Below are 51,673 nucleotides of genomic sequence, written 5' to 3'. Positions count from 1 at the left end.
GAAGTGGTGCCGTACGCCGCGGGGTTGTCGCCGGACAAATCCTGCTGTTCCGGGGCGACGACCGATACCGGCGGACAGGTCCGCCCGAGCCAGGTGCGCACCAACCGGCCCTCTTCACCGGCCCGCGCCGCCCCACCCCGGCTATATGCGCGGGGGGCCGGGTCTCCGCCCGCCCCCCCGGAACTTCGTCTAATCCGCGGCGGCGCCGGGCTCGGAGCGATTCGCCGCCAGGCTCTGCCGGATCTTGTACTTCTGCACCTTGCCGCTCGGGCTGCGCGGGAAATCGTCGACCACGTGAATCTCCTGCGGCCACTTCTGTTTCGCCAGCCCGGCGTCGGCGAAGTAGGCGCACAGGTCTTCGAGCAGCGGCGCGGCCGTACCGGGTTGCAGCCGCAGAACCGCCGCGACATGTTCACCCAGCCGGGCGTCGGGCGCGGCGACCGCGACGGCTTCGGACACCCCGGGCACCGTCAGCAGCACTTCCTCGACCTCGAGCGCACTGATGTTCTCCCCACCGCGGATGATGAGGTCGGTGGTGCGGTCGACGATGGTGAGATAGCCGTCGGCGTCGAGGGTTCCGATATCGCCCGTGTGGTACCAGCCCTCCTCGTCGAACGCTTTCGCGGTCAGGGCGTCGTCGAGGTACCCCAGGCAAAGATCCGGTCCGCGGCTGAGGATTTCACCGTCCTCGGTCAACCGGATCTCGACGCCCGGTTGCGCGACACCGTCGGTGTAGAGCCGTTTGGCTTCGGGCGCTGTCCATTGCGAAGCCGTCATCGACGGATGTTCGGTACTGCCGTAGGAGCGATAGACCGTCAGGCCCATACCGGTCAGCCGCTCGGCCACCGGCGCGGCGACCGGCGCTCCGCCCATACCGAGATACTTCAGCCGCGCCAGATGATCCCGGGTGCAGTCCGGATGGTCGATGAGACTGGTGACGTAGTAGGGCACCCCGCCGCCCAGGCTGACGCCGTAGGTAGCCATCACCTCCAGGATGCGCCCGGGATTCCAGACATCGGCGAGGTCGATGGAGACGCCTTCCCGCACCGGTACGAGCAGGGCGGCGAGCATACCGATGAAATGACCGATGGGCGCGGCATTGATCATCGGCCCCAGATCCTCCGGATAGCGCCGCGGCATCAGCCGGGTCTCGCAACCGAGCGTCTGGTGACTGTGCACGACCCCCTTGGGCACCCGGGTCGTACCCGAGGTGAAGGCGATCACCGCGGGGCCGGCCGGATCGACCTGCGCCACACCGGCAAACGGCTCATCGGCGAGCAACGACTCGAACCGGCGGGCAGGATCGCTGCCGCCGACGATACCCACGACCGGCACATTCGCGTGGACCACAGGGTCGTACACCAGGCTCCCGAACCGCTCGGCGCCGAAGAAGGCCTTGGGCCGTACGGTCTCCACGATGTGGCCGACTTCCCGCGCACCGTAGGTGTGCACGATCGGCACCACGACCGTGCCCAGCAGCGACGCCGCCCAGAACGCGGCCGCCGCCTCCATCCAATTGGGCAACTGGAGCGCTACGACGTCTCCGGGCCCCACTCCACGGTCGCGCAGACCGGCCGCCAGCCGGCGAGCCACGAGCTCGACATCCCGGAAGGTGCCCGCGTAGGGCCGGATCTCGGAATGGACGCGAAAGCTGGTGTCCGGCGCGGACGCGAGACCGTGGGCGAGCAGATCGCCGAGGCTGTCGCGCGTCCACCACCCGTGCTCTTCGTACCGTCGTACCAGTTCAGGGGGAATCGTGCGCATGGTGAACTCCAACCACCCGGCATGCGTACGCCGGGTCGTACCGCGACGTTGCCGGAGAACAAGGACCGTCGGAAGCCGGGACGGGCCCGGCCACGAGCGCGGAAACGCTGCTCTACCTCAGAGTAGAATCTCATTCTGATTTTCGCGGGCGAATTCCCGTTTTCGGCCCATCAGATCAGCCGCGACAGGGGGCGCGCCGTGATGAACCATGCGGTCCACCCCGGCGCACCGCGCGGTCCACGGCAACTCATGGCAATTCGGTTGCCCGCCGATCGCCCGGTGATGAACCATGACCGCACTGTGTGACCGGCATCACCGACAACGGCAATACGGCGCCCATGTTCCCGGATTCCGCTCCCTCCTGTTCACCGGAAACGCGGTGCATGCCCGCACAGGCACTTCGAGATGAGGAAACCAGATGACACGCACCACTCTGTTTCGCGCGCCCGCAGCGCTCACCCGCACCGGTACCGGTGTAGCCGTTCTGGCGGCCGCCTTCGCCCTCGCCACCGGTACGAGCACCGCCGATGCGTTCGTACCGCTGCCCGACGGAACCCAGACCGGACCCGGTTTCACCATCACCCGTACCGGTGAAAGTGCCGTGGTCTCGCCGTCCATGGCCGCCAACGGTGCCGGACGGGTCACCTGGGTTTCCGGCACCGTCACCGCCGATGTCACCCATACCCCCATCGTCACCGAACCCGGCCCGTACAGCACCCCGGAGAACCTGCCCGGCACCAACAACTCGTCCACCCACGGCGTATCCCAGGTCAACACCGGCTATATCGTCGGCTGCCAGGTCAGCATCGGCGACCGCGCGTTCTCGCTGGGCGCGAGCGCCAGTGTCTCCACGACACAGATAGGTGTCAGCGGCTCCGCCGGTGTCCAGGTCGGCCCGGGCGAGGTGAAATTCGTGCAGATCGGCATCAAGGACATCCCCGCCCCGGGCAGGTACACCCTCGGCTACCGGGACTACGAAATGGAGATCCAGGGCTGCGGGGGCTACGCCCAGGCCCGCTCCTACGCCGTCATCGAAATCATCGGTGACCACTACTCCAAAACCACCCTCTACGGAGCCCCCTTCAGCATCGGCTGATCCACCGGACCGCAACCCGCACAGCGCGATTCCCCCGAACGACGAGGTTCACCGAACAATGATCGACACCACGAAAACCCTCCGCACCATGGTCGCGGCCGCCGGCAGCGCCCTGCTCGCCACGGCCACCTGGGCGCTGCAGCCGGCGCCGGCTCATGCCGATACCTTCGTTCCCCTGCCCGGCGGTCAGATCACCGAAACCCTGGGCGACGGCACCACCGTCACCGTCCGCCTCACCGGCGAGTCCGCCGTGATCAGCCCCTCGCTGGGTTCCACTCCCCTGCATCGCAATACCTGGGTCTCCGGCAGCGCCGGCGCCGAGGCGTCGCAGCCACCCCGGAGCATGTCCATCCGGCCCGGCTATGTCGTGGGCTGCCAGGTCAATATCGCCGGGGGCGGTGTCAACGCGGGGGCCGGCGCCACGCAACGGGCCGGCAGCGAGACTCCCGATCTTTCCACCAGCACCGGCGGCAACCTGACGCTGGGCCCCGGCCAGGCCAAGAAGTACTACCTGCTCGATCTCGAAACCCCGGATGCCTTCGGGGACGAAAGCCACCGGCCTTTCAACCGCACCAAATCTCCCGTAGCCAGCGTTACGTGGAAAGACAGCACCATAGGCCTCGCCGGCTGCGCCGGCTATGCACAGGCCCGCGCATTCGTCCAGGTGGATGTCGAAACCTCGAAAGCCAAAGAGATCGTCACGCTCTGGGGACAACCTTTCAGCCTCGGCTGAGGTCCCCGCGTCGGAACAGCCGGGCCGGTACGCGCGCCCCGCCCGGCCGTTCCCTCGTACCTCTCGGTAGCCCCGTCTGCTACCGAGAGGGTAGAGGCGCTGGCAACTCCCGAGGTACAGACGGCCACTACGACTCGGCTGCCGACATTCTCGGTACACGAGGGGGCAGAACGGTGGCGGCCACCGGCTGCGCCCTGCGCTGCCGTGCAGCTCCGGTCGATCCCCGCACCACCAGGCGGGCGGTCAGCGACACGATCGCTCGTGTATCCATCGCCTCTCCGCTCATGGCGCGCTGTAGTTGCCGGAACGCGGCCGTACCCATCGCTCGCATCGGCGCCCCCACCGTGGTCAACGGCGGGGTACAGAAATCGGCACCGACCACGTTCCCGAATCCGATGACGCTCAGTTCGTCCGGGACGCGCGCACCCGCTTCGTTCAGAACATGCAGTACTCCGATCGCCACGAGATCGTTGAATACCAGTACAGCCGAGGGCAGGTGGCACAGCAGTTCCCGGGCTGCCGCGGTACCGCCCGCCATCGTCGGCGGATACGGCCCGATCCGGCACACCTTCAGCCCGAACCGCGGGGCGGAATCGAGCAGCGAACGCCACCGCATGCCCTCGGCCCAGGAGGCCGGCGGCCCGCCGACGTAGGTCACCGAGCGGTGACCGAGTTCGGCCAGATGCCGCAACGCCGCGTCCACCCCCGCCGCGGTATCGACCATCACCGTGCGCGTTCCGGGCACGATCCGGTTGAGCATCACCAGCGCCCGGTGTCCCGCGGCCGCCCGCATCCCTCGGTCGGACAGCCGCGAACCGGTCACCACGAGGCCGTCGACGGCCGGTAGGATCCGGTCCAGCACCGTTCGCTCCTGCGCCGTCGACCACCGGGTGTCGGCGAGTACCACCGTGTAGCCGGCCTCCGTCGCGGCGGCCTCGAATCCGTGGATGAGACCGAAGTACACCGGGTTGGTCACATCGGGCACCACCATTGCCACGGCGGACGTCCGTCCACTCGCCGGCGCACCGTTGATCGCGTTCGCCCGATACCCCAGCTCCGCGGCGACCCGATGGATTCGTGCGGCGGTTCCGGCACTGACGCGTCCCGGACGGGAGAACGCCCGCGACACCGTGGACGGGGAAACACCCGCCGCCGTCGCAACGTCGTAGATGGTCGGTGCGCGCACTGCTCCAACTCCTAACCAGGGTCTCCGGCTCGGTCACCGATTCCGCCGCCGGCGGCCGGAGACAGGCGGGACCCTCGCCGCCGATCGAGGGCCGGCACGACCCGGGTACGCCGGTGCCACACTCCGGCGTCGGCGAACAGGGCCATGGCGGCCGAGGGTTTCGGCCGCGAACGCGAAACCCTGCTCTACCACAGAGTAGAATTACATTCTGATCTGTGGAGCCGGTTTCGCAGTATTCGTCAGTTCACCGCTCGGCCGTCCTCGTGCACCATCCAGTGGACGAAGCGATGCAGTGGATACATGGCATCGTGTGGATTGCCGATCGTGCTCGGGCCCGCCTCCCCGAGGTGCACGATGCGCTGTGCGCCGGCGGAAGCGAGCCGGTCGCGGAAATCCGGCATCCGGTCGAATGGGAAGAATCCGACGGTCTGCGTCGCGACAGTGACATGGCGGATCGCCTCGCCCAGCGATGCCACCGGCACCACGTCGACGGTTTTGCCGACCGGATGGAAATCGACCGGTGTGGCGGAGCGGATCACCACGCCCGTACCGTCTGTCGCACCCCACACCCGGAACTCGTCGTCGAGCAGCACGAGGGTACGGATCTGCTCTTTCAGCTCCTCGTCCAAGGGCCGGCTGTCCCCCGAGACGGTCGCGCGCTCGACGATCCGCCGGTGCAGCCGCTCGCAGAACCGGTCCGCGTCCGCGTCGTCCGCCTCCACGAACACGAACCGGCTCGCCACGCACGCGTCCTGGTTCAGCACCATGACGTCGTCGGCGGCCAGCGCGGCGGCACGCTCGAGTGTTTCCTCGGTGCCGAAAGCCTCCCGGCCGACCATGGATATCGATGTCTTCGGGTCGAAGGAGACCAGTTGTAAACCCGGACCGAGATATTTGACGACATTGCCGATGGCGTCCCCACCGCCCCAGGCGACGATCTTGTCGAAGTACTGCGGGCGGAAGAGTACTCGCTCGACGGCCGCGTCCCCGCCGCGCCAGTACACCGCCGACATCGACCGCACCACCGGGTGCTCCGGATCGATGGCGGTCATGGCCCGCAGGATGGCCACCGTGGTGAACGGGTCACTGGACGACATTTTGAACAGGTTGACCGCCTTCACCAGCGCCCCTTGAGCGATGGATTTCACCGCCTGTCCGGGGGAATTACCGGGAAGAACGTGGACCAGGCGCGGCGCGAAAGCACGGACGAAACTCTTACGGCCGAGAAAATCCTGCTTGGGAATCCATCCGTCGAGGGCCTTCGGGTCGGGGAAATTCTGCTCGACGATCGCATGCAGGACCCGCTTGTCCAGATAGGCGCCGGCACCTGCGATCTGCGATTCGAGCAACGCTCGGGGCAAGGTGTGGGTAGCCGATATCCGGTCGAGACAGTCCCGGAGGAACGGGTTGTGCGGGTCGCGGATCCGTCGTCCGGCCTCGACCAGGAAGTCGACGATATCGTCCAGTGGCAGGTCCAGCAGTGGGGGCACCGCACTGCGGGGCAGGACCGCCCGGTCCAGATCGATCTCGGGTGTCGCGAAGGAGACGCCCAGGTCCCGCGACCGGTGTACGGCGGCAGCGCCCTCGACCACCTCGCCGCGGAAGAAGAACGGTGCGGAAAGGGCCGCACCGGCGTCGCGCTGCGATTCGAGCGTGGTCATCCGATCCCCCTGACGTAGGCGTCGGCGGTTCCGGCGCAGCCGATCTTGTCGTCACCGGCGAGATCGGCGTAGCGCACGATGGAGTCGGCGATCGACGGCCCTTGATTACCGCAGGCACACGGCCCGTAATCGAGGACGACCCGGTCGCCGGTGATGATGCCGCCCCAGCGCCCGTCGAGTGACAGGTCGAAGAAGGCGGCACGCCCCTCTACCTCGCCGGTGCCGTGGGACAGTAGCGTGTCCCCCACCTCGTCGAGCACGAACGGCACCACCCACGGTGGGACGTGGTAGCGATCACCGCCCCGGCATTTCGGCATTCCCGAATTCAGCTCCTGCATGGAGTAGTTCTGGAACTCCCGGCCGGGCGGGATATTGAACGTTTCGTACACGAATTGCCGATAGTCCGGGGGCAGCTGGGCCCGTTTACGGCCACCGCCCACATAGATGCAGTTGTCGGGATGGAAATCGGTGGCCCCGAACCCGCGCTCCCGGACCAGCACGGCGACCTGGTACAGCGTGGTCCACATACCGGAGATGTAGAGCTTTTCCGCACGGTGTTCGATCATCGCGTCGGCGCCGGCGCTCAGCGCCCGGTCGAGTTCCGCCTGCCGTTGCGCCGAGGTCCGTTCATAGGCGGCGAGTTCCTCCGGTGGCGCGGTGCCGTCGGCGATCTTCCGGCGTAGCCGCACCTGGGCGGTCATCGCTTCGACCGTGAGCGGCGAAACCGGCAGCCGGAAGCGGTTTTTCGCCGGATCACCGTATGCCGCTTGTTGTGCCGCACCGATGATGACGTTCTTGGGCACCATCGCCGTCAGGCCGAGCCCCATCATTCGCCGGTCGCGCGCCGGTGCGACACCGGAACCCCAGGCGAAGAGGTTGACGGTGTCCCGGCGCGACCAGGCCATATCGGCCTCGGAGGCGAGCAGCACGGCAGGTTTACCGGTTGTCCCGCTCGAGCAGGACACATAGTGACCCGCGCTTTGCAGCCGCTCGATCCACTGATCGATCCCGGAGATATCCGCCGTATCGATCGGCGCGACCGGATGGGCGGAGAGTGTGCCCAGCCATTTTCCGAGCCGGTCCCAGCGGCGCTCGGTCAGGAAGCTTTCCGGGTAGCTCTTGTAGACCGAATGCGGGAACAACAGTGCAACCGCGTCGTCGAACCGGTCGATCGCGGTGATATTCGCTTCGCCCGCACGGTGTTCCAGCAATCCGATTCGCCGGCGCCGCTGCTGGAATCGTTCGTCCAGTGCCGCGAGCTGCACGTCCCGCAGTGCGGCGGCGGAGTGATCGAACCGGCTCGGATCATCGGCGAGCCCGGTCAATTTTTCAATGGCCGAGGTCATGGCCACCCCTTCGGGATTCGGGTTTCCCCATAATTAATAGCACCTGTCAGGTGTCATTAATGTAGCACCCCGGTCGACAGCCGGGCGCCGAATGCGATGAACTGACACCCGTGAAGACGAGCGAAGAGCGCGATCGGCAGCCGCGGGCCGGGCGCCCGACCCAGGAGCAGGCGCGTGCCCGGCAAGAGGAGTTACTGGACAACGCCCTCGATCTGTTCCTCGAACAGGGCTACGAACAGACCACGATCGAGATGATCGCCGCCCGGGTCCATATGGCGAAACGCACCGTCTACGCCCACTACACCGACAAGGCCGCACTGTTCCTGGCCGCCGTGCGGCGCGCGATCGAAGCACAGGCCGTGCCGCGCGAAACTCTGGCGAGCCTGGATACCGGCGAGGTGGCCGCGACGCTCCAGGCGATCGCGCGACTCCGGATCGATCAGGCCATGACTCCCAACGGCCGCCGGTTGCACCGGATCCTCGCGCTGGAGAATGTGCGATTTCCCGAGATCTATACGCTCAGCAACACCGTGAGCACCGGTCCGGTCGTCGCTTTCGTTGTCGAGGTACTGGACCGCGCGGCCGCCGCCGGGCAGATCACCACCACCGATACCGATCTCGCCGCGCGCGCGTTCATGAGCATGGTCGTCGGCACGCAGGTGCGCAGTATCGAAGCGGGCCGCGCGCCGAGCGCCGAGCAACTCGAACAGCGCGTGCTCTTCATGGTGCGCCTGCTGCTCGACGGCCTGCGGCCGCGCTGAACACTTACCGGCACAACCGTTCGGACAGCTCCCACAATTCCGCGGCCCGGCCGGTATCCACCGCATAGTCCTCGATATCCGGTTCGGCCGCGCAGTGCGCGACGTACACGCCGCCGAGGCTGCGTGACTCCGGGTGCACTGCCGCCCACACCTGGGTAGCCGCCCCTTCCTGGGGTGTGAGAACTGCACCATCGGCACGGGTCCGGCGCCGGATGCCCGCCCGGACGGTGGGTACCGCCGCGATATCCGCACGGGTCATATGACGGGCCAGCCGCGTGGCGACCCTGCCGGGATGCACAGCACAGGCCCGGATTCCGTCGGCACGCAGCCGCCGGTCGAGTTCGAGGGCATGCAGGATATTCGCGGTCTTGGACGCACCGTAGGCCAGGAACTTGTCGTAAGCCCGTTTCTCCCAGTGCAGATCGGTGAGATCGATATCGGCCATCCGATACCCCTCCGACGCGACGTTGACAATTCTCGCCCCCTCGGCCGCGCGCAACCGGTCGAGGAGCAATCGGGTGAGTTCGAAGTGGCCGAGATGGTTGGTGCCGATCTGCAGTTCGAAGCCGTCGGCGGTCCGGGCGAACGGCGTGAACATCACTCCGGCGTTGTTCATGAGCACATCGACGGCCGGTGCCAGCTCGGCGATACGAGCGGCGGCGGCCCGTACCCCGGCCAGCGAAGCCAGATCCAGGACAACCGCGGACAGGCGCGCACCGGGTACCTCCCGGCGGATCTCGGTGACCGCCGCATCGGCGGCCTCGGCCCGCCTGGCGGTCAGCACGACATGGGCCCCGGCGCGGGCGAGAGCACGGGCGGATTCGCGGCCGAGGCCGGAGGATGCTCCGGTGATCACACAGGTGCGGCCGGTGAGGTCGATCCCGGTAACGATCGCCTCGGCGGTGGGACGCGCATCCCCGTCGGCGCGATCGATCATGGGCGGATTCGTCATCGGCACTCCGATCCAGATGAGGCGGGGGAATACATTCCGCGCCGGCGGCGGCGAACCCGGCCCGCAAAGAAGTATACTCTGACGGATATTATATCCGTGCGGGACGATAGGGGGCCCAGATGGCGGAGACGAGACGCGGCCGCCCCACCCAGGCCGAGGCCAAGAAGCTCAATCAGGCGGTCCGCGAGGCCGCGGTCGCGACGTTCCTGGAATCCGGCTACGACGGAGCGACGATGGAGGCCATCGCCCGGAAGGCCGGTATCACCAAACGGTCACTGTACGCGCGGTATCCCGACAAACGTGCCGCCTTCGCCGATGTCATCCCCTGGGCACTGTCGAAATACGAATCGTCCGACGAGGATCCGGCCGTCGACGACAAGGACCTGGAGACAGCATTGCTCGAGATCGGCCGGGTGGCCGTCGCCCGCGCACTGGACCCGGAGAGCGTCCGGCTGATGCGGATCGCGATGAACGAGTCGGCCCGATTTCCGGAATTCGCGATCAGCACGGACTCGATGATGTGGTCCGGACGGCAGCGGGCGGTCGTCCGGGTCCTGCGCCGCGGTATCGACGAGGGCACGATCGATGTGGAGGATATCGAGCTGGCCGCCGAACACTTCCTCGCGATGGTGGAGCTGATTCCCGGCCGGATGGCCGATTTCGGACTCTTCCGATCGAAACAACAGGAGGACCGGCACCTCCGGCACGCCGTCCGGCTGTTTCTCCGCGGCGCGGCGCCCCGCTGAAACGTCTCCCGAAAACAACCCCTCCCTCGCCTGCGGCGCCCTATACTCAAAAATATACGCGTTCGGATACTTTCTAGTGTGACAGTTATCCGGCACCCGGCGCACCGGCCGTTCCGTACCGAGGGAGAACCCATGACTCCATCCGCCCCGACCCTCTTGCCGTCCCAGGACAACGTGCCGGAGAGCGCCGGCCTCGCATACCTGCACGGCCGGTACCGTCAGGGCATCCGGCCGCGACTGGTGGTGCTCGGGACGACCATGGACGATGCGGTGAGCGCCGCGGGCGGGCGGATATGCGATCTCGCGATGGCCGGCTGGGAGGTCACCGTGCTCGCCGGCACTCTCGACGATCCACTACCGGCCCACATCCTGGGGGCATCCGCACTCGAGCTGGACGCCGCATTCGCTCGGCGGCGCCGGCGACGACCACCGCGCGCCGTCGCCATTTCGGCGGAATTGCTGGCCACCGAGGACAGGCTGCGCAGACGGCTACAGGAGTACCCGGACAGTGCGACGATCGAGATCTCGATCTGGGGGCCCCAGTACGCCGCGGAGACCGCCGACCGGACCGAAATCACCACGCATCGGCTCAGCCACGCCGCCCGCGCCTTCAAGAAACAGGCTCTGCGTGCTGTCCGCGGTGGGGCCGATACGGTGGCGCCCACCGAGAACTTCGGCACCGCTCTCGCCTCCCGGTGGGCATTGCCCGCCTGCGATCCGGCCGCCTTCGGAGGGTCGGTCCGGTGACGGAAGAAGCCGTGAGTACCCACGGAATCGATGACATCGAGGCCAGATTGGTCGGCGTGGTCCGGGATTTCGTCGACCGTGAGGTGCGGCCGGTGGCACGCCGGCTCGAACAGTCCGATACCTACCCCGAACACCTGATAGAGCAGATGAAGCGGATCGGTATCTACGGTGTGGCGATCCCACCGCCCTGGGGCGACGGGAAGGTCTCCACGACCTGCTATTCCTTGATCACCGAGGAACTCGCCCGCGGCTGGATGAGCCTGGCCGGAGCGATGGGCGGCCATACCGTCGTGGCGAAACTGCTCCTGGACTACGGAACCGCCGAGCAGCGGGACCGGTATCTGCCCCGGCTGGCGACCGGCGAGCTACGCGCCACGATGGCACTCACCGAACCCGGCGGCGGCTCGGATCTGCAGGCCATGCGTACCGTGGCCCGGCGCGACGCGGACACCTACGTCGTCAGCGGATCGAAGACCTGGATCAGTAACGCACGCAGATCCGGTCTGGTGGCGTTGCTGTGCAAGACCGACCCGGCAGCCGTCCCCGCGCACCGCGGCATCAGCGTGCTGCTGGTGGAGCCCGGGCCGGGCTTCATGATCTCGCGGGATCTGCCCAAGCTCGGATACAAAGGCGTGGAGAGCTGCGAGCTGACCTTCGACGAGTTCCGGGTGCCCGCCGGCGCACTGCTCGGCGGGGTCGAGGGCCGGGGGTTCGGGCAGATGATGCGGGGCCTCGAGATCGGGCGGATCCAGGTGGCGTCCCGGGCACTCGGGGTCGGCCGGGCGGCGCTGGACGACTCGATTCGGTATGCCCAGCAACGCGAGGCATTCGGCACACCCATCTGGAAGCATCAGTCGATCGGCAACTATCTGGCCGATATGGCCACCGAACTGACGGCCGCGCGCCAGCTGGTGCACCATGCCGCGCGCTGCTACGACTCCGGTGTCCGGGCCGATATGGAGGCCGGGATGGCCAAACTGTTCGCGTCCGAGACCGCGATGAAGATCGCGCTGAACGCGGTGCGCATCCACGGCGGATACGGCTATTCCACGGAATTCGACGTGGAACGGTACTTCCGCGATGCCCCGCTGATGATCGTCGGGGAAGGAACGAACGAAGTGCAGCGCACCGTGATCGCCCGCCAGCTCATCGAGCGCCACCGCCTCGACTGACACGGTCCCACCGCGGCGGCCGCCGCTTCCGTCGCACGCCGAGAGGTGATACCCCATGCCCGCTACCGAATCGTTCATCGACGGTGCCGCCGTGCCCTCCGCCGAGGTGTACGACAATATCGATCCCGCGACGTCACGGCCGCTGGGGCCGGTCGCACGCGGCGGACCGGAGGAGGTGGACCGGGCGGTCGCCGCGGCCCGGCGCGCGCTCCGCCACTGGCGGACCACCGCGCCCGAACACCGGTCGGCAGTGCTCGAGCGGATCGCCGGCGCGATCGAAACCCACCATGCCGAACTCGCCCGGTACGAATGCGAGGACACCGGGAAACCCGCGAGCCAAGCCCGCGCGGACGTCACCGTCGCGGCGCGGTACTTCCGCTTCTACGCGCACGCGATCGACACCTACTACGGCCAGGCCATCCCGCTGAACAGCGACCTGCACGTCTACACCCGGCGCGAACCGCTCGGCGTCACCGGGCATATTGTGGCCTGGAATTATCCCATCCAGCTGATCGCCCGCGCGGTGGCGCCCGCGGTCGCGGCGGGTAACGCCGTCGTCGCCAAACCCGCCGACGAAACACCCCGTACCGCAGTGGCTCTCGCCCGGCTCGCGGTGGAGGCAGGCCTGCCGGCCGGCGTATTCAATGTCGTCACCGGGATCGGCGCCGAGGCCGGTGCCGCACTGGCCGCACACCCCGGCGTCGATTCCCTCGGCTTCGTGGGATCCACCCGTATCGGCTCGGAGGTGGCCGGTGCGGCCGCCCGGCGGGTGGTGCCGGCGGTCCTCGAGCTGGGTGGTAAATCTCCGCAGATCGTTTTCGCCGACGCCGATCTCGATACCGCGGCGGATTTCGTCACCCGGGCGATCCTGCAGAACGCCGGCCAGACCTGTTCGGCGGGTTCCCGGCTACTGGTCGCGGAATCCGTGCACGACGCCCTGGTGGAGAAGGTGCTGCGGCGGTTTGCCCGGGTCACCCTCGGACCCGGGCGCGACGATCCCGATCTGGGACCACTGATCTCCCGTAAACAGCAGACCCGGGTCGCCACCATGGTCGCCGGCCTCGGCCAGGGCGAAATCCTCTGCGGGGGCGCCGTTCCCACCGGCGACGGCTTGACCGAAGGCGCCTACTTCCCGCCGACGCTCATCGACGAGGTCGATCCGGCGGATCCGATCGCGCAGGAAGAGATCTTCGGGCCGGTTCTCACCGTCAACAGCTTCGCCGACGACGAGCACGCCGTCGCCTTGGCCAACGGCACCGACTACGCCCTGCTCGCGGCGTTGTGGACCCGCGACCTGTCCCGCGCGCACCGGCTGGCGGCCGAGATCGTGGCCGGACAGGTCTACGTCAACACCTACGGCGCCGGCGGCGGTGTCGAATTGCCGTTCGGCGGATTCCGGAAATCCGGGTACGGCAGAGAGAAGGGCGTGGCGGCCCTCGACGCCGTCACTGCCACCAAAACCGTTGTGGTGAAGCTGTGAACGCGCGTCACGCTCCCGCTCGCTCGGTCCACCCGCCCGTCGCTTGCCCGAAACGCAGCGCACAACAGTGTCAGGAGATGTCCCGATGACCGAAACCGTAGCCCTGAGCCCAGAGCTGGGAGCCGAACTGACCGATGCCGGCGACCTGCTGTCCGACGCCACCGTCGCCCGGATCCGCGAGGCGATCAAATGGCGCGGCGTCCTGTTGATCCGCGGCGCCCATCTCGACGATCCGGCGCAGCTCGAGCTGAGCCGCAAACTGGGCACCGTACTGGCGCCCGGCGGCCGGGAAATCTTCACCGTGTCGCTGGACCCCGGCAAGAACCCCACGGCCGAATATCTCAAAGGCACCTTCTGCTGGCATATCGACGACACCACCAACCGGATACCCGCGAAGGCCACCATGCTCACCGCACGACATGTGGCCATGGTCGGCGGCGGCACCGAATTCGCCAGCACCTACGCCGCCTACGAGAACCTGCCCGAGAGCGAACGCAAACGATATGCGGGCCTGCGAGTGGTCCACAGTCTCGAGGCGGCGCAACGGGCGGTGCACCCCGACCCCACCGAACAGCAACTCGCCCAATGGCGCCGGATCCCCACGCACGAGAGCGCGCTGGTCTGGCGGCGCCGGGACGGGCGGCGGTCGCTGGTCATCGGCGCCACCGCGGACCATATCGTCGGCATGGACCCCGATCGCAGCCGTGAGCTACTCGACGAACTCCTGGAATGGTCCACCCAGCAGCGTTTCCGCTACACCCACGAATGGTCGGCCGGAGATCTGGTGATCTGGGACAACACCGGCATGCTCCACCGCGCCCTGCCCTACGATCCCGACTCCGAGCGGACCATGCACCGCACGACCCTCGCCGGCGACGAGGCGTGGAATTAGGCCCCGGCCCGAGACCACTACCCCACTACAGGCAGGAAACTATTCATGAACCAGGACACCTACGACAAGGGGCGCCGGATTCGCACCCGCGTCCTCGGCGCTGACTACGTCCGCAACACCGCCGCCGACGATTTCACCCAGCCGCTGCAGGACCTCGTCACCGAGTACTGCTGGGGAGCGGTCTGGGGTCGCGACGGCCTGTCGCCGAAAACGCGTTCCATGCTCAACCTCGCCATGCTCTCGGTACTCAACCGGCCGCACGAATTGCGCACCCACGTCAAGGCAGCCCTCAACAACGGTGTGACCCGCGACGAGATCCGCGAGGTACTGCTGCAGGTCGCCGTGTACGCCGGCGTCCCGGCTGCCGTCGACGGTTTCCGGATCGCGCGGGAAGCACTGGCCGAAACGGACAACGGCTAGTGGGCACCACGGATATCGGGTTGATCGGCCTGGGCAAGATGGGGTTCGCGATGGCCGCGCGGCTGCGGGACACCGGCCACCGGCTCGTGGTGTTCGACGCCCGCACCGAGGCGATCGACCGGGCGGTCGCGCTCGGCGCCGCCGCGGCGGCCTCCCCCGCGGACGTGGCCGACCGCGCCGAGACCGTCCTGACCAGTCTGCCGACACCGCAGGTATCACTGGAGGTCGCCACCGGTAGCGAGGGCATCGTCCACGGTGCACGGGTGCGCCGGGTCGTCGAACTCTCCACTATCGGCACGCACGCTGCCCGGCAGCTGTCGGAGTTGCTCGCCGCGCGCGGTATCGCTCTGCTCGACTGCCCGGTGAGCGGCGGTGTCACGGGGGCGCGCAACGGCACCCTCGCCATCATGGCTTCGGGGCCGGACGACGCGTTCGCGGCCACCACAGCGCTTCTCGAATCGCTCGGCCGGCCGTTCCTCGTGGCCGCCGAGCCCGGTGCGGGCCAGACGATGAAGTTGATCAACAACCTGATGGCCGCCGCCACCCTGGCCGCGACCGCCGAGGTGATGGTCATGGGGGTGAAGGCGGGCCTGGACCCGGCGGTGATGATCGATGTCCTCAACGCCGGCTCGGGCGCGACCCACGCCAGCCGCGACAAATTTCCCCGTGCGGTACTCCCCCGTACCTTCGACTTCGGTTTCGCCACCGGACTGATGACCAAGGACGTCCAGCTCTACCTGCGCGAGGCCGAGACGCTCGGTATTCCGACCGAACTCGCCCGAACGGTCGCCCGGCGCTGGGAGGAGACCCGGGACGCCCAGGGCCCGGATTCCGATTTCACGTCCATCGTGAAACCCCTCGAGGCGGCCGCGGGCGTGATCGTCGGCGGAGGAGACGACCGCCGCAGCCCCTGACAACTCCGCCACCGGCGCCGGCTCGGGCACCTGGCACGCGATCGAGCACGGGCGCATGTCGATCCGTGCATCCCGCCGGCTCCGCGCGGGCGGGATGCACGGTGATTCCGGGCGCTCAGCCGCCGGTCAGCGGAAAGTGACAGGCCGCGTACTGCCCCGGCCGCATCTCACGGACCTCCGGTTCCTCCTCGGCGCAGCGTTGCTGGGCGTACGGGCAGCGGGTCCGGAACCGGCAGCCTCGTGGCGGCGCGAGTGGTGAGGGAATATCACCGGCCAGCGCGGGGCCGGCGAAGCCCTCGTCGGGGTCGGCAAGCGGGACGGAGTCGAGCAGCGCCCTCGTGTAGGGGTGCGCCGGCCGGTCGTACACCTCGACGGCATCACCGAACTCGCATACCTTGCCGAGGTACATCACCAGGACGTTATCGCTGATCGTGCGCACGACACCGAGGTCGTGACTGATGAACACCACGGTCAGGTCGTATTCGGCCTTGAGTTCGGCGATGAGATTGAGGATCTGCGCCTGCACCGAGACATCCAGTGCCGAAACCGGTTCGTCGCAGATCAGCAGCCGGGGACCGACCGCCAGCGCCCGCGCTATCGCGATACGCTGGGCCTGGCCACCGGACAGTTGCCGGGGCAGCGCACCGGCGAACCGCTCGTCGCCCATCCCCACCTTCGCCAGCACTTCCGCGGATTTCGACGCGCGTTCGTCGGCCGGCTTTCCGGCCACCGCCAACCCTTCGACGACGATATCGCGCACCGGCCGCCGCGGATTCAGCGAGGCCACCGGGTCCTGGAAGATCATCTGCATCTCGCGCCGCAATGCACGCATACGGCGGCCGTCGGCCTCGTCGATCTGCTCGCCGGCGAAGGCGATCCGCCCGGAGGTCAATCGGTCCAGACGGAGTACGGCCCGGCCGGTCGTCGACTTCCCACATCCCGATTCCCCGACGATACCGAGGGTTTCGCCGGGCAGGACGTCGAAGCTGACCGCCGACACCGCCTGCACGGTACCGCCGTCGGTGTCGTACTCGACCACCAGGTCGCGCACGCTGAGCAGTGCCGCGTCGTCGCGCAGATGCGCGGTTCCGCTACCCGCCATGGATCTCACCACCGGAATCGGAATGGACTGTTATCGGTTGAAGAGCCGGATTCGCGCAGGCCACCGCATGGTCCGGGGCGATCTCGGTCAACGCGGGGCCGGGCGCTTCGCGGCACCCCTCGGTGACGTGACCGCACCGGGGCGCGAACCGGCAACCGGACGGCGGTGCCGCCGGATCCGGTAAGCCGCCTTGGATCAGCCGCAGTGGCGCGTACCGCTGCCGTTCGATGGACGGCGTGGCCTCCATCAGGGCCCGGGTGTAGCGATGCCGGGGAGCGGTGAAGACCTGCCGGGTTCCCCCGCATTCGGCCAGCCGCCCGGCGTACATGACCGACACCCGGTCGGTGCGACCGGCGACCACCGCGAGGTCGTGACTGATCAGCATCAGCGACATCCCCCGGTCCCGCTGTACACGGCGCAGCAGGTCGAGGATCTGCCGCTGGATCGTCACGTCCAGCGCGGTGGTCGGTTCGTCGGCGATCAGCAGATCGGGTTCACAGGCCAGCGCGATCGCGATCATCACGCGTTGCCGCATACCCCCGGACATCTCGTGCGGATAGTTGCGTAGCCGGCGCTCCGGATCCGGGACCCCGACCTCCCGCAGCAATTCGAGGGCACGGGTTCTCGCTTCGGAACGGCTGGTTCCGAGATGTTTGCGCATCCCCTCGGTGAGCTGGCGTTCGATGCGTACAACGGGATTGAGCGACCGCCCAGGATCCTGGAAGACCATGGCGATCTGCTTTCCCCAGATCTCCAGCTTTTCCTTCTTGGACAGCGCGAGAATGTTCCGGCCCCGGAACACGACTTCACCGGAGCAGCCGGCGCGGGGCGGTAGCAGGCCCATAATCGCCCGGGCCATCACCGATTTCCCGGATCCCGATTCGCCCACCACGCCCAGCGCCTGAGCCGGCTCGACCTCGAAGGACACATCGTCCACGGCTCGCACGACGCCGCGTTCGGTATTGATATAGGTGTGCAGGTTTCGCACCTGCAGATTCGGTTGCGAACTCATGGGTCTCGGCTCTCCTCGGTTCGTGCCCGCTACTCGGCGATCCACAGTTCCTCGGGCCGAATCGATCCGGCGCCGTACATGGTGAGTCCGCCGACATTCCTGCCGGTGGCCGCGCCCGCGACGGTCCGGGTGTAGAAGATGGCAGGCATCAGTTCGATCAACCGCTGCTGAACCGTCCGGTAGGCCGCCTTGCGCTCCGCCACATCTGTCGATGTCCGGCCGATATCGAGGGCCTCGTTCAGGCGTTCGTCGTCGATGCCGGCGGTATTGCGGCCCGAGTCCCCGTGGAAAGCCGTCCACATCCGCGGCTCGGGATCGTCGAAGAACGCACCGCCGGTCATCATGTCGAAATCGTGCGTATAGCGCAGTTTGATCAGGTCGATGATATCGACGACCTTCACTTCGACGTGGACATTGGCGAACGCGCTGAGCTGAGCCTGCACGCTTTCCGCCAGCAGCCGGTTCTCCGTCTGCGCGGTTGTGGTGAAGGTGAACGATACGGGCTTGCCCTCGGCCGCCAGTTCGTCGAACAACCGTTGCGCGGTCGCCGGATCGTGCGTGTGCAGCGGCAGGTCCGGCACGAAGTACGGAGAGTTCTCGCGGAACAGGGTGGTCGGCAGTTCCGCGCTTCCGTTGTAGATGGTCAGGTCGAGCGCGTTCACATCGATCGCGGCCGCGACGGCCCGGCGGGCACGCACATCGTCGAACGGCGCTCGCCGCATATTCATCGACAGGTGCTGGCCGCCGTGCAGCGGCGATACCGCGGTGGGGAAGCTCTGATTCGCCAGCTTTTCGATACTGCCCCAGTTGGAGCTGGTGATCACGTCCGAACCACCGCTGATCAGAGTGTTGTAGCCCTGGACGGAATCAGCGGAGGTCCGCAGTTCGATCCGGTCCAGATACGGTTTCGGCGCATCCCAGTAGTGCGGATTCTTCACCAGTTCGAGCACGTCCTGGCGGGCCCACCGCACGAGGGTGAACGGACCGGCCCCCACCGGGTTGCTGTCGAACGCCGCCCGCCCCGCCTGCAGCGCTTGCGGTGAGGCGATCCAGTTCATCGAGCTTTCCACAATGGTGTAGGCGAAATGCGGTACGGGGTGGTGCATTCGCACCCGCAACGTGGTGGGGTTCACGACCTCGGTCGATGCGATCACCGCCGCATCCTCGAGATAGGACGATCCGTTCTCGGGGACGCCGAAGCGGTCCCAGTTGAATTTCACGGCCGCCGCGTCCAGCGGGGTCCCGTCGGAGAACCGCAGCCCCGGCCGCAATGTCAGCTCGAAGGTGGTTCCGCCGTCTCGCGTGGCGAAATCCGTTGCCATGGCGTAGTCGATTTCTCCGCTTTCCGGATTGTTGACCAGCAATGTCCCGAACAGGGCGTTGCCGAGGAAGGCGTTGATCACCCACTGATTTCCCATAGCCACCGGGTCGAGGGTGCGCGGCTCACTGATCTGGATGACCTGTGCGGTGCCACCGGCCACCGGGTCCCCACCGGGACCGGTTCCCGACCCGGTTCCGCCGCAAGCGGCCAGTACGAGGGCCGTGCAGCATACGGCGATCGAACGAAAGAGCGATGTTCGGAACATCATTGTTCCTCTCGAAGGAGAATCGGGGAGTGAAGGGGATGGAGTTGTGGGTCCGGAGGTTGTGCGGCGGTCAGTTTTCGACCCATAGCTCCTCCGGTAGCAGGGAGCCGTAGCCGTATTGGACGACGCCACCGACATTGCGCCGGGAGACGACGCTGGGTTCGTTCCTGACCTGGAAGAGCACCGGGACGAGTGTGTTCAGCCGTTCCTGCACCCGGCGGTACGCGTCCGTCCGTTGTCCGGCGGTCGTGCCGGCCCGGCCGTCCCGTAGTGCCCGGCTCAGCTCCGCATCGTCGATCCCGGACAGGTTGCGGCGGGACGTGCGGTGGAATGCCGACCACAACGCCGGTTCCGGGTCGGTGAAATTCGCGGAGCTCGTCGTCATATCGAAGTCGTTGGTCCGGCGCAGTTCGATCACCTCGGTGATATCCGCGACCGCCACCTCGACCTTCACATTGCCGAACGCGCTGAGCTGTGCCTGCACGTTCTCCGCCAGCGCCCTGATCTCCGCAGTGGGACCGCTGGTGAAGGTGAAAGATACCGGCTTACCTTCGGCTGCCAGCTCGTCGAAGAGTCGTTGCGCGGTCTGCCGGTCCGGCCGCGGGAGCGGCTGATCGGTATGGAACGGCGAAGTGTCACCGAAAAGAGTTGTCGGTACCTGGCTTTCGCCCTGGTAGATCGCGACGTCGATCGCATCGAAGTCGATCGCGGCGGCCACCGCCCGGCGGGCACGCACATCGTCGAAGGGCGGCCTGCGGGTATTCATGGTCAGGTTCTGGCCGCCGTGCAACGGCACGGTATCGGTCGGGAAACCCGCCGCCCGGGCCTCCGCGAGACTCGCCGGGTTGGTCTCGATCACCAGATCGGCACCGTCACTGATCAAGGTATTGATTCGCTGCCGGGTATCGCCGTTGCTACGCAGGGTGATCGCGTCGAGGTAGGGTTTGGGCGCATCCCAGTACCCGGGGTTCCTCACCAGTTCGATGGTGTCGCCACGGGCCCAGTGACGCAGCGTGAAGGGGCCGGCGCCGACCGGATGGCTGTCGAACCGGTGCCTGCCCGCCGCGAGCGCGGCGGGAGATGCGATCCAGTTCAGCGGGGTGCCGTTTATCGCCTCCGCGAAATTCGGCACCGGCTCGGCCATGGTGATGGCGAGCCGGTTGGTGCCGACGACTGTGGTCGCGGCCATCATCGACGCTTCCTGCAGGTGGGCCGCTCCGTTCGCCGGGTCTTTGACGCGGTCCCAATTGAATTCGACGGCCGCCGCGTCCAGCGGAGTCCCGTCGGAGAACCGGAGGCCCGGGCGCAATGTCAACTCGAAGGTGGCGCCTCCGTCATGGCTGGCGAAGCTTTCCGCCATGGTGAATTCGACTGCGCCCGTCTGCGGGTCGTTGATCATCAGGGTCCCGAACAAGGCGTTGCCGAGCAAAGCATTGAGCACCCACTGGTTTCCCAGCGTCGCCGGATCGAGGCTGCGCGGCTCGGTCATCTGGACGATCCGCGCGGTGCCACCGGGTACCGGGGTGTCGCCGGCCGGTTTTTCGTTGTTCGGACCGCTGCACGCGGTCAGCAGTGCGGACAGAGTGATCAGGGCTGTGACGAGCAGACCACCACGTCGAATCATCGTTCGGTACCTCGAGCGCTAGCACGGAAGGGTAGGTCGGGAGCGGGTGGGCCGGTCAGTCACGCATGGTGCGATCGAAGCGGCCGCGCAGGTGATCGCCCGCCTGGTTCAGGGCGAAGACGGTGCAGAAGATGACCGCGGCCGGCACGAAAACCAAGTGCGGTGCACTGGCGAGGCTGTCCTTGCCGTCGGAGATCATTCCGCCCCAGCTCGGTGTCGGCGGCGGAATGCCGAGCCCGAGGAAACTCAGCGAGCCTTCGGCGACGATGAGCGCCGCCATGACCACCGGGAGATAGGCCAGCAGTGGCGGCAGGACGTTGGGCAGTATTTCCCGGCCCAGGATCCGGCCGTGCCCGGCACCCATGTTCCGGGCGGCGAGGACGAACTCCCGGGCCGTCCACGTCAAGGTGTTGGCTCGGGCGAGCCTGATGAACGAGGGGATGATGATCAGCGACAGACCCGCCATCAACGTGCTCAATCCCGGAGCGAATACCGCGGTCAGCGCCATCAGCAGGATGAGCGGCGGGAACGCCAGCATCGTATCGCTGAACAGCCGGATCCCCGCGTCCGTCCGCTTCTGGAAGTAGCCGCCCAGCATCCCGATACTCGCCCCGATCGCCGATCCGATGAGGGTCGCGACGGTACCGACCAGCAACGACACCTGGGCTCCGTAGACACACCGCGACAACAGCGACCGCCCCAGGTTGTCGGTGCCGGCCAGCAGATCGAGTGAGCCGAGTTGCGGTGGCCGGCGTGGCGGGCCGACCGGAATCGAATACGAGGCCAAGGGGAGCAGATCCGCGAAGATCGCCGCTCCGATCATCACGAACAGCCAGGCATAGGACAGGTACACCAGTATCGAGCGAGGTTTGCGCACTCGCGGGACTTCCGGTTTCGGCGGTGCATCGGCCGGCTGTTTGCGGTCGATATCCTGTCGTACATCGGCCCGAGTCATACCGTGGCCACCTTTCTGACGCGCGGGTCGATCAGCTCGTAGCTCGAATCCACCAGGGTGTTGACGACGACATAGACGACCGCCATGAACGCGACGATGCCCTGCACCATGATGAGGTCCCGGGAAACGATCGAGGAGGCGAGCAATTGGCCGAGTCCGGGCAGCGAGAACAGGGTTTCGACGATCACCGTCCCACCGATCAAGCGCCCGAGATTGATACCGGCCAGGGTGATCAACGAGAACGACGAGGGACGCAGCGCATGCCGGAACATCACGTACCACTCGTTCATACCCTTGGCCCGGGCGGCTCCGATGAAATCCTCACGCAGGGTGGTGATCAGGTCCGTCCGCAGCAGCCGGTGGAATGCGGCGATCTCCATCAGCGCCATCGCGATGGCCGGCAGCAGCGCCGACTGCAGATTCGGCCCGATTCCGTCCTCGAGACGGTTCCATCCGGTCACCGGCAGCCAGCCCAGTTCGACGGCGAAGAAGTAGATGAGCACCGGTCCGGCGACGAACGCGGGTACGGAGAGGAAGACCGAGGAGAGCGCGGCTGTCCCGCGATCGACCGGACCGCCCGGCCGCAGCGCCGACAACACGGCGAGGAAGACCGCGCTGACCAGCGCGATAGCAAGTGCCATGGCAGCCAATTGGAACGTCACCGGCAATCGCTCCATGATCGCCGTCGTCACCGATTGCCCGGTGAGCGGTGAGGTGCCCAGATCACCTTGGGCCGCATTTCCGATCCAGTTGAGGTATTGCGCCCAGAGCGGCTGGTCGAGACCGAGCTTGGCATCCAGCGCCGCAACGGCTTCCGGCGTGGCCGCGTCGCCGAGAATGGCCTGCGCCACCGATCCCGGAGCGAAACTCAGGAGCACCACCACCGCCAGGGTGACCAGGAGGACCACCAGCAGACCTCGGCCCAATCGCCTCACCAGGGAGACCATCATCCACCTTCGCCTTTCCGGAGCGCGCGACCGTACGACCGGACACCCACGGATGCCTGGCTCGTCACTGTTGGTCTGATGCGGCTACACGCACATGATGAGAATTGGATTCTTCTCGTTTAGATTCATGTTTGCGTTGTAGGTAGAATCATATTCTACCTAGCGTCGCGCCGCCGGAAAACGGCAAAAGATCTCCGGAACCCCTGGTGACAGCCGTTTCCGGCGGCGGAACGGGCGTACGGACGAGCACAGCGACAGCGCCGCGACGCGTTCAGCCGCATGGTGCACTCACAGCAACGCCGCTCCGCCCGGGCCGGACGAGAGCGGGTCAGCGCGTCACGGTGGACGCGCGTTCGATCAGGTCGGGTCGGTAGCAGACGTGTTCCGGTCGTCCCGCCGTGTTGTTCGCCGCGGCGACCAAGAGGTCGATGGCCGACGCTCCGATCTCCGCGCTGGGCTGGCGGATCGACGTGAGTGGTACGACGGCCGATTGTGCGAAATCGATATCGTCGTAACCGACCAGCGCCACTTCGTCCGGTACGGCGATCCCCCGCAACATGAACGCCTGCAGGATCCCGATAGCGAGCAGATCGTTGACGCAGAACACGGCGTCCGGGCGGTCACCGCCGGGCAGGTCGGCAAGCCGTTCACCCGCGTCGCGGCCGGCCAGCACGGTGGGTGCGGGGGTATCGATCGGGGTGATCGTCACCCCGGGGAACTCGGCGGCGGCGCGGCGGGCACCGGCGCGCCGATCGGCGACCTGGGTGAGCGAAGCGGGACCGCCGACGACGGCGATGCGGCGGCGGCCGAGCGCGCACAGATGCCGTACCGCCAGGTCGCCACCGGCGATATCGTCCACCGCCACCGAGGAGAACGGCGTGCCGTGGCCGTCGCGGTCCACCAGCACCACCGGTACGCCGCGGCGGTCGAGCGCGCGCAGGCGTTCGTGATCGTGCCCGGCCGGGGTGATCATGAGCCCGGAAACCCGTTGTTCGTCGAAGGTCTCGACATAGCGGCGCTCCCGGGCGGGGTCATCGTCGCTGGAGCCGAGCAGCACCACCAGATCGTGCGCGGCGGCACGGGTCTGCGCCGCGCGGGCGACATCGGAGAAGAACGGGTTACCGATATCGAGCACGACGAGGCCGACACAGCGGGAGCGGCCGGCCTTGAGTTGCCGGGCCGCGTCGTTGCGGACGAAGCCGAGGCGGTCGATGGCGGCGTGCACCCGTTCGACCGTCGCCGGCGCCACCTTCTCGGGGGCGTTGAGCACATTGGAGACGGTGCCGACCGACACCTGGGCCGCCGCGGCGACCTCTCGCATGCTCACCACCGGTAGCCGCGCCTCCTCCGTGCCGGTACCGGCACCTCGCCCGAATTACTCACCCCGATCTTGGCCAGGCAGAGCACGCGGGGCAAGTCTGGTCAGCTGGGTGACGTGGCGGGGTTCGAGTTCCTCGAGGCAGGTCACCCCGAGCAGCCGCATGGTGCGTTCGATCTGCCCGGTCAGGATCTCCACGGCGCGGGCGACACCGGCCTCGCCGCCGGCCATCAGGCCGTAGAGATAGGCGCGGCCGATGAGGGTGAACCGGGCGCCCAGCGCGATCGAGGCGACGATATCGGCGCCGGACATGATCCCGGTGTCGAGGATGATCTCGGTATCGTCGCCCAGTTCGGCCGCCACCTCGGGTAGCAGGTGGAACGGTATCGGCGCCCGGTCGAGTTGGCGGCCGCCGTGATTCGACAGCACGATTCCGTCGACGCCGGTATCGACCACGGCACGTGCGTCGGCGAGGGATTGGATCCCCTTGACCACGACCTTGCCCGGCCACTGGTCCCGGATCCACGCCAGGTCTTCGAAGTTCACCGTCGGATCGAACATGGAGTCCAGCAGTTCCGCGACGGTGCCCGACCAGCGGTCCAGGGAGGCGAACGCCAGCGGCTCGGTGGTGAGGAAGTCGATCCACCAGCGCGGCCGGGGTAGCGCGTCGAGCACGGTGGCGGGGGTGAGCGCGGGCGGGATGGACATTCCGTTGCGGGTATCGCGCAACCGGGCGCCGGCCACCGGGACATCCACCGTCACCAGCAGGGTGTCGAAACCCGCGGCGGCGGCCCGCTCGACCAGAGCCATGGAGCGGTCGCGGTCCTTCCACATGTAGAGCTGGAACCAGTTACGGCCGTCCGGATTCGCCGCGGCGACATCCTCGATGGAGGCGGTGCCCATGGTGGACAGCGAGAAGGGAATACCGGCGCGGCCCGCCACCCGGGCACCCGCGTACTCCCCTTCGGTCTGCATCATCCGGGTGAAACCTGTGGGGGCGATACCGAACGGCAGCGATACCGGGCCACCGAGGACGTCCCACCCCGTGGTGACCTTGGAAACGTCGCGCAGGATCGCCGGATGGAATTCGATATCGAGGAACGCCTGCCGCGCACGGTCCAGCGAGATCTCGCCCTCCGCGGCGCCGTCGGTGTAGTCGAAGGCGGCCCGCGGGGTGCGCCTTTTGGCGATCCGGCGCAAATCCTCGATGGTCAAGGCGGCCTCGAGCCGCCGTGCGGCGCCGAGCCGCGGTTTCTTGAACTGCAGCAGCGGCGCGAGGTCGCGGGGGCTGGGTAGCTGTCGTTTCATCAGCCTGCTTTCCTGACAGGTTCGGCGGTCGGTTCGTACCGGTGCGGCGGGAACGCGGCGGCCACCTCGGCGCGCAGCGCGTCCACATCGCCGTGCAGCAGGCCGTGGGTGCGCGCCTGCACCAGGATATTTCCCAGCGAGGTCGCCTCGACGGGCCCGGCCAGCACCGGGACACCGGCGTGCTCGGCCAGCAACCGGCACAGCAGCCGGTTGCGGGCACCGCCGCCGACCAGGTGGATCGTGTGCACGGGAAGGCCGGTGAGTTCCCCGGCGGCCCGGACGCCGCCGGCGAAGGCGGCGGCGAGACTTTCCACGATGGCGCGCACCATCGGCACCGGGCCGTCCGGCACCGGCAGGTCCCGGGTGGTGTACCAGTCGGCGATGCGGGCGGGCATATCACCGGGGGTGAGGAAAACCGGGTCGTCCACATCGAAGACGGCGACCGGGGCGGGAGCATCGGCGGCCGCGGCCAGCAGCCGGGCGAGATCCACCGTGTGGTCGGCGCGCTGCCAGTGCCGCACCGATTCGCTGAGCAGCCACAACCCCATGACGTTGCGCAGATAGCGGGTGCGCCCGTCGAGCCCGGCCTCGTTGGTGAAATTGGCGGCCCGCCCGGCCGCCGAGACGAGCGGCGCGGGCAGTTCCACCCCGACCAGCCCCCAGGTTCCGCAGGAAATATAGGCGGCGGTGTCCGGTGTCATCGGTACCGCGGCGACAGCGGATGCGGTGTCGTGGGAGGCGACGGTGCTCATGGTGAACGCCCGGTTCAGCCCGAAAGCCGCGGCAACCCCGGGAAGTACCGGACCCAGCACGGTGCCGGGTTCGACCACGTCCGGGAAGAGGTCCGGTAGTCCCAGCCGGGTCCGTATTTCGTGGTCCCAGCGGCCGTCCAGCCCGAGCAGTCCGGTGGTGGAGGCGTTGGTGTGTTCGGTGACCCGGGCACCGGTCAGCCAGTAGCCGAGCAAGTCCGGGATCAGCAGCGCCTCGTCCGCGGACGCCAGTACACCCGACAGCCGCTCGGTGGCGAGCTGATAGATCGTGGTGAACGGCAGGAACTGCAAACCGTTGCGCCGGTAGAGTTCTTCCTGGTTCACCATGGCATGCACGGCGTCCACCCCGGCGGCGGAACGGGTGTCGCGGTAGTGATAGGGCAGGCCCAGCGGCGCGCCCTGCCGGAACAGTCCGTAATCGATTGCCCACGAGTCGATTCCCGCACCCAGCAAGCCGGGTTCCAGCCGCGCAGCCTCGGCCAGGCCCCGGCCGATATGCCGGTACAGACCGGGCAGATCCCAGTGCAGCGCCTCCCGCTCGCCGTGCCACAGCGGCAGCGGGTCGTTCGCGAACCGGGCGACCTGACGCATGGTGATCCGCCCGGGCCCGACCCGCGCCAGCATGACCCGACCGCTGGTGGCGCCGAGATCGACCGCGGCGACCGCGCCGGTGCCGGTCATCGCAGGAACGCCGCGGCGACCCCGGCGTCGACCGGCACGTGCAGTCCGGTGGTGTGCGAGAAGTCGGAACTGCACAGTGCGAACGCGGCATTGGCGATGTGTTCGGGCAGAACCTCCCGCTTGAGCAGGGTTCGTTGCGCGTAGAACGCGCCCAGTTCCGATTCCTCCACTCCGTACACGGCGGCGCGCTGCGCACCCCAGCCGCCGGCGAAGATCCCCGACCCGCGCACCACGCCGTCCGGGTTGATGCCGTTGACCTTGATGCCGTGTTCCCCGAGTTCGGCCGCCAGCAGCCGCACCTGATGCGCCTGATCGGCCTTGGCGGCCGAATAGGCCACATTGTTCGGGCCGGCGAACACCGAATTCTTCGACGAGATGTAGAGAATATCGCCGCCCATCCGCTGGTCGATGAGCGCGCGGGCCGCCGCCTTGGCCACCAGGAACGAACCCTTGGCCATCACGTCGTGCTGGAGGTCCCAGTCCGCCTCGGTGGTCTCCAGCAGCGATTTCGACAGCGACAGACCCGCATTGTTGACCACCAGGTCCAGGCCGCCGAAGGCGAGCAACGCCGCGTCCACGGCGGCCTGGACCTGCCCCTCATCGGTGACATCGGCACCGAAGCCGATCGCCACGTCGGCCGAGCCGATCTCGGCCGCGACCTCGGCGGCCTTCGCCGCGTCCCGGTCCGCGACCACGACGCAGGCGCCCTCGGCGGCCAGCCGCTGCGCGATGGCCTTCCCGATACCCGACGCCGCCCCGGTCACCAGGGCGATCCGGGTGGCCAGCGGTTTGGGCTTCGGCCGCCGCGCCAGTTTGGCTTCCTCGAGCGACCAGTACTCGATGCGGAACTTCTCCGCTTCGTCGATCGGCCGGTAGCGGGAGACCGATTCGGCGCCGCGCATGACATTGATGGCGTTCAGGTAGAACTCGCCGGCCACCCGCGCGGTCTGCTTGTCCGCGCCGTAGCTGAACATGCCGACCCCGGGGATCAGCACGATGGCGGGGTCGGCGCCGCGCATGGCCGGGGAGTCCGGGGTGGCGTGGCGTTCGTAGTAGGCGCGGTATTCGGCACGATACGCCTCGTGCAGCTCGGTGAGCCGCTCCTTGCACCGCTCGATCGAGGCGTCGGCGGGCAGGTCGAGCACCAGCGGCGCGACCTTGGTGCGCAGGAAATGGTCCGGGCAGCTGGTACCCAGCGCCGCCAGCCGCGGATGCTCGGCATGGGAAAGGAATTCGAGCACCGGCGCGGTATCGGTGAAATGCCCGACCTGGCGCCGATCGGTGGAGGCCAGCCCGCGCAGGAACGGGGCCAGCGCGGCCGCCTTGACCCGGCGCTCCGCCGCCGGCAGCGCGCCGTAGCCCGGCAGTTCGGCCCCGAACGGCTCGGCCTTGCCGTTGGTGGCCAGGTACTCCTCGACGGTGCGGATGATCTCCAGCGAATGCGCCTCGGCCTCGGCGGAGGTATCGCCCCACGCGGTGATGCCGTGCCCGCCCAGGATGGTGCCGATGGCCTGCGGGTTGTCGCGGCGGATCGCGGCGATATCGAGCCCGAGCTGGAACCCGGGACGCCGCCACGGCACCCACACCACCCGGTCGCCGAAGATCTTCTCGGTCAGCTCCGGCCCGTCGACGGCGGTGGCCAGCGCGATCCCGGAGTCCGGGTGCAGATGGTCCACATGCGCCGCCTCCACCAGGCCGTGCATGGCGGTGTCGATCGAGGGGGCGGCGCCGCCGCGTCCGTGCAGGGTGTAGTCGAACGCGGCGACCATCTCGTCCTCGCGGTCCACCCCCGGGTACACCCCGGTCAGGGCGCGCAACCGGTCCAGCCGCAGGACGGCCAGGCCGCTCTCGGTCAGGGTGCCGAGATCGCCGCCGGAACCCTTGACCCACATCAGTTCGACAGGCTCACCGGTCACCGGATCGATGTCGGTGCCCTTGGCGGAGGTGTTTCCGCCCGCGTAGTTGGTGTTCTTCGGATCGGCGCCGAGCCGGTGGGACCGGGCGATGAGTTCCGCGACCGTGGGGTGGGTCATGACGAAAAATTCCTCTTTCTGGTGGTCGGTGTGGTCAGGCGCCCCAGGAGGCGGCGGGTCCGGTGCGTTCGGCGGCAAGCCGCTGCTGTTGCCCGGAATCGGCGTATGCGGCCATCGGGTCCTCCGGCAGCCCTCGCTCGGCGCGGCGGGCCGCCAGCAACGGCCGCACATCGGTGTAGAAGGCATCCATGAACACGGCGTTGGCGCCGAGCACATCCCCCGCTTCCTGCGCGGCCGTCAGCGCCGCGAGATCGACCAGCGCGGCCCGCCCCGTCATCTCCTCCACATTGAGCACCGAGCGGAGCTGGCCGGGGATCTTGTCCTCGATGTTGTGGCACTGATCCAGCATCAGCGCCACCCCGTTCGCCGGGTCGAGCCCGCCACCGCGCAGCACTTCGAACAGAATGCGGAACAGCTGGAACGGATCCGCCGCCCCGACGATCAGATCGTCGTCGGCGTAGAAGCGGGAATTGAAATCGAACGACCCCAGTTTCCCCAGCCGCAGCAGCTGCGCCACGATGAATTCGATATTGGTGCCCGGCGCGTGATGCCCGGTGTCCAGGCAGACCACCGCCCGCTCCCCCAGCGCGCTGACCTGAGCGTAGGCGGTACCCCAATCCGGCACATCGGTCATGTACATGGCCGGTTCGAAGAACTTGTACTCCAGCACCAGCCGCTGGTTCTCCCCCACGTGCTGGTAGATGGCGGCCAGCGATTCGGCGAGCCGGTCCTGCCGGCCCCGGATATCGCCCTGCCCGGGGTAATTGGTGCCGTCGGCCAACCAGATTTTGAGGTCACGCGAGCCGGTCTGCGCCATGATCTCCAGACAGGCCAAGTGGTGGTCGATCGCCTTCTGCCGGATCCGCTTGTCGGTATGGGTCAGGCTGCCGAACTTGTAGTCGTCGTCCTGGAAGGTGTTGGAGTTGATCGTGCCCAGCCCGACCCCGAGCTCCGCGGCGTACCGGCCGAGTTCGGCGTAGTCGTCCACGGTGTCCCACGGGATGTGCAAGGCCACGGTCGGCGCGAGTCCGGTGAGGCGGTGCACGGTGGCCGCGTCGGCGATCTTTTCCCGCACCGTCCGGGCAGTGCCCGGAGTGCCGAACACCTTGAACCGGGTACCGGAATTGCCGAACGCCCAGGACGGCAATTCGATCGCAAGCGATTCCAGTGCGGTATCGATGGGCACGGCGGATGTTCCTTTCGCAACGGACGGATTCGGCATCTCAGCGGCCTCCCACCGGAGCGGCCGCGATACCGCCGCCGGTCCCGGCTTCCGGGAGCACTCCCGGCGCGGCGGATCCGGTGACCGGGCTGCCGTACCGCTCGACCTCGATCTCGCGCAACGTCTTACCCTGCGTTTTCGGGGCGAAGAGCGCGCCGATCGCCAGCGCCACGGTGAGCAGGCCGATCAGCAGCAAACCCACGACGGTGAGGCCGGTGGCGGCCAGCATGGTCGGGAAGAAGTAGCTCAGCAGGCCGGTCGCCGAACGCACCACGAAGAACATGAACCCCTGGGCACTGGCCCGGTACGGCGTCGCGAACAGTTCGCTGGTCCACAGGCTGTAGAACGCCTGCGCCCCGATACCGCTCGAGATACCCCACAGCACCGCGAAGATCAGCAGCGTCGGCATGCCGGAATCGGTGAAGAACACCAGGACGCACCAGGCCAGCACACCGAGCGCCGCGCCGATCACGTACAGCAGCCGCTGCGAGACCCGGTCGGCGTAGGCCATGAACCCGAAGTAGGTCGCGGCGACGGTGCAGCCCCAGACCAGCACCTGCAGCAGGTTCTGCTGGACCGCGCTGTCCACCCCCGCGCTCTCGTAGACCCGCGGCATGAAGATGCCCGCTTGGCCGGCGACGGTGTTCCAGAAACCGTAGATACCGATCAGCACCAGCAGCGCGATGATGTTGACCCGCCGGGAGAACAACCCGCGCATACCCTGGCCGCCGGTGGTGGCCTGCGTGGCCGACCCCGCACCGGAGCCGGTTTCGTCCTGCCAGATCTGCGATTCGGCCAGGCCCTGCCGGATCCACCAGACCACCGCCGCGACCACGAACAGATGCAGGAAGATCAGCCGCGACCCGAGCAGTTCCAGCGGCGCCAGCGCCGCGGCCAGCGCGAACCCGACCAGCGGCCCGACCGACCAGGCCAGCTGCGCGGTACCGACATGGCGGGCGCGGTCGGTGGTCGGCGCCTGTTCGGCGATATAGGTCCAGGAGGCCGGTACGCCCGCGCCCACCGCGATACCGGTGATCACGAACGCGGCCAGCAGCATCGCGAAATTCATCGCGAAGGTCGCCAGCAGCACACCGGCCATGTAGACCAGCAGGTCGTAGGTGTAGATCGCCTTACGCCCGAAGCGGTCACACAGCGGCCCGCCGATCCCCGCGCCGATTGCCGCGCCGAAGGCGTTCGCGCTCAATGCGGCCAGCAGGCCGACGGCGAAATTGCTGATGCCGAACGCGTCCTGCCAGAAGGTCAGGCTCGTGGCGATGGCGATGATGGAACCCGCCTCGATGTAATTGGACATCGCGACGGATATCGTCGCTTTCCACCCGGTGGTGGTTCGTGCGCCTACCTTCATGGTCTTTCCTCGGGGTCTAGCAGGGTTCTCGGAGCGAAGTCGGGACGAGCCGTGAGCTCAGTCGAGGTGGAAGTACTCGGTGAGGCGGTACATGGTCTCGTCCGGCCGCACGCCTTGCTCTCCCCTGGCCCCCGTGGGCGGCCGGAAGTACTCGGCCATCGTGGCCTGCCAGCGCGCGTTGACCTCGGTGGCCGCCATCGCCGCCTGGGCCCGCGCGAAGTCCGGGGTCTCCAGATAGCCGACCACCAAGCCGTCGTCCGGACGGAGGAACAGCGAGTAGTTCGTCCAGCCCGCCGTACGCAGGGCCGCGAGCATATCCGGCCACACCGTGGCGTGCGCGGCGAGGTAGTCCTCGACGCGTTCCGGGCGCAGGGCCAGCAGGAAACAGACTCGTTCGGTGGTATCGGGCATCCGGGTTTCCGCCTCGTCGTTGAAACGTTTCAATTTGTGAGTGCCGCCACTGTAGGCCGCGCCGGGTGATCAGGTCAACACCTTCGGCGGAACAGGGCGCCGGCACACCGCGCCGACCGGCGGCGACAGCACCGGGCCGAACCTCCGCACCGGGCCGGGACGCGCCCCCGATCAGTAGCACTGCGTCCGCGACCCATCAGGGTTCGGGGTGAAGCCGCGCTGCCGGTCGTTGCTCGTGCTTTCGGGACTTCGGTGAGGTGTCCACCGGCGCCCCGGCCGTCCGGGATTGCTCGTCATAAAGTGATCTCACGCAGCGGGTCACCCCCGTCGACAAACAATCGTCCGCGCGGTGTCAGCGCAGCCGCGATCCGCGCCGCCGCCACCGCGCCCGCCGCCGGATACCGCCCGTCGAGCGCACCCACGCGTACCGCGAATGCCAGGTCGTACGGCTCCTCACCGGGGAGCAGCGTGAAGTCCTCGATACTCGTACAGCGCACACTCAGCAGACCGGCCGCGAGCTCTTGCGCGGCGGTGCGGCGGATCGCCGCGATACCTGTGGCGGATCGGTCGACAACGAGGATATGCCCGGCACCGATCCGCCGCGCCACCTCACGAGCTGCCGCGCCGGGCGCACCGCCGATTTCGAGCACCCGAATACCCGGGTGCAACGGCAGTGCCGCCACCACGGCAGCCAGCCGCGCCGAGAGTCCGCTCATGCGCTTCCCTTCCGAGATCGGAGAAGCGCAGTCTCGCACCGGAGACCGACAGGTACGGCGATCTCACGAACTTCGGGCGGCGTTGCCGATTTCCCGGCGACCCGGGCGCCCGCCGCGAAGAACTGCTCGTTCTCAGCCCTCGAGGCGGACCGGTAGCCGCCGCAATCCGTGCAGCGCCCGGGAAGGCACCGGCTTCGGCTTACCCACTATGCGGGCGTGGGGATATCGCTCGAAGAATTGCCGGACGGCGACGGCGGCTTCCGCGCGGGCCAGCGCGGCGCCGATACAGAAATGGATTCCGGCACCGAAGGTGAGATGGCGATGCGGTTCCCGGCGTTGCGGATCGAACACCTGGGGATCGGGGAAGATCTCCGGGTCACGATTCGCGGCGGCCAGCAGCACGACGATCGGGGTCCCCGCGGTGACGTCGCGGTCACCGAGCCGGGTATCGGTCTTCGCGACCCGGACCACGTACTGAACCGGCGCGTCGTAGCGCAGCGATTCCTCGATCACCGCTGTGTAATCCCCGTCGTCCGGACGCAGATGGGGCTGCCGCAACAGCGTGTGCAGCGTGTTCCCGAGCAGGTGCGTGGTGGTGCCGAAACCGCCGACCAGAAGCATGCTGCACGTGGCGATGGCCTCGCGCAGGGTCAGCTGCGCGGGGCACCGGCCCGCCAGGCTGGCGATGAGACCGAGCCCGGCCGGGTCCGCAGCGCTGAGACGTTCCCGGAAATACGTGGTCATCTCGGTGGCGAGAGCACGGGAACGTTGCCGTTCCTGCGCCGTTCTGGCGCCGTCCAGCAACGAGGCCAGAACGTTGCCCCACGCCGCGAACCGCGGGGCGTCCGTATCCGGGAGGCCGAGCAGATGCGAGATCACCGCCATCGGAACGGCTTCGGCGTAGCCGGTGACCAGATCGGCGACTCCGTCGCGGGCGAGTTCGTCGAGGCGCTGTCCGACGACCTTCTCGATCAGCGGCCCCAGCTCGCCGAGTTCGCGCCGGTGGAAAGTGGGAGCGACAAGCGACCGCAGTTCCGTGTGCCGGGGTGGTTCCAGCTTCAGGAACGAATCGTTCACCGGGTGCACGAGCGTGACGTCACCGCTTTCGTTGCGACGGCGGGCCGACGCCCCGATGGGCGCCGGGCCGAAGTCGCCGCCCGTCAGCACCTGATAGCTCAGGGCATGGGAGGCAGTGAACAGCAAGCCGCGGCGGCTGCCCGCCAGGGCGCCACGGGCGCGGACCTTCTCGTACTGCCGATGCCGGTCGGACCCGGGCGGGGCCCAGAGGATCCGTGCGCCCGGGTCACCACGAACGACATCGGCGAAGAGCCGCGCCGTCTCCAGAGACAGTGCTGCCATGTGGACCGTCGCCCGACGTCAGGCGCCGACGGCCGATTCGGCGGGTGCCTGGCGCGCGGAATGGTAGCTCGACCAGTAGTACTGGCGGTAGAACTCCTCGGCCAGCGTCACCCAGGTGTTCAGCATGCCGGTATCGCCCAGGAACCGGTGCATATTGACCAGCAACCAGCTCCACACGGCCTGACTGTCCCGGCAGTTGTCGCAGTCCCCGGTGGTGGCGCAGTACTGAACACTGTGGTCCGTCCGGTAGGCGTTGAAACGGCCGACGATCGGATGACCTTCGGTGAGGCGCTGGGCATGTGCCGGATGGTCGTTGCTGATACTCGGGCAGGTCTCGCGGCCGAATGTTCCCCAGTGGGTGCGGCCGGTGACCAGCGTGCGGTAGTAGTAAGGGTCACCGACAACGGTTTCGGGATATGTCTCGCGCATCCGCGTCATTTCCTCGATTGCCCGTTCTTCGTTGGCCAGGCGCGCGGTGGGATCGGTGCCGTTGTCGCTGTAGTACCCGAAGTTGATCTGATTGCCGTTGGCCGCGATGGCCTCGACCGTTCGTTCGAGGTGCGGCATCCCGGCCTCGCTGAGCGTGTACACCCAGGTGGCGCGGGGATCGTTGGTGTAGGCGCGCAGCGCCTTGTCGAACAGGCCGCTGATCCGCCGGCCGTTGACCCCGTGCCCGCGTAACTCGTCGTCCACCGGACCGCCACCCCACAGGGACACCGCGATGGCGATATTCTCCAGTCCGTCGTACGGAATCGGCCGCGTCCCGTTGGTCACCACAGTGACATGGCGAATCGTCTCCGCGAAGACCCGGACCCGGTCCAGGACCAGCGCCGGCTCCCCGCCGATCAGCAGTGTGCTGGTGATCTTCTTGTTGTCACGCAGGTCTTCGGCGAACGCGCGGATGGTGTCCAGATCACGGATCTCGACACTCTGCTTGTCCATATCGTGTTCGAAGAACCAGCATCCCTTGCATCGCAGGTTACAGGCGTCGGTAACCCACACCTCCACCGTTCGGATCCCCCGGGCCACGTCGTTCACGCGCATCAATCGTTCGGCCAATGCCGGATCCTCTTGCGCGAGTTCGAATGCTCGGGTTAAAATGCGTTCCTTGCTTGGCCTGACGTCCAGAAAAACGGGCTGAGGCACAACATCCTCCTCGGTGCGATGCGGCAGATTTGCACGCTGCTAGATGTCACCGGCGAGTCGAAACTGTCGGAAATCGATAGTGCTGCCGATGCGCTGCCGAACCGATGGGCCGGCAGGTGGTTGGTGAGAATGCGGATACGGAGCGGTCGTACGGGTACTGAACTCGTTAGCGCTAGAAATAATTCTAGGACAAACCCTGGTACAGCGCGATGCCCAAAGCACATCACCGACGCTTTTTACGATCCGCGCGACTGATCCCGGACATGTTCCGACACAAGGATTCTCGCGGGAGAGATTTTACGCAACCATGCGGCGCGGTCGCGGTGTAGCCACGGTGGGCGGCACCGCGACGGCGTTACAGTCCGAGCGGCGGTGAGGGCGGGAACCGCACCGGCATCGCCGCGAGCGCGCGATGGAAAGGACCCGGCCGCCAACGCAGTTGGTCGACCGGACAGGCGAGCCGGATTTCGGGTAGCGCGTCGAGCAGCTGATCGATCGCATTCTGGGCGACCATATAGGCGATCGACCTCGCCGGGCAGGTATGCGGTCCCGAACCCCAGGCCAGATGCGCGTTGTTGTCGGTGTACTGGCCCGAGTGGATCGCCGGATCGTTGTTACAGGCCGACATTCCGATGACCACCGGCTGATGGGCGGGCAACCAGACGCCGTCCAGCATGATCGGCTGCCGCGGGTAGCTGAGGCAGTAGTTCGCCATCGGCGGGTCGGTGTACAGCAGCTCGTTCAGTGCGTCCCGGGTCGTGGGGGCGACACCGGCAGACGGCAGGCCGGTGAACCGGGGATCGGTGATCATGAGCAACAGCGTGTTGACCGTCAGGTTGGTCAACGGCTCGATACCCGCCCCGTAGAGCACCGCCAGCTGGTGCACCATCTCCGAATCCTGCAGACCCGCGGAATGAGCCAGCAGGCGAGAGGTGATATCGCGGCCGGGTTCGGCGCGTTTGAGCGCGACCAGCTCGAAGAGCGCTTCGTTGATCCTGGCGTCCGCGTCGGTGGCGGCGGCGCCACCCTCGAACATGTCGGCCATACCCGCGGCGATACGCTGCCCGAGATCCGGCGGGCAACCCAATATGGTGTTGAGCACCTGGAAGGTCAGCGGGAAGGCGTACTGGCCGATGAGTTCGGCTTCGCCGTCCATGCAGAAGTCGTTGATCAGCGGGGTCGCCACCGCCTCGACACTCTGATGCATGGAGAACAGATCGACGCCGTCGAGCGCGGCCGTGATCGCCTCCCGGTACCGGATATGTTCCGCTCCGGTACTGCGCATGACATTCGGCCGCCAGCCCATCATCGGCATCAGTGGATGATCGGCGGGGACGGTTTTCTCCCAGGCGCGCGCGTCGGCCGGGAAATGCTCGGGATCATTGAAGATACGGATGGCAGTGTGGTAGCCGATCACCAATGTCGCCGGAATACCGGGCGCCAGCTCCACCGGCGCGAGCGTCCGGTGCCGCTGCCGCATCTCGGCGAAGACGCGATGCGGGTCGGCGGCATACTCCTCGGTGTACAGGGCGACCCGAGGGGGCACACCGGCCGGCCGCGGGGAGGAGTACGGGCAGCCGGCGGCACCGGTTTCGGACGACGGTAGGGACTTGGTCAATGCCGGGAACTCCAATGACAGCAACAGCGACAGATCTGAGGAGTTGTCCGAATTGGGACATCTCCCCGCGTCGGAACGATATTGGTGTGATCGATCGGCCGCAAGCGAGAGAGTAGTGCGATACGCCACTGTGTGCGCCGCACCGGACCGCAAGAAGTTCCGGCTGGAACGGTTCGCGAAAGTGCGAATCCAATTCGGTCTTCCCCCAGGGCGTTCGGCGACACCCGGGCCACGCCCGCGGACGATCACTGCCGAAAACCCGTCGGCACCAGCGATTTCCCTTCGGCACACCCAACCGGCGGCCGTCGACGGAATCATTGTTTGTAACGTTTCCGCCCAAACACCTTATGTACTCGTAGCAGGTCGCAGAATTATCCGGGTTCTACATATTAGGAATCGGCAATCAACCACTCGCACTTCTCATTATTTCGATCGCAATAGTGCGTTCGCGGATTCGGCGAGCCGGCCGGGTCGCTCCGAGAGTTCCGTCACATCGATGTCCTGCTCGCCCATCACGCCGGCGCGGAAACGCGCCGCCACTCCCTCGGCGATGGCCGCCAGCCGCCACAGCGCGAAAGCTTGGTAGTAGGGCAGATCGTCGAGGGCTCGGCCGGTGGTATCGGCATAGCGCGCGAGCACCGCATCCACCTCGAGATAGCCCTCGGCGGGGTCGGGAGCCCAGCCGAACGGTTCGGCCGAGGTCCAGGACGCGGTGAGCCAGCCGATATCGGCCATGACGTCGCCGACGGTCCACAGTTCCCAGTCCAGAACGGCGCGAACGGTCCCGTCGGGGCCGATCAGCAGGTTGCCAGGTCGGAAGTCGCCGTGCGTTATCCCGGTCCACCGCTCACGCGGCATCCGTCGCGTGAGCCGATCATGGACTTCCCAGAGCGGTCCCGGCCCCACACCACCGGCGGTGAGCTGACGGTGCCAGCGGCGGAGCTGTCGTTCCAGATAACTGCCGGGCCGGCGCTGCTCGGCGAGCGGCCCGGTGGTGGTGTCCACGGCATGGACGGCCGCGAGCGTATCGACGATATCGCAGGAAGCCGCGGCACGACTCTCCCGGGGGATCTCGGCGGCGGTGCCGGTGTCGGGTACGACACCGTCCACATACTCCATGACATAGAAATCGGCGCCGGTGACGGCATGGTCGGTGCAGCAGCCCAGCACCGGGGGAACGGGGACCGGGCCACCGGCGAGCAGATCGAGGATCCGGAATTCCCGAACGACATCGTGCGCCGAGGCGAGGACATGCCCGGTGGGCGGGCGGCGCAGGACCCAGCGGCCCCCGGATCGGTCGTGCACACGGTAGGTGAGATTCGACCGGCCGCCGGTGATCAGGTCGAACCGCAGCGGCGGCGCGGCCGCCGGGACGTTCGCGGCGAACCAGCCGGTCACCCGCTCGATATCGATCCCGGCGGCGTTCGGCACCGCGGGTTGATCAGTGTCGCCGTGGACCATCGACTCGCCATCTCCTGAACATCTGCCACCGGTGCCGTAGTGCCGCGCGATGGGTGTGCCCAGTGTGCTTCATATGAGACGTCCGGCGCTAGTGCTCCATATTCGGCGCTCTGCGGGCCGGGTTTTGCGCTCGTGCTGCCGGGTTCAGCCCACCAGAGCGGGCAGCACCAGCTCGCGGTAGCGCTGCTTCATCGTTTCGATCACCTCCCGGCCGTCACCGGCCCAGATATCCGCGTTGAAGATTTCGACCTCGACGTCACCGCGGTAGCCGGCGGCGCGGACCCACCCGCCGATGGTCGTGAAATCGACGACGCCGTCGCCCATCATGCCGCGCGACAGCAGCGGATCGGCGGTCATCGGATTCAGCCAGTCGCAGACCTGGTACGAGCTGATCCGCCCGGCGGCGCCGGCTTGGGCGATCTGCTCTTCCAGGGCCGGATCCCACCAGATATGGAAGGTATCGACGACGACGCCCACGGTCTGCGCCGGATACGGCTGCGCCATCGCCAAGGCCTGGGCCAGGGTGGAAATCACCGCCCGGTCGGCGCAGAACATGGGGTGCAACGGTTCCAGCGCGAGACGGACGCCGCGTTCGGCCGCGTACGGGACGAGCGTGGCCAGCCGCTCCGCCACTCGCGCCCGTGCGGCGGCGAGGTCGCGGCCGGGCATACCGCCCACCACCATCACCAGTTCCCGGGTGCCCAGGGTCGCCGCATCGTCGATGGCGCGGCGGTTGTCGTCGAGCGCCGTGCCCCCGTCGCCCGGTTCGGTCAGGAAACCTCCGCGGCACAGACTCGAGACCCGCAGCCCCGCGTCGGCGACGATCTTCGCCGCCGTGGCGGCACCGATTTCGTCGACCCGATCGCGCCACAGCCCGATGGCACCGAGCCCCGCACGGGCGGCACCGTCCACGGCCTCGGCGAGGGTCCATCGCTTCGTGGTCGCCGTGTTCAACGACAGGGACCGGAACGGATCGGACAGATCGTAGGCACTGTGCTGTGCCGCAACAGAAGTCATGATGTCAATCCGTTCAGTTCGAGGTAGACCCGCATGCGGTGCGCGGCCAGCTCCGGGTCGGCCAGGAGTCCGGCCTTGTCCGCGAGGCGGAACAATTCGGCCAGATGCGTGACGGACCGGCCGGTGGACAGCCCGCCCACCATCGAAAAGCCCGGTTGCTTGTCGTTGAGCCAGGACAGGAACGCGATGCCGGTCTTGTAGTAGTACGTCGGCGCGGAGAAGATGTGACGACCCAGTTCTCGTGTGGCGCCGAGGATTTCCGAGGCTCGCGCCGTATTGCCGTTGTCGAGTTCCTGGAGCGCGGTGGACGCCGCCGGGTAGATCGCCGCGAAGATGCCGAGCAAGGCATCCGAATGCCCGTGCGCGTCGCCGATGATCAGTTCCGGATAGTTGAAATCGTCGCCCGTGTACAGCCGGACACCGTCGGGCAGTGCGCGGCGCAGGGCGATCTCGTGGGCCGCGTCGAGCAGTGAGACCTTGACCCCGTCGATCTTCGCTCGGTTGTTCTCGATGAGAGCACGGAACGTTTCGGTGGCGGCATCGATATCCGGGCTGCCCCAGTATCCGTGCAGCGCGGGATCGAACATGGTGCCGAGCCAGTGCAGGATCACCGGCCGGTCCACGCCGGCCAGCAATGTCTCGTAGACGGAGACGTAATCGGCGGCCGACCGGGCGACCTGGACGAGGGCGCGCGAGGCCATCAGGATCACCTGGGCGCCGGCGCCGGCGACCACGTCGATCTGTTCGCGATAGGCGTCGACGATCGCGGCGAGCCCGGCCGATCCGGCGGGGAGTCCGGCGAGGTCGAGCTGATCGGTTCCGGCGCCGCAGGCCAGCCGGCCACCGGCCGCGGCCGCCTCCGCGCCGGAGCGCCGGATCAATTCGGCGGTTGCCGGCCAGTCGAGACCCATTCCGCGCTGGGCGGTGTCCATGGCGTCGGCGACACCGAGCCCGTAGGACCACAGTTCGTGCCGGTACGCCAGCGTCGCGTCCCAATCGATGGCCGCGGGAGCACCCGGTGTGTTGTCGGCCGTGGCACGCGGAACGACATGCGCGGCAGCGAAAGCCACGCGCGAGGTGATCGGCCGGGACGGCCGTGTCCACGCGCCGGGGGCACCGAGAACGTACGGTTCGAGCCGGTCGCCGGTGGGCAGTACGACCGATATGCCCGTGGACGCGGCGGTCACAGCGTGACCTCCGGGATCTCGATCCGGCGGCCTTCGGCGGAGCTACGCAGTCCGAGTTCGGCCAGTTGTACCCCGCGCGCGGCGGAGAGCATCCCGTAGCGGTGCGGCCGTCCGTGCACCACATCGGTGAGGAATTCCTCCCATTGCACCTTGAACCCGTTGTCCAGGTCCGCGTTCGCCGGTACTTCCAGCCATTGGTCCCGGAACGGCTCGGTCACCGGAAGATCCGGATTCCACACCGGCTTGGGCGTGTGCGAGCGATGCTGGGCAACACATTTACGCAGGCCGGCGACGGCGGACCCGTGCGTTCCGTCGATCTGGAACTCGACGAGCTCATCGCGGTACACGCGCACCGCCCACGACGAGTTGATCTGGGCGATCACACCGTTTTCCATCTCGAAGATCCCGTAGGCGGCATCGTCGGCCGTAGCCGGATAGGGCTTGCCCTGTTCGTCCCAGCGCGTGGGGATATGGGTGGCCGCCTTCGCGGTGACCGCCTCGACCTTGCCGAGCAGGCCCTCGAGCACGTAGTTCCAGTGGCAGAACATATCGACGACGATGCCGCCGCCGTCCTCGGCCCGATAGTTCCAGCTGGGCCGCTGGGCGGGCTGTCCGTCGCCCTCGAAGACCCAGTAGCCGAATTCGCCGCGCAGCGAGAGGATCCGGCCGAAGAAGCCTTCGTCGACGAGCCTGCGCAACTTCACCAAGCCGGGTAGGTAGAGCTTGTCGTGCACGACGCCCGCGGTGACCCCGGCGTTCGCGGCGACCCGGGCGAGCTCGACCGCCTCGGTCAGCGTTTCGGCGGTCGGTTTCTCGGTGAAGACATGCTTACCCGCCTTCATGGCCGCGGCGAGCGCCTCGGCGCGCCGGGAGGTGACCTGCGCGTCGAAGTAGATATCGATGGACGGATCGGCGATCACGGCGGCGGCGTCGACACTCCATTCGGCGATCCCGTGCCGTTCGGCGAGTTCGGCGAGCTTGGCGGCATTGCGGCCGACCAGGATCGGCTCGACCTGGACGCGGGTGCCGTCCGGGAGCAGCAGCCCGCCACCGTCGCGGATCGGCAGGATGGACCGCACGAGGTGCTGGCGGTAGCCCATGCGGCCGGTGACGCCGTTCATGGCGATGCGGAGCGTGCGTTGCGGAAGGGAATCGGGCATGGCTGGGTGCCTCTTCTGATTTGCGTGGCCGACGACCGCGGAACGGGTCGTGAAGGGTGCGGAGGGACCGCACCAGCCGAGTGGACGAGTCAGCGTCGGAATGCGCTTTCCAAGCTATGCTAGTCCCGAAGTCCGGTCAACCCCATGCGTACGAGAGAACGAGGCACGAGGCCATGGCGGCTGTGAGATTGCAAGATGTCGCGACCCGGGCGGGCGTCTCCCAGGCGACCGCGTCCCGCGTGCTGAACGGCTCGTCCCGGGTGCCCGGCGAAGGCGTTGCCGACCGGGTGCGCGCCGCCGCCGCCGAACTGGGTTACGTGGCAAACGCCCAGGCCCAAGCCCTCGCGCGGTCGTCGACCGGACTCATCGGGCTCGTCGTGCACGATATCGCCGACCCCTACTTCTCCTCGATCGTGCAAGGGGTCCAGGCGGCGGCGCGGCGGGCCGGCAAACTCGTCCTGCTGTCCAGTACGCAACGCGATTTCGATATCGAACGCGAATCCGTGAGCACCTTCATCTCGCACCGCGCCGATGCGATCATCCTGGCGGGTTCGCGCCAGAGCGGGGATCTCGACCGCGACCTCGAGCAGGCCTGCGCCCGCTACCTGGACAACAACGGGAAGGTGGTGGTCATCGGACAGCCACTCCCCTTCGGCGCCGCCGTCGAACCCGAAAACCATGCGGCCTCCGCACAACTCGCGCACGCCTTGCTCGGGCAGGGCCACCGGGATTTCGCCGTGATCGGCGGTCCGGGCCATATCAGAACCGCCGTCGACCGGCGCAACGGGTTCGTCGAAACTCTCGCGGCACAGGGAGTGACACCGCTGGTGGAGATCGCGGGCGATTTTTCCCGCGACGGTGGTTTCAGCGCCGCGCGCCGCTTGGCCGCCGCCCTGGATCTGCGGCCGGGGCAGACCGGCGGCATCACGCCGTGCGTTTTCGCCGTCAGCGATGTGATGGCGATCGGCGCGATCGCGGCGTGGCGGGACCTCGGTCTCACGGTGCCCGATGATGTGTGCGTCGCCGGGTTCGACGATATCCCCACCCTGCGCGATCATGTGCCCGGCCTGTCGACGGTGGCCCTGTCGCTGGTCGAGATCGGTGAACGCGCCGTCGCGCTCGCGCTGGACGACGCCGCCACGGCCGCGCACGCCCACGAATTCGTACCGGGTCGCGTGGTTCTGCGCGACAGCAGCGCTGTACGCCCGGCCTGACGTGCGACGAAGCGAACCCCTTGACACTGTGTGTCCGGTCACACTAGCCTCGAACCCAGCGTCGGAAAGCGCATTCCCGGCGGGTGTAGTGCGAACCCCGCTCCACTACTAGCTTTAGGACTCCAGATGGCGGTAGTCACGTCCGTCGAGGCCGGTTCGTCCGCACCGAAAGCGACGCGACCCGTGCGCACTCGGCGCCGGACACTCCCCTCCCCCTCCATTGTGTGGTCGACCGTCTGGCGGCCGCTCGCCCTGGTGGCGGTGCTCGTCGTCGCCTGGTGGGCGGTCACCGAATTCGAGCTCGTCGAACCGTACATTCTGCCGTCGCCGGCCGATACCTGGCGCACCGCCGCCGACAACTCGGCCTATCTGCTCCAGAACACCTGGGTGACGACCTACGAAACGGTGGTCGGCTTCGTGATCGCCGCGCTGGTCGGCGAGGCCGTCGCGCTGGTGATGATCTACTCCCGCGGTGTCGAGCGGACGATGTATCCGCTCATTCTCTTCGCGCAGGTCATTCCCAAGATCGCGATCGCACCGCTGTTCATCGTATGGCTGGGTTTCGGCACCAGTCCCAAGATCCTCGTCGCCGTGCTGATGGCGTTCTTCCCGATCGTGATCGCCGGTATGGCCGGGCTGCGTTCGGTCGACCCGGAAATACTCGAACTCACCTCCACCATGGGCGCGAGCAACTGGAAGACCTTTGTGAAGGTGCGTTTCCCGGCCTCGCTGCCACAGCTGATGTCCGGCCTCAAAATCGCCGCCACTCTCGCGGTCACCGGTGCCGTCGTCGGTGAGTTCGTCGGCGCCAACGAAGGCCTCGGCTATGTGATCCTGCAAGCCAACGGCAATATCGATACAGCGATGCTGTTCGCCGCCCTGATCATCATGTCCCTGCTGGGCATCATCCTGTTCGCGATCATCGAAATCGCCGAACAGTTCCTCATTCCCTGGCACGCCTCGCGCCGCTCCACGGCCTCGGCCGTCGGCGCGGCCTGAACTGCCGAATATCCCTATCAGTGCCACAGCTGGAGAACTCGCATGAAATTCCGAACTCGTACACTCACGACGATCGCCGCCACCGCGGTCGCTTCGCTGCTGGTCTTGACTGGCTGCGGAGGCGGCGGCACCGCGGCGAAGGACCCCGGCACCGACGGGGCGACCACCGCGGTCTCGCTGATGCTGAACTGGTATCCCTACGGTGAGCACGCCCCGTTCTATTACGGGGTGCAGGAGGGCATCTTCGCCGAGCACGGTATCGATCTGACGATTTCCGCCGGCCAGGGTTCGACCAAGACCGCGCAGGCCACCGGCTCGAAGCAGACCGACTTCGGATGGGCCGATACCCCGGCCGTGCTGAGCAATATCGACAAGGGCGTCAAGATCCAGAGCGTCGGTGTCTTCCTGCAGACCACGCCGTCGGCGGTGCAGGTGTTCGCCGATTCGGATATCCGGACACCGGCAGATCTGGCGGGTAAGACCATCGCCGTCTCCGCGGGCGACGCGCCGACCACGACCTTCCCGGTTTATCTCGACAAGGCGGGCGTTCCGGCGGATCGGGTGACCCAGCAGAGCCTCGACTCGGCGGGCAAGATGTCGGCGATGCTGTCCGGCCGCGTCGACGGGCTCATCGGGTTCGCGCACGACCAGGGCCCCACCATCGCGAACAAAAGCGGCCGGGAGGTCCGCTACCTGCGGTATTCCGATCAGGGCCTGAGCTTCTTCAGCAACGGGCTGATCGCGAACCAGGCCACCATCGAATCCTCGCCCGAGCTGGTCCAGGCCATGGTGGACGCGACCAGTGAGGCGTTCGCCGCCGCGGTCGCGAACCCGGAGGCCGCGGTCGCGGCGATGGAAGGCAAAGATCCGCAGCTGCCGCCGAAGGAGGTCCTGCTCCAGCAGTGGCAGCAGACCATCCCGTTGCTCAGCACCCCGGAAACCGCCGGTAAGGCGCCGGGCACCAATGCCGAGGCCGATTGGCGCGCCACCGTCGATGTCCTCAGCAATGCCGGTCTCCTCGACAAAGCCGAGGACCCGGCCAAGTACTGGGCATCGGAATTCGCTCCCACCAGCAAGCCGTGACCGGGACAGGTGACGATATGAGTACATCCACCGACACTCTCGCCCGCACCGATACCGCCGTCGCGGTCGACGACCTCACCGTCCGGTTCGCTTCCAAGCGCGGCGAGGTCACCGCACTCGACGATGTCGGCCTGCGGATCCGCCGCGGCGAATTCGTGTCGATCGTCGGCCCCTCGGGCTGCGGGAAATCGACGCTGCTGAAAGTCGTCGCCGGCCTCACCCGGCCGAGCCGGGGCAGCGTCGAACTCGGCGGCGCGCCCGTACGCGGGCCGCAGCGCAATATCGGCTACGTATTCCAGCGCGCCGCACTGCTGGAATGGCGGACCGTCCGCAAGAACATCCTGCTCCAGGCCGAGATGCGCGGTATGAGCAAACGAACGGCCGAATCGGAATGCGCACGCCTGATCGAGATGACCGGGCTCGCCGGATTCGAGAACGCCCTGCCGCACGAACTGTCCGGCGGTATGCAGCAGCGGGTGTCGCTGTGCCGGGCGCTGCTGCACGAACCGGAAGTGCTGCTGATGGACGAGCCGTTCGGCGCACTCGACGCTCTCACCCGGGAACGGATGAATATCGAGCTCCACCGGATCTGGCGGGAAACGGGCACCACGGTCCTGCTGGTCACCCATTCGGTGGCCGAGGCCGTCTACCTCGCCAACCGGGTGGTCGTGATGAGCCCGCGGCCGGGCCGGATCATCGAACTGCTCGACGTGGACCTGCCCGCGCATCGGGAGTACGCCACGACGATGGAGCAGCCGGAATTCATCCGGGTCGCCAACCGGATCCGGGAGTTGCTCGGCTCGGCGACACACGCGGACTGATATCCCGCCCACTCGCCGGCAGGAAGTTCACCCGGTCGGAGCCGGCCGGGTGAACTTCCCGTACCCGCGGCAGGCGCCACAGCGACCGTCGTCTCGGCGGCTCCGATGCGGACAGTTCGATGACCGTGACCCACGGACCGGCACCTCTGATGTCCCGTTCCCGGACGCGGCGGTCCCGGTCACGTCGCCAGCAGGGCACCGAGCAGCGCGAGGGACGCTACCCACACGGTGGACAGGGTTGCCAGCACGAGCGGGCGCGGCCCCACCGCGCGCAGCAGTGCAATGCGCACACCGGTACCCAACGCGAACATCGCCCCGGTGAGTAGTGCGGTCTGCACGAACTCGGCAGCGGCGAGCAGGCCCGGTGGCAGCAGCCCGGACGAGCGCAGGGCGACGCAGCCGAGGAAGCCGAGGACGAACAGCGGAATCAGCGGTGGCCGCGCTGTCTCGGCACCGTCCCGCTCGCTCATCCGGCGCCGGCGGGCACCGAGATAGGCCAGCACGGGTGCCAGCATCAGGACGCGGGCCAGTTTCACCACCGTGGCGACGGCAAGCGCGCCACCGCCGAGGATGCCGCCGGCCGCGACCGCCTGGGCCACCTCGTGGATCGAGCCGCCCGCCCATGTTCCGGACTGCCGGTCCGACAGCCCCAGCACGTTCGACAGCAGCGGAACGGCGGCCAGCAGCAGCGTCCCGAAGACCACCACCAGTGCGACCGCGGTGAGCAGTTCCTCCTCCTCGGCGTCGATCACCCCGCCAGCGGCCGCGACCGCCGCCGCGCCGCAGATGGAGAAACCGCAGGCGATGAGCACTCGCTGCGACCACGACAATCCGAGCAACTTCCCGGCGTACACGGTGCCCCCGATTCCGAGGACGACGACCGCCACGACGACGGCGAGCACACCCCAGCCGAGGCCGATGACGTCACTGAACATCAGTCGCAGGCCGAGTAGCGCCACGCCCACCCGCAGCAATCGCTTGGCCGACAGGTCCAGCCCCGGCCGGAGCCGACTGGGTATCGCGACGAGGTTCGCCGACAACGCGCCGAGCGCGATGGCGATCAGGAGCGGGCTCACCGCCGGTAGCAGGCACCCGATTCCCATCGACACCGTCGCCACGGCGGCGCACAGGGCGATACCCGCGAGCGTGCCCGCGCCGGGCCGGCGGATCGTGCGGGCGGGCCGCGGGGCGGCCTCGGGGCGCACCGGACGTAGCGGATCGGTCGCCGGGCGGACAGTCCTGGACATATCGCCGACTCTGCTCCGCCGGCCCCACCCCCGGTAGCTGGTAATCGGCTATCACCACATATCAACCTGATATGCCCTACGACACAGCCATATAATCCGGGTATGTCCAACGAATGGCCCGAGCTCGGCGTTCTGGAACTACTCGTCGGGGTCGACGACCACGGAAGCCTCGGTGCGGCAGCCAGAATCGCCGGTATCGCGCAACCGAACGCCAGCCGTGCGATCAAGAAGCTCGAGGCCCGGGTCGGCGCGCCGCTGTTACAGCGAAAGCCCACCGGCTCGACGCTGACCCCGGAGGGCACGGTGCTCGCCCACTGGTCGCGCAAAGTTCTCGACGACGCCCGGCATCTGCTCGACGTCGCCGCCGGGATGCGCGAGAAGCGGGCCGCGGAACTCACCGTGAGCGCGAGTATGACCGTCGCCGAACATCTGCTGCCGGCATGGCTGGGGCAGTTCCGGCGCGCGGCTCCCGGCGTCACGATCCACCTCCAGGTGCGCAATTCCCGGCAGGTGTGCGCGGACGTCACCGCCGGGCAATGCGATATCGGATTCGTCGAATCCCCGACCGTGCCGCGGGCACTGCACAGTATCGCGGTCGCCTACGACCGGCTGGTGGTCGTGGTCGACCCGCACCATCCCTGGACGCGCCGTAGACGCCCGTTGACGGTCGCCGAGCTGGCGCGAACTCCGCTCGTGGTCCGTGAGCCCGGCTCCGGCACCCGGACGACGCTCGACCTGGCCCTCCACGAATACGAGCGGGCCGCGCCGCTCCTCGAGCTCGGCAGCGGGGCCGCCATCAGAACCAGTGTCCTGGGCGGAGTCGGGCCGGCGGTCCTGAGCACGCTGGCGGTCGCCGCGCAGGTGGAGTCGGGTGAACTGAAGATCGTCGAAGTGGAAGACCTGCACCTCGAACGCACCTTGCGCGCCGTCTGGCGGCCGCCGCGACAGCTGGAGGGGCCCGCCGGCGACCTCGTCCGGCTCGTGCGCCGCGTGCCCGCCCGGACGTCTCGCCGCTCGCCACCTCCGGAACGACGGTGAGGCCCGGCGCCGGATACCCGGCCTCGGCACCACCTCGCCCGGTCGTCTCCGACCGGCTACCAGTTCTTTGCCGGCCGGTTGGTCGCGGCCCGGCGTTCGGCCTCCTTGGCCTGGACCCGTTCCTCCTCGGCGCGCACGGCGGCATAGCTTTCGCGTTCGCGCACGAGCCACTCCGGCGGATCCGCGAGCAATGCGGCGATCTCGTCGGCGGTGAGTGAATCGGAGACCCCGGCCCGGCTCAGGCCGCTACGGGAGATACCGAGCTTGCGGGCCACGATATCGCGCGGGAACGGCCCGGTACGGCGCAGTTCGGTGAGCCACTGCGGGGGATCGGTCCGGAGCTCGTCGAGTTCGGCCCGCGAAACCGGGCTGTTGCGGAACTCTTCGGGAGCCGCGGGTAGATAGATGCCGAGCTTGTTCGCCGCGGTCAGCGGCTTCATCATCTGCGGTTTCCGGTCCGGGCTCACCGCGACAGCCTATCGGGCCGCCGGGCCGGGCCCGACGCCGCGGTGCCATACCCTTGCCGATATGAGCCGGTTCTCCTCGATCGATGTGCAGCGCCTGCGCTGGTTCACCGCAGTCGCGGAGGAACTGCATTTCGCCCGCGCCGCGAAGGCGTTGCATATCTCCCGCCAGAAGCTCAGTCATACGGTCATCGACCTGGAGACCGAGCTCGGCACGAAACTGTTCGTCCCCGGCGCCCGGCCCACCCAGCTGACCGACGCGGGACGGGAGCTGCTGCGGGAGGCACGCGACATCATCGCGCGGACGGAGAACGCGGCGACCACCGCGGCGGACACCACCCCCGTCCCGCTGCGGGTGGGGTTCGTGCCCGGCGTCACCGTCACCAAGTGGGAGCGGATCTGGGGCCGGCGACTCCTCGAGACCCCGCTCGACATGGTCGCGGTCGCGCAGGCCGAACAGGAATCGGCCCTGCGCGAGGGCCGGGTCGATATGTGCTTCGTCCGGTTGCCGATCGACCGTGCCGGTATGAACGCGATCCCGCTCTACCGGGAGCTGCCCGTCGTCGTGGTACCCAAGGACCACGCGATCGCACTGTTCGACGAGGTCGGCATGGCCGATCTCGCGGACGAACGCGTGCAGGACACCACCGATATCGACACCGTCGCCGCCGCCATCGAACTCGTCGCCGCCGGCGTCGGCGTCGCCGTCGTGCCTCATTCGATCGCCCGCCTGCACCACCGGCGCGACCTCGTCTACCGCACGGTGACCGATACCGGCGATACCGAAATCGCCCTCGCCTGGCCGGCGACCCGGACCACGGACGCGGTGGAGGAATTCATCGGCGTCGTACGCGGCCGCTCGGAGAACAGCTCCCGCTCCCCCGCCGCGAAAAGCACACAACCGGCACCGCGGAAACCGGACTCCCCCGCCAAACGACCGCGCGGCGCGCGGAAACAGGCACCCTCCCGGAAGAAGCCCGCCCGGGGCCGCAAACGCTAGGAGCCTCGCTCCTGCGGGGGAACACCGGCGACCTCGTATCGATCAAGCGCTACCCCACACAGAGGAGGAGAAGGGCGATGACCAGGTCGGGCAAGGTCGATTTCCGCGCGGTCCGCTGGCGTTCGGTGGAGTGGACCAATCTGTGCACCCTGTACTTACGTGCCTGCGACAGCCGGTCCCCGCATTCGGTGCTCGGCGATATCGCGGCGGCCGACGCGGTCGATCGGATCGACTACGACTGGGACCGGGTCCGGCGCGCGATCCGGCCCGGCGTGAACCAGTGGCTGGTCGCCCTGCGGGCCGCCCGGCTGGACTCCTGGTCCGCCGATTTCCTGCGCCGCCACCCCGACGCTGTGGTACTCCATCTCGGATGTGGAATGGACACCCGGGCCTTCAGGCTGCGGCCGCCGCCGCAGGTGCGCTGGTTCGATATCGACCAACCGCACGTGATCGAGCTGCGCCGCCACCTCTACGACGACGGTGACCGCTACCGGATGGTCGGCACCTCGGTGACCGACCCCGGCTGGACGGCGGAAATTCCGTCCGATCGCCCCACCCTGATCATCGCCGAGGGCCTGTTCATGTACCTGCGCGAGGCCGAGGTCCGTGCGCTGCTGCAGCGCCTGACCGATCAATTCCCCGGCGGCGAACTTCTTTTCGATACGGTGGCGCCGATCGGTGCCCGCCTGTCGAAAGTCTTCACCAAGGGCATCATCGCCTGGGGTATCGCCGATCCGCGGCGGCTCCAGCAGTGGAATCCCCGGCTGCAGCTCCTGGAAAGCGGCTCCAGCCTGGCCGGGGCCGATCGGATACCCGCCAGGCCCCTGCGAGTTCTGTACAAAGGTGTGCGCGCGACGCCGATCGGCCGATACGACGTCCTGAACCGCTTCTCGTTCTGAGGCCCCCGCGTGCGTCCACCGCGGCCCGACCCGGCGGGCCCGCGGTGCCGTGACAACCCGAAGCCCTGCGACGCCCCCGGTTAGCGGCCGGATCGCGGGGAATACCGACGCTGACCGGACGCCCGAGGAGGGAAGATGACCGACGGACGCGACAATGACCTGTCCAGCTGCAAGCCCGATGAACTCCTCGCCCGCGAGGGCGACCTGATCGCGGTCCGCGACCGCCTCGCCGAATCGGGCGCGGGTGACGTGGCGACCGAGGTAGCCGAGATCCTGAGCGCGATCGCCACCTACCGCGAGCAGGTCGAACGGCAGCAGGCCAAACTCGGGGAGGTACTGCGAGCCGTCGAGTCGCTGGATTCGGGCAACGGGGACGAGGAACACGTGCGGGAAGTGATCGCCCGGTTCCGTACTGCGCACGACTGAGACTCGACTGCCGGCTCGGGATACGGCTGTTCCTTACGATCGGCGACGCGACGGCTACTGTCGAAACCTCGACCGCAGGACGGAGGACCGTGCCGAATACCAGCCCCCGCAAGCGTGGCCGCCCGGTCCGGGCCGAGCGCGCGGCGATTCTCGAGGCGACCGATCGGATGCTGTCCACCGACGGTGCCGCCGCGTTCAGTATGCGCCGGCTCGCGCAGCGGCTGGGGGTCAGTACCGCGGCGATCTATCACCATTTCCCCACCAAAGCCGCCCTGTTCTTCGCTGTGCTGAGCGCCCGCGCCGAGAAGTTACCCCGGCCGGTCCTGCCCGAGGAACCCCGGGACCGGCTGGCCGCGATCATCGTCTACCTCATCGACACACTGCAGGAATTTCCCTGGATCATCGATCTCCTGGTCACCGGGGAGACCTACGGGCGAGCGGCGCTGTGGATACTCGACGAGTTCGTCGCTACGGCACACCGGCTGGGCGCCACCGACACCGAGGCCGGTGCCATGTACGCCGTGTTGTGGCGTTTCGTTCTCGGGGAATTGATCGCGCGCAGGGCCGTCGACGAGCGGCGTAGCGCAAGCGGGCGGGGCGAGCCCACACCGCA

General features: G+C 67.8%; 47 protein-coding genes. 19 read left to right on the top strand and 28 right to left on the bottom strand.

Annotated features, from left to right (window positions below):
• Positions 1-189: 189 nt before the first annotated feature.
• Positions 190-1,764 (bottom strand): AMP-binding protein, encoded by a 1,575-nt coding sequence (locus QH276_RS11490; RefSeq protein WP_280402886.1) that lies wholly within the window; start codon positions 1,762-1,764, stop codon positions 190-192.
• 418 nt (positions 1,765-2,182) lie between these two features.
• Here QH276_RS11490 and QH276_RS11485 point away from each other — a divergent pair, with 418 nt between their 5' ends.
• Both QH276_RS11485 and QH276_RS11480 read left to right on the top strand, forming a co-directional pair.
• Entirely contained in the window at positions 2,183-2,860 is a 678-nt protein-coding gene (locus QH276_RS11485) for an MspA family porin (protein WP_280402887.1), read from the top strand.
• Positions 2,861-2,918: 58 nt separating this feature from the next.
• The gene (locus QH276_RS11480; RefSeq protein WP_280402888.1) at positions 2,919-3,593 is read left to right on the top strand and encodes an MspA family porin; all 675 of its coding nucleotides are present in this window, start codon (positions 2,919-2,921) and stop codon (positions 3,591-3,593) included.
• Positions 3,594-3,720: 127 nt separating this feature from the next.
• Here the strand turns inward: QH276_RS11480 and QH276_RS11475 are convergent, their stop codons facing one another.
• From QH276_RS11475 to QH276_RS11465, 3 genes are all read right to left on the bottom strand, one after another.
• Positions 3,721-4,779: a LacI family DNA-binding transcriptional regulator gene (locus tag QH276_RS11475; RefSeq protein WP_280402889.1), complete on the bottom strand. Its 1,059-nt coding sequence runs from the start codon at positions 4,777-4,779 to the stop codon at positions 3,721-3,723.
• Positions 4,780-5,018: 239 nt separating this feature from the next.
• Complete coding sequence (locus QH276_RS11470) at positions 5,019-6,440, bottom strand: acyl-CoA reductase (protein ID WP_280402890.1); 1,422 nt, start codon at positions 6,438-6,440, stop codon at positions 5,019-5,021.
• Positions 6,437-7,786: a hypothetical protein gene (locus QH276_RS11465; RefSeq protein WP_280402891.1), complete on the bottom strand. Its 1,350-nt coding sequence runs from the start codon at positions 7,784-7,786 to the stop codon at positions 6,437-6,439. Before QH276_RS11465 ends, QH276_RS11470 begins: the two co-directional genes overlap by 4 nt.
• Positions 7,787-7,896: 110 nt before the next feature.
• Between QH276_RS11465 and QH276_RS11460 the strand changes: the two genes are divergently transcribed.
• A complete protein-coding gene (locus tag QH276_RS11460) occupies positions 7,897-8,547 on the top strand; it encodes a TetR/AcrR family transcriptional regulator (protein ID WP_280402892.1) in 651 nt (216 codons plus the stop codon).
• Positions 8,548-8,551: 4 nt separating this feature from the next.
• On the opposite strand, the gene QH276_RS11455 is transcribed toward QH276_RS11460, so the two are convergent.
• The gene (locus QH276_RS11455; protein WP_280402893.1) at positions 8,552-9,499 is read right to left on the bottom strand and encodes an SDR family NAD(P)-dependent oxidoreductase; all 948 of its coding nucleotides are present in this window, start codon (positions 9,497-9,499) and stop codon (positions 8,552-8,554) included.
• Between the two features lie 119 nt (positions 9,500-9,618).
• On the opposite strand from QH276_RS11455, the gene QH276_RS11450 reads away from it, so the two are divergent.
• The 7 genes from QH276_RS11450 (at position 9,619) to QH276_RS11420 (ending at position 15,870) form a co-directional block, all read left to right on the top strand.
• Positions 9,619-10,245: a TetR/AcrR family transcriptional regulator gene (locus tag QH276_RS11450; protein ID WP_280402894.1), complete on the top strand. Its 627-nt coding sequence runs from the start codon at positions 9,619-9,621 to the stop codon at positions 10,243-10,245.
• Positions 10,246-10,377: 132 nt separating this feature from the next.
• Positions 10,378-10,992: a hypothetical protein gene (locus tag QH276_RS11445; RefSeq protein WP_280402895.1), complete on the top strand. Its 615-nt coding sequence runs from the start codon at positions 10,378-10,380 to the stop codon at positions 10,990-10,992.
• A complete protein-coding gene (locus tag QH276_RS11440; RefSeq protein WP_280406722.1) occupies positions 10,989-12,164 on the top strand; it encodes an acyl-CoA dehydrogenase family protein in 1,176 nt (391 codons plus the stop codon). The genes QH276_RS11445 and QH276_RS11440 overlap by 4 nt, the downstream gene beginning before the upstream one ends.
• Positions 12,165-12,219: 55 nt before the next feature.
• The gene (locus QH276_RS11435) at positions 12,220-13,644 is read left to right on the top strand and encodes an aldehyde dehydrogenase family protein (RefSeq protein WP_280402897.1); all 1,425 of its coding nucleotides are present in this window, start codon (positions 12,220-12,222) and stop codon (positions 13,642-13,644) included.
• Positions 13,645-13,729: 85 nt separating this feature from the next.
• The gene (locus QH276_RS11430; RefSeq protein ID WP_280402898.1) at positions 13,730-14,536 is read left to right on the top strand and encodes a TauD/TfdA dioxygenase family protein; all 807 of its coding nucleotides are present in this window, start codon (positions 13,730-13,732) and stop codon (positions 14,534-14,536) included.
• Between the two features lie 45 nt (positions 14,537-14,581).
• Positions 14,582-14,956, top strand: a complete 375-nt coding sequence (locus tag QH276_RS11425) for a carboxymuconolactone decarboxylase family protein (RefSeq protein WP_280402899.1) — start codon at positions 14,582-14,584, stop codon at positions 14,954-14,956.
• Positions 14,956-15,870, top strand: a complete 915-nt coding sequence (locus QH276_RS11420) for an NAD(P)-dependent oxidoreductase (RefSeq protein ID WP_280402900.1) — start codon at positions 14,956-14,958, stop codon at positions 15,868-15,870. Before QH276_RS11425 ends, QH276_RS11420 begins: the two co-directional genes overlap by 1 nt.
• Before the next feature lie 115 nt (positions 15,871-15,985).
• Here QH276_RS11420 and QH276_RS11415 read toward each other — a convergent pair whose 3' ends face one another.
• The 21 genes from QH276_RS11415 to QH276_RS11315 form a co-directional block, all read right to left on the bottom strand.
• Entirely contained in the window at positions 15,986-16,972 is a 987-nt protein-coding gene (locus tag QH276_RS11415; RefSeq protein ID WP_280401539.1) for an ABC transporter ATP-binding protein, read from the bottom strand.
• Complete coding sequence (locus tag QH276_RS11410; RefSeq protein WP_280401540.1) at positions 16,962-17,984, bottom strand: ABC transporter ATP-binding protein; 1,023 nt, start codon at positions 17,982-17,984, stop codon at positions 16,962-16,964. Before QH276_RS11410 ends, QH276_RS11415 begins: the two co-directional genes overlap by 11 nt.
• A 29-nt stretch (positions 17,985-18,013) precedes the next feature.
• Positions 18,014-19,465, bottom strand: coding sequence for an ABC transporter substrate-binding protein (locus QH276_RS11405; protein ID WP_280401541.1), 1,452 nt, complete (start codon positions 19,463-19,465; stop codon positions 18,014-18,016).
• Between the two features lie 175 nt (positions 19,466-19,640).
• Positions 19,641-21,194 carry an ABC transporter substrate-binding protein gene (locus tag QH276_RS11400; protein WP_280401542.1) on the bottom strand — a complete coding sequence of 518 codons (1,554 nt, stop codon included), beginning with the start codon at positions 21,192-21,194 and terminating at the stop codon, positions 19,641-19,643.
• 55 nt (positions 21,195-21,249) lie between these two features.
• Positions 21,250-22,149, bottom strand: a complete 900-nt coding sequence (locus QH276_RS11395) for an ABC transporter permease (protein WP_280401543.1) — start codon at positions 22,147-22,149, stop codon at positions 21,250-21,252.
• Positions 22,146-23,099 (bottom strand): ABC transporter permease, encoded by a 954-nt coding sequence (locus tag QH276_RS11390; protein ID WP_280401544.1) that lies wholly within the window; start codon positions 23,097-23,099, stop codon positions 22,146-22,148. Before QH276_RS11390 ends, QH276_RS11395 begins: the two co-directional genes overlap by 4 nt.
• Before the next feature lie 325 nt (positions 23,100-23,424).
• The gene (locus QH276_RS11385; RefSeq protein WP_280401583.1) at positions 23,425-24,417 is read right to left on the bottom strand and encodes a LacI family DNA-binding transcriptional regulator; all 993 of its coding nucleotides are present in this window, start codon (positions 24,415-24,417) and stop codon (positions 23,425-23,427) included.
• Positions 24,418-24,471: 54 nt separating this feature from the next.
• Complete coding sequence (locus tag QH276_RS11380; RefSeq protein ID WP_280401545.1) at positions 24,472-25,722, bottom strand: alpha-hydroxy acid oxidase; 1,251 nt, start codon at positions 25,720-25,722, stop codon at positions 24,472-24,474.
• Positions 25,722-27,173 carry a rhamnulokinase gene (locus tag QH276_RS11375; RefSeq protein ID WP_280401546.1) on the bottom strand — a complete coding sequence of 484 codons (1,452 nt, stop codon included), beginning with the start codon at positions 27,171-27,173 and terminating at the stop codon, positions 25,722-25,724. Before QH276_RS11375 ends, QH276_RS11380 begins: the two co-directional genes overlap by 1 nt.
• Positions 27,170-29,206, bottom strand: coding sequence for a bifunctional aldolase/short-chain dehydrogenase (locus QH276_RS11370; RefSeq protein WP_280401547.1), 2,037 nt, complete (start codon positions 29,204-29,206; stop codon positions 27,170-27,172). Before QH276_RS11370 ends, QH276_RS11375 begins: the two co-directional genes overlap by 4 nt.
• A gap of 34 nt (positions 29,207-29,240) precedes the next feature.
• A complete protein-coding gene (rhaI, locus tag QH276_RS11365) occupies positions 29,241-30,428 on the bottom strand; it encodes an L-rhamnose isomerase (protein WP_280401548.1) in 1,188 nt (395 codons plus the stop codon).
• Position 30,429: 1 nt separating this feature from the next.
• On the bottom strand, positions 30,430-31,794 hold the full coding sequence (locus tag QH276_RS11360) for an MFS transporter (RefSeq protein ID WP_280401549.1): 1,365 nt from the start codon (positions 31,792-31,794) through the stop codon (positions 30,430-30,432).
• Between the two features lie 57 nt (positions 31,795-31,851).
• Positions 31,852-32,205: an L-rhamnose mutarotase gene (locus tag QH276_RS11355; protein ID WP_280401584.1), complete on the bottom strand. Its 354-nt coding sequence runs from the start codon at positions 32,203-32,205 to the stop codon at positions 31,852-31,854.
• A 293-nt stretch (positions 32,206-32,498) separates the two neighbouring features.
• Entirely contained in the window at positions 32,499-32,921 is a 423-nt protein-coding gene (locus QH276_RS11350) for an SAM-dependent methyltransferase (protein WP_280401550.1), read from the bottom strand.
• A gap of 132 nt (positions 32,922-33,053) precedes the next feature.
• Positions 33,054-34,280 carry a cytochrome P450 gene (locus tag QH276_RS11345; RefSeq protein ID WP_280401551.1) on the bottom strand — a complete coding sequence of 409 codons (1,227 nt, stop codon included), beginning with the start codon at positions 34,278-34,280 and terminating at the stop codon, positions 33,054-33,056.
• Between the two features lie 18 nt (positions 34,281-34,298).
• Positions 34,299-35,339, bottom strand: coding sequence for a radical SAM protein (locus tag QH276_RS11340; RefSeq protein ID WP_280401552.1), 1,041 nt, complete (start codon positions 35,337-35,339; stop codon positions 34,299-34,301).
• A gap of 442 nt (positions 35,340-35,781) precedes the next feature.
• On the bottom strand, positions 35,782-37,044 hold the full coding sequence (locus tag QH276_RS11335; RefSeq protein WP_280401553.1) for a cytochrome P450: 1,263 nt from the start codon (positions 37,042-37,044) through the stop codon (positions 35,782-35,784).
• Between the two features lie 423 nt (positions 37,045-37,467).
• Positions 37,468-38,505 (bottom strand): phosphotransferase family protein, encoded by a 1,038-nt coding sequence (locus QH276_RS11330; protein WP_280401554.1) that lies wholly within the window; start codon positions 38,503-38,505, stop codon positions 37,468-37,470.
• Between the two features lie 144 nt (positions 38,506-38,649).
• Positions 38,650-39,522, bottom strand: a complete 873-nt coding sequence (locus QH276_RS11325) for a sugar phosphate isomerase/epimerase family protein (protein WP_280401555.1) — start codon at positions 39,520-39,522, stop codon at positions 38,650-38,652.
• Entirely contained in the window at positions 39,519-40,709 is a 1,191-nt protein-coding gene (locus tag QH276_RS11320; RefSeq protein ID WP_280401556.1) for a dihydrodipicolinate synthase family protein, read from the bottom strand. Before QH276_RS11320 ends, QH276_RS11325 begins: the two co-directional genes overlap by 4 nt.
• Entirely contained in the window at positions 40,706-41,869 is a 1,164-nt protein-coding gene (locus QH276_RS11315) for a Gfo/Idh/MocA family protein (protein WP_280401557.1), read from the bottom strand. Before QH276_RS11315 ends, QH276_RS11320 begins: the two co-directional genes overlap by 4 nt.
• A 173-nt stretch (positions 41,870-42,042) precedes the next feature.
• Between QH276_RS11315 and QH276_RS11310 the strand changes: the two genes are divergently transcribed.
• From QH276_RS11310 to QH276_RS11295, 4 genes are all read left to right on the top strand, one after another.
• Positions 42,043-43,083, top strand: coding sequence for a LacI family DNA-binding transcriptional regulator (locus tag QH276_RS11310; protein WP_280401558.1), 1,041 nt, complete (start codon positions 42,043-42,045; stop codon positions 43,081-43,083).
• Between the two features lie 126 nt (positions 43,084-43,209).
• On the top strand, positions 43,210-44,082 hold the full coding sequence (locus QH276_RS11305) for an ABC transporter permease (RefSeq protein WP_280401559.1): 873 nt from the start codon (positions 43,210-43,212) through the stop codon (positions 44,080-44,082).
• Between the two features lie 42 nt (positions 44,083-44,124).
• On the top strand, positions 44,125-45,165 hold the full coding sequence (locus QH276_RS11300; protein ID WP_280401560.1) for an ABC transporter substrate-binding protein: 1,041 nt from the start codon (positions 44,125-44,127) through the stop codon (positions 45,163-45,165).
• Between the two features lie 17 nt (positions 45,166-45,182).
• Positions 45,183-45,986, top strand: a complete 804-nt coding sequence (locus QH276_RS11295; protein WP_280401561.1) for an ABC transporter ATP-binding protein — start codon at positions 45,183-45,185, stop codon at positions 45,984-45,986.
• A gap of 179 nt (positions 45,987-46,165) precedes the next feature.
• Here QH276_RS11295 and QH276_RS11290 read toward each other — a convergent pair whose 3' ends face one another.
• Positions 46,166-47,233: a YeiH family protein gene (locus tag QH276_RS11290; RefSeq protein WP_280401562.1), complete on the bottom strand. Its 1,068-nt coding sequence runs from the start codon at positions 47,231-47,233 to the stop codon at positions 46,166-46,168.
• Between the two features lie 102 nt (positions 47,234-47,335).
• Between QH276_RS11290 and QH276_RS11285 the strand changes: the two genes are divergently transcribed.
• Entirely contained in the window at positions 47,336-48,271 is a 936-nt protein-coding gene (locus tag QH276_RS11285) for a LysR family transcriptional regulator (protein ID WP_280401563.1), read from the top strand.
• A gap of 56 nt (positions 48,272-48,327) precedes the next feature.
• On the opposite strand, the gene QH276_RS11280 is transcribed toward QH276_RS11285, so the two are convergent.
• Positions 48,328-48,738 (bottom strand): DUF5997 family protein, encoded by a 411-nt coding sequence (locus tag QH276_RS11280; protein WP_280401564.1) that lies wholly within the window; start codon positions 48,736-48,738, stop codon positions 48,328-48,330.
• 61 nt (positions 48,739-48,799) lie between these two features.
• Between QH276_RS11280 and QH276_RS11275 the strand changes: the two genes are divergently transcribed.
• From QH276_RS11275 to QH276_RS11260, 4 genes are all read left to right on the top strand, one after another.
• Positions 48,800-49,735 carry a LysR family transcriptional regulator gene (locus QH276_RS11275; protein ID WP_280401565.1) on the top strand — a complete coding sequence of 312 codons (936 nt, stop codon included), beginning with the start codon at positions 48,800-48,802 and terminating at the stop codon, positions 49,733-49,735.
• A 77-nt stretch (positions 49,736-49,812) separates the two neighbouring features.
• Positions 49,813-50,634 (top strand): class I SAM-dependent methyltransferase, encoded by an 822-nt coding sequence (locus QH276_RS11270; protein WP_280401566.1) that lies wholly within the window; start codon positions 49,813-49,815, stop codon positions 50,632-50,634.
• Positions 50,635-50,769: 135 nt separating this feature from the next.
• Positions 50,770-51,060 (top strand): hypothetical protein, encoded by a 291-nt coding sequence (locus QH276_RS11265; protein ID WP_280401567.1) that lies wholly within the window; start codon positions 50,770-50,772, stop codon positions 51,058-51,060.
• Between the two features lie 89 nt (positions 51,061-51,149).
• On the top strand, positions 51,150-51,673 hold a 524-nt coding region (locus tag QH276_RS11260), incomplete at its 3' end, for a TetR/AcrR family transcriptional regulator (protein ID WP_280406721.1).

The sequence above is a fragment of the Nocardia carnea genome (genome assembly GCF_029869215.1).
Classification (GTDB): Bacteria; Actinomycetota; Actinomycetes; order Mycobacteriales; family Mycobacteriaceae; genus Nocardia; species Nocardia carnea_B.
The sequence above is the reverse complement of the archived record's forward strand: the minus strand, read 5'-3'. Positions and strand labels throughout refer to the sequence as shown.

Bases quoted from the DNA above. Each gene is read 5' to 3' on its own strand.
- QH276_RS11350 (WP_280401550.1), bottom strand. From the start codon at position 32,921: ATGAGCGGACTCTCGGCGCGGCTGGCTGCCGTGGTGGCGGCACTGCCG.
- QH276_RS11285 (WP_280401563.1), top strand. From the start codon at position 47,336: ATGTCCAACGAATGGCCCGAGCTCGGCGTTCTGGAACTACTCGTCGGG.
- QH276_RS11385 (WP_280401583.1), bottom strand. From the start codon at position 24,417: ATGCGAGAGGTCGCCGCGGCGGCCCAGGTGTCGGTCGGCACCGTCTCC.
- QH276_RS11270 (WP_280401566.1), top strand. From the start codon at position 49,813: ATGACCAGGTCGGGCAAGGTCGATTTCCGCGCGGTCCGCTGGCGTTCG.
- QH276_RS11415 (WP_280401539.1), bottom strand. From the start codon at position 16,972: ATGGCGGGTAGCGGAACCGCGCATCTGCGCGACGACGCGGCACTGCTC.
- QH276_RS11390 (WP_280401544.1), bottom strand. From the start codon at position 23,099: ATGATGGTCTCCCTGGTGAGGCGATTGGGCCGAGGTCTGCTGGTGGTC.
- QH276_RS11395 (WP_280401543.1), bottom strand. From the start codon at position 22,149: ATGACTCGGGCCGATGTACGACAGGATATCGACCGCAAACAGCCGGCC.
- QH276_RS11425 (WP_280402899.1), top strand. From the start codon at position 14,582: ATGAACCAGGACACCTACGACAAGGGGCGCCGGATTCGCACCCGCGTC.
- QH276_RS11330 (WP_280401554.1), bottom strand. From the start codon at position 38,505: ATGGTCCACGGCGACACTGATCAACCCGCGGTGCCGAACGCCGCCGGG.
- QH276_RS11445 (WP_280402895.1), top strand. From the start codon at position 10,378: ATGACTCCATCCGCCCCGACCCTCTTGCCGTCCCAGGACAACGTGCCG.
- QH276_RS11480 (WP_280402888.1), top strand. From the start codon at position 2,919: ATGATCGACACCACGAAAACCCTCCGCACCATGGTCGCGGCCGCCGGC.
- QH276_RS11295 (WP_280401561.1), top strand. From the start codon at position 45,183: ATGAGTACATCCACCGACACTCTCGCCCGCACCGATACCGCCGTCGCG.
- QH276_RS11455 (WP_280402893.1), bottom strand. From the start codon at position 9,499: ATGACGAATCCGCCCATGATCGATCGCGCCGACGGGGATGCGCGTCCC.
- QH276_RS11275 (WP_280401565.1), top strand. From the start codon at position 48,800: ATGAGCCGGTTCTCCTCGATCGATGTGCAGCGCCTGCGCTGGTTCACC.
- QH276_RS11465 (WP_280402891.1), bottom strand. From the start codon at position 7,786: ATGACCTCGGCCATTGAAAAATTGACCGGGCTCGCCGATGATCCGAGC.
- QH276_RS11410 (WP_280401540.1), bottom strand. From the start codon at position 17,984: ATGAGTTCGCAACCGAATCTGCAGGTGCGAAACCTGCACACCTATATC.
- QH276_RS11305 (WP_280401559.1), top strand. From the start codon at position 43,210: ATGGCGGTAGTCACGTCCGTCGAGGCCGGTTCGTCCGCACCGAAAGCG.
- QH276_RS11325 (WP_280401555.1), bottom strand. From the start codon at position 39,522: ATGACTTCTGTTGCGGCACAGCACAGTGCCTACGATCTGTCCGATCCG.
- QH276_RS11345 (WP_280401551.1), bottom strand. From the start codon at position 34,280: ATGGCAGCACTGTCTCTGGAGACGGCGCGGCTCTTCGCCGATGTCGTT.
- QH276_RS11315 (WP_280401557.1), bottom strand. From the start codon at position 41,869: ATGCCCGATTCCCTTCCGCAACGCACGCTCCGCATCGCCATGAACGGC.
- QH276_RS11290 (WP_280401562.1), bottom strand. From the start codon at position 47,233: ATGTCCAGGACTGTCCGCCCGGCGACCGATCCGCTACGTCCGGTGCGC.
- QH276_RS11470 (WP_280402890.1), bottom strand. From the start codon at position 6,440: ATGACCACGCTCGAATCGCAGCGCGACGCCGGTGCGGCCCTTTCCGCA.
- QH276_RS11360 (WP_280401549.1), bottom strand. From the start codon at position 31,794: ATGAAGGTAGGCGCACGAACCACCACCGGGTGGAAAGCGACGATATCC.
- QH276_RS11265 (WP_280401567.1), top strand. From the start codon at position 50,770: ATGACCGACGGACGCGACAATGACCTGTCCAGCTGCAAGCCCGATGAA.
- QH276_RS11310 (WP_280401558.1), top strand. From the start codon at position 42,043: ATGGCGGCTGTGAGATTGCAAGATGTCGCGACCCGGGCGGGCGTCTCC.
- QH276_RS11435 (WP_280402897.1), top strand. From the start codon at position 12,220: ATGCCCGCTACCGAATCGTTCATCGACGGTGCCGCCGTGCCCTCCGCC.
- QH276_RS11300 (WP_280401560.1), top strand. From the start codon at position 44,125: ATGAAATTCCGAACTCGTACACTCACGACGATCGCCGCCACCGCGGTC.
- QH276_RS11375 (WP_280401546.1), bottom strand. From the start codon at position 27,173: ATGACCGGCACCGGCGCGGTCGCCGCGGTCGATCTCGGCGCCACCAGC.
- QH276_RS11490 (WP_280402886.1), bottom strand. From the start codon at position 1,764: ATGCGCACGATTCCCCCTGAACTGGTACGACGGTACGAAGAGCACGGG.
- QH276_RS11430 (WP_280402898.1), top strand. From the start codon at position 13,730: ATGACCGAAACCGTAGCCCTGAGCCCAGAGCTGGGAGCCGAACTGACC.
- QH276_RS11400 (WP_280401542.1), bottom strand. From the start codon at position 21,194: ATGATTCGACGTGGTGGTCTGCTCGTCACAGCCCTGATCACTCTGTCC.
- QH276_RS11370 (WP_280401547.1), bottom strand. From the start codon at position 29,206: ATGACCCACCCCACGGTCGCGGAACTCATCGCCCGGTCCCACCGGCTC.
- QH276_RS11355 (WP_280401584.1), bottom strand. From the start codon at position 32,205: ATGCCCGATACCACCGAACGAGTCTGTTTCCTGCTGGCCCTGCGCCCG.
- QH276_RS11485 (WP_280402887.1), top strand. From the start codon at position 2,183: ATGACACGCACCACTCTGTTTCGCGCGCCCGCAGCGCTCACCCGCACC.
- rhaI (WP_280401548.1), bottom strand. From the start codon at position 30,428: ATGCCGAATCCGTCCGTTGCGAAAGGAACATCCGCCGTGCCCATCGAT.
- QH276_RS11450 (WP_280402894.1), top strand. From the start codon at position 9,619: ATGGCGGAGACGAGACGCGGCCGCCCCACCCAGGCCGAGGCCAAGAAG.
- QH276_RS11380 (WP_280401545.1), bottom strand. From the start codon at position 25,722: ATGAAACGACAGCTACCCAGCCCCCGCGACCTCGCGCCGCTGCTGCAG.